Below are 51,221 nucleotides of genomic sequence, written 5' to 3'. Positions count from 1 at the left end.
TTATCAACTTACCATGCCAGCAAGTCGCAAAAACCTATCATTTGTCTCTTCAGCACAAGCCGTACAAGCAACTATCCGCCAATTAGGTATTTTCGTTACCCATCGCCTCTTTGTAAAAGATGACATCAAGTTAGGCCTACTACAAGAACTCGGTTCCGCAGTGACTAATCCCTATCAAGACTACTACTTCGTTTGTGCCAAAGAGCAACTGAAACAAGAGAGTATCTTAGTGTTAAGAAGTTGGATCAAAAAAGAATTTGCGATGTAACTAAATTTGTAATGTAACTACAGGACGGCTTAGATTTTTTTGCTATATCCACATTTGCTTATATTCATTTTTTTATAAAAAAATAATGGCTTAAATAATGGCTTATTTGAACAACGTTAAAATAATCGACAAAACATGCTGATAATACAATAAGTTATAAGACCATTGATCACCGATTATTAATAGCCTAATGACTTAACGAAAACGCCAAATGATTAACCATTGTATTTTTTAACTGACTCCATGCACTTCGTCCGCAAAACTCTGTTATTTATTCTAGACTTAACTCGGTATCTAATACTTTAGGATAGCATCGAGATCGAGTATGACTGAACTGGTAGGTAGACATTTAGAAGAGATGGCCAATATGCGAGCGTCACGCAAGCGTAGGGTCGTTGCCTTATGCTCGTTTGTGTCTGTGCTACTTTTCGCCTTTTATGGCATTCTTCATTTTCTTGAACAGCAATATTACCTGAGCACTTTTAATTTATTATGCTTGATCGCCATTGCCTCTAATTACCTTTATTTCTACCATCACTCTGATAACACCTCCTATGCCGATTTATTCCTCAGTGCCATCTTGTTAACAAAAGGGGTCATATTACTACTATATGGACAGCATATGATCGGCAATGTGCTGTGGTTGTTTCCAATTATTGCGGCGGTGATCTTCATTAATGACTTTCGTATAGGCTTAGTTTTTAGCTGCAGTTTCTTTATGCTGATTGGCGTCTCAGTACAACTCTCCGGAGCCGATATTCTTCCTCAATATCTCCCCATAGATCGGTTTTTTCTCAGTCTCATCGCACTCTGTTGCATGTGTCATATTTCCTCTTACTACTACAACAAAGCGGTTTGCTATATCCAGCATCTTTATCAAGAGGGAATTGAAGACCTTGCCTACACCGACCAACTGACTGGGCTCGCCAATCGTTGGAGTTTCGAAACTTGGGCACGTGAAAAACTCTCCCAGCAGACTGATAAAAAAACCATCACCGCACTCGTCTTTCTAGACATTGATAATTTCAAGTCCATTAATGACAGCTACGGACATGAGGTCGGGGATCGAGTCTTGCAGTATTTCGCCAATCGTTTAAAAAACAACGTCCGAAATAAAGACCGGAAGACCGATAAACACGATTACTCCATCGCGAGATTTGCCGGAGATGAGTTCGTGCTACTACTTTACGATATCAAAACGGTTAAGGATTTGGATGGCGTTCTCAACCGGATTTGTTATCTGTTTGAAGATAAATATCAAGGCTCAGAAATGATCAATAACCTCACCGTCAGCATCGGCGCTGCTTTGTTTCCTTCCGATGCTGATAACTTGGCCGAGCTGACTCGGTGCGCAGACAAAGCAATGTACGCAGCAAAACACAACGGCAAAAATCAATATCAGTATTACCAACATCTTTCACTTGACCATACTGAAGCATCTACTGCAACCCATTCAGCAACAGTGACACCAATAAAGAAAGCTAGCGAGTCATATACATAATCCACAAACCTACTGCACATACCACCACCATCCATGCGGCGTAGCGTGCTGTATTAGGTTTATTTGGTTTAGGGTGAATCACTGGCCTCATTGCCGCACGCCTTGCTGCTTCAACAATGGAAACGTCTTTGTCACTGAGCTGTTCAAGCGTATCGCGATTTTTCTGCGCTTGATTAGCCACCTTGGTAAATCGGTGCATCTGCTCAAGCGTAAAATCCTCTTTGGGATCATAATGCGGATTCTGATCTTCATGTTTGGGCAACATAGACATTGGGCATCCTCCTCGTGATCCAACCTACTCTAATTATAGCCCCCTCAAGATATGTTCGAATTTCTCGACGAAGACCTTCAAAACACAGCGCTCTTCTTTATCAGCACCTTGTCTTAGACTGATGTTATACCGACAAGGAGAATCATTATGCTAACGCAACGTGAAATAAAACAGATAATCCCCGCACAACCCACTTCGGATGGAGATGGCGTAAAAATTAGCCGCGTTGCTGGCTTTAATAATGCTAATTTTTCACCATTTTTAATGCTCGATGAATTTAAATCTGATCAAAAAGCCGATTATATTGGCGGATTCCCTCCTCATCCACACCGAGGAATCGAAACGCTCACTTATATGCTAAATGGGCATTTCCAACATCAAGATCATATGGGTAATGTCGGTGAATTACGCTCTGGAGGTGCCCAATGGATGGCCGCAGGAAGAGGTGTTATTCACAGCGAGATGCCAATCATGACTGAAGGTCAGTTGCACGGTTTTCAGATTTGGATCAATCAGCCTGCTAGCCAAAAAATGGCGCCAGCGCAATACCACGACTTTCAACCCGAAACCATTACCGAATACCACTCCCAAGAGACTGGCCTGCTGAGAGTACTCGCGGGTGATGTCACTTGTGGCAACCAGATAGTAACAGGCCCATTAACAAAAACGGGCGTTAAATTGAGTGTGGCCGACTGGCAAGCCACACCGGGTAGCCAATTAGAGATCGTCACTCCGAATCACTTTAATGTCATGGCATTTACCTACAAAGGCAATGCACAGCTAGGCAGTAAAGTGTTGAAGCAAGGCGAGCTAGCGTTGCTCTCAAAAGGTGAGTTCTTAACATTAACAGCCAATGATACGAGCGGAGTATTGTTGCTAATGGGGCAACCCATTGATGAACCTGTCGTGCATTATGGGCCGTTTGTAATGAACTCATTTTCTGAGATAGAACAAGCAATTAAAGACTACAACTCAGGTGTGTTTGAACAGTATTAATCATAGGGTAACCATCCGGCTGATCTTAAGTGTCATTTTGGGGTTCTCAGAAAGTTTGCCTATACTCAAGTAGTAAATTTGACGAGAGGCACGAAATATGTGGGTATTGACTAGAAATATTCTCATTTCATTGGCAGCAGTGCTGCTCAGCTCAACGCTTTTTGCTAACACCCTTAAAGCTGATTTTAGGCATCGACCACCAGAAATGGTGATCAGTCCAGATGGTCAAAAAATCAGCGGCCCATTAAAGGAAATCCTTGAAGAAGCAGCAAAAAATATAGGCTTCGATATCGAGTGGCGAAACATTCCATTTCCTCGCAGCCTTGCTACTTTAGAAAATGGTACTGTTGACATTGTTCCACGTGTCATACGAACAGCAGACAGAGAAGCATTTGTTCGCTTTATCGGTCCTATAAGTGAGCAAACACGGAATATTGTTTTTGTCACTCGCAGTGATGGGCCAGCAATCAACAATTATCAAGATTTACGAGAGCTAAATGTCGGTGTGAAAAGAGGTACCGCTTATTTCGAAGCGTTTGATCAAGACAAAGAGATAAATAGAACGGTTGTTAATGATGACTTCAACCTAGCAAGAATGCTAGAGGCAAAGAGAATAGATACCGTTATCGTATTGGATTTACCTGCGCTAGAAGTGGAATTAAAAACAATCAATTTTAGTAACTACCAAGTAGCAACCTACTACTATCCAAACACTATCGGCAACTATTACGGTATGCCTAAAAGCCATCCACAAGCGGATGCATTACAAAACGCTCTGTCTGAAATGGTAAAAAGTGGAAGGATCGAAGCCATCTATGCAAAATTTGCAAAATTTGGCTTAACAGCTCAATAAGAAATAGGGCTTTTAAGCCCTATTTCAACTACAAATATTCGCACAAATAAGCTGTTGCTTCGGCAACTTTCAAATCAAAGGACGAATTCTCAGCGACTTCAAAAGATTCATTCGCTTTAAATGTAGACCAATGTTCATCCCCTAAACGCTTTATCGTTAACGAACCTTTGATGACTGTCATACGCTCAGGAGCCGCCGTGCCAAAGGTGTATTCGCCAGGAGCCATTACGCCCACCGAACTGTCACCACTTTGGTGAGCAAAACCTAAAGATTTAACAGCCCCATCGAAGTATGTGTTTTCTTTGATCATTTCTCTTCCTTGTAAAATAAACCACCAAAATATGGTGAATAACACGTTTGTAAGCCGTTTTATCTGAAATCATAAAAATACACAAGTGGCAATTGGAATTAAACAAATAGTGAAACGCGACCTATACTGATCGGTAAGTCAACAAAATTCATGATGCAATGTTCATCTTGTCATCCATTAGCACTAGTTTTGGAAAAAAGATCATATTTTCCAGTGTGACATTTGCTAAACCACACGACATATTCCACTCTCTAACCTTGTTTTAATTGGTTAGCCTTACCGGTACTAGTCGCTGATTGCTTACGTTATGGAGTGGGAATGGCAGTTAAGGGTTTCACGCATGCAAATAAAGCCTCTTCAGGTCACCCTATGAAAAAAAAGTGGGTATTAAAAAGTCTTTTTTGGATAGTGCTGTTCACTATCGCAGCTAGTTTTGCCACTTTACTTTTAGTGAGCTATCAAGAGTATACAAGCCCCAAAAATGTCTATGGTTCATGGATCGAAATCGGTACACCCAGCTATAGCACTGAGGTTCTCACTCTCAATTCAAATGGCGTGTTTCGAAATAATCGCTTAGTCAGCACTCAGTTTGAATATGATGGGGATAAAATTGTGATTAACACTGGTAGTGGTGTGACCATTTACCAACTTGCTGGGACAACAAACTCCCCTCAACTCAAGCGCATTGAACCTGTCATGCCTTTACAACGCTTTATCAAACAAGGCTATGAAAGCACGGTAGAAAACGATGAAAACGGCGACCCAAGTAAAAATCGTCGTTCAGCATTATCTGAGCACTTTTCACAACCATAGCGCTTAAAGTGACGCGATCAGAGCTGAGTCTAAATAGAAAAGCCCCCGAATCGGGAGCTCTGTTGATACTTTATATTATAGAGTGATGCCATATTTAGCGTGCGCGACGCGCCTCTACGGCACCAGCCAACTGACGCAATACCACTTCAGTGTCATCCCAGCCAATACATGCATCCGTAATCGATTGACCATAAGTGGCCGCACAACCATCCACGAGATCCTGACGTCCTTCAACGAGATGAGACTCAATCATCACACCAAAAATAGCATGTTCACCCGATGCAATCTGCTCGCTCACATCTTGTGATACCACAAGTTGACGCTGGTACTGTTTAGAGCTGTTTGCGTGGCTAAAGTCAATCATCACTTTTTGTGGTAAACCGGAGATTTCTAGTTCCTGCTTGATAGCCGCGACATGTTGAGCGTTGTAGTTTGGCTCTTTACCACCTCGTAGAATGATATGGCAATCAGGGTTGCCTGCCGTTTGAATGATGGCCGAATGACCATACTTAGTGACCGACAAGAAATGGTGCGATGCACTGGCAGAGCGAATCGCATCAGAAGCGATTTTGATATTGCCATCTGTCCCATTTTTGAACCCAACCGGACAAGATAGACCCGATGCGAGTTCACGGTGAACTTGAGATTCTGTTGTACGAGCACCAATAGCACCCCAACTGATAAGGTCAGCCACATACTGCGGTGTGATCATATCCAAAAATTCGCTCGCTGTCGGCATCCCCATATCGGTCAAATCAAGCAGTAACTTACGCGCCATGCGTAAACCATCGTTAATTTTATAGGTATCATTTAAATAAGGGTCGTTAATGAGCCCTTTCCATCCGACGGTCGTACGAGGTTTTTCAAAATAGACACGCATGACAATTTCAAGGCGATCACCTAGTTCATCGCGCAACACTTTAAGACGTTTTCCATATTCAACAGCCGCTTGAGGATCATGAATTGAACATGGGCCAATGATCACCAATAAGCGATCATCTTTATCTTGTAGAATATTATGAATGGCTTCTCGAGCCTGAAATGTGGTTGAAGAAGCAACTTCTGTTGCCGGAAACTTTTCTAGAACCGCAACAGGAGGTAATAACTCTTTAACTCGTTTAATTTTTACATCATCAGTCTGAAACATTGCTTACTTCTTCCTTATTCTTTTCTACTGCCTACCGAACAACGGACAGGTTGGATCTATACGCAGCCTTGCTTTCGGCTCTCCCCTGTAACTTATCTACTAAAAACCACAACTTCAATCATTATTTTCAACAAAAGGCAATATTGGCTACTTTTTTACAAGATTATCATTGCGTAAAAAAATAGTTACACCTTTATGCTGGAACCCACAAATTAACGCTAATATGAGCTTCGTAGGTGCATTATCTCGTTGATATTGCTAAGGTAGGTGATAACAAAATAGCAACAAGATATTCAACCATGAATGCGATAGAGTTTGAAAAAGTAAACAAGTGGTACAATAATTTTCACGCTTTGAAAGACATTACTCTTCAGGTTCGTCGAGGGGAAATCTTAGTCGTTTGTGGCCCTTCAGGCTCAGGAAAATCAACATTAATCCGAACGGTCAATGGGTTGGAAGCTATCAGCGCGGGCAAGATCACCCTGAACTCTAACCATTCCGACATCACACAGCCTGCGGGAAAAATCGGTATGGTTTTCCAGCATTTCAACCTTTTCCCTCACTTGACGGTGATTGAAAACCTTATTTTAGCTCCAATTCGTACACTGAAATTGAGTAAGCAAGCCGCAAGACAAAGAGCGAGCCATTTTTTACAGCGAGTGAATATTCTTGACCAAGCTGACAAATATCCGGTGCAATTATCTGGTGGTCAGCAACAGCGTGTTGCCATTGCACGCTCACTCTGTATGCAACCAGAAATTTTATTGTTTGATGAACCCACTTCCGCTCTCGATCCTGAAACCATCCAGGAGGTACTGGATGTCATGGTAGATCTTGCTCAAGATGGCATCACCATGATGTGCGTCACTCATGAAATGGGTTTTGCCCGAAAAGTAGCGGATCGCGTCATTTTTATGGATGAAGGAAGAATTCTCGAGATCGCTACGCCGGAAGAGATATTTCGTCAGCCAAAACACCCAAGAACTCAACAGTTTCTCAACCAAATATTGAGCCATTGATGATAAAAGTACTGATAAAACCGATCTTCTCCGCTCTAGTACAGATAGTTCTATTGCTTGCGGGGATGATATGGCTACTTGATTCTGGCGCACATGCTATGGGTTACCAGTGGCAATGGCATCGTGTGCCTGATTTCATCGCTTTTTACGACGAGGGGGAATGGTGGCCCGCGGAACTGCTCGAAGGGTTAGCCGTCACGGTGCAAATCTCAACGGTCAGCCTATTTTTTACGCTGGTCATTGGCTTAACAACCGCTTTGTTGAAGCTTTCCAATTCTGTGGTAGGGCGTTGGTTGGCCAATATTTATATTGAGCTTATCCGCAACACGCCGCTACTGGTGCAGATATACCTGCTCTATTTTGTGTTTGGCCCAGTGCTGGGCTTAGATCGCTTCTCTACTGCCATTTTAGCTTTGGCACTGTTTCAAGGCGCTTATACTGCCGAAGTGTTTCGTGGTGGTTTAAACAGCATTCCGAAGGGACAGTTTGAAGCGGCACGAACATTAGGGCTTTCTCGTTTTTATACCTATGTTGATGTGATCTTACCGCAACTTATCCAACGTACATTACCTCCACTGACCAATGAAGTCGTGTCATTAATTAAAAACTCGTCTATCGTCAGTGTGATGGCTATTTTTGACTTAACCACTCAAGGTAGAAATATTGTCTCAGAAACGGCGATGCCATTTGAAATATGGTTTACCGTCGCTGCAATTTATTTACTGTTAACTCTTTCTTTATCAGGGTTTTCAGCATGGTTAGAACACAAACTCGGGGCGCAATGGCGCGCTCAATAATCATCCTTAAAAGGAGAACATCATGCAGCAATCTGCACCAAAAGCGTGGCAACGCGCTGGATTGAAGGCTATCGCCGCTCTATCGCTCGGGTTGACCATGTTACTAGGGATAACCATTTCCATACCCGCCTTTGCCAGTGAAACGCCTAGCCTTGATAAAATCACTGAACGAGGCACATTGCGTGTGGGTATGTCTACGTTTGTGCCTTGGGCAATGCGCGACAAGCAAGGCGACCTGATTGGCTTTGAAATTGATGTTGCCAAACGTCTTGCTGAAGATTCAGGTTGGAAAGTGGAATTTGTACCTACCGCGTGGGATGGCATTATTCCAGCACTCTTAGCACAAAAATTTGATGTTATTATCGGCGGCATGTCTATCACGCCAGAACGCTCGAAAAGCGTGCTCTTTACCACCCCCTATTCACATTCAGGAGTACAACTTGCCGCTAATCAGTCCCTCGCTAAAGGATTTTCTACAATAGAAGACTTCAATTCTCGTCGAGTGACTATCGCAGCGCGACGCGGAGCATTTACCGTTCAAGTCGCTCGTGAAACCTTCCCCAAAGCCAAAATTCTGCAATTTGATGACGATGCACAAGCCTTTCAAGAAGTATTAAACGGCCAAGCACACGCCGTGATTGCGTCAAGCCCTAAACCTGAACATGAAACAGTGAAACACAGTGACAAACTGTTCATTCCTTTCAATGAACGGTTGTCCAAAGGAAACGAAGCGTTTGCCGTTCGCTTAGGTGAAGAGGACAAAAAAGCCTTTTTTGATCAATGGATTATTGAACGAACCAATGACGGCTGGTTGAGTGAACGCTACGAATATTGGTTCTCAACACTAGATTGGCAAAACCAAATCGTCTCAGGGCAATAGCCTGAGGGGCGGATGTGAATAGAACAAAAACCATGCTGTATGAAAAACGGAGCCTTAAACCATGGTTACGATTATCGCTCAATAAGCTCGATTATGCGTTACTCGTAGTACTGTTAGGCTTTGTTATTTGGTTAACACACCGAGCCGAGCTTGGGGTGAATTATAATTGGCGTTGGCGAGAAGCTTTTGCTCTGATTTTCACTCCCACCAGCAATGGCGACATCCCTTATTTCTTTCAAGGTTTGCTCGCCACTTTGCGCTTAAGTGTCTGGGCGATGGTGCTGGCCCTTGTGTTAGGCACACTGCTTGGCGTAGCACGCCACTCTCAGTTTTCGTGGTTCAGAATTCCGGCTAACGCTTTTGTGCAATTAGTTAGGAACATTCCGCCGCTGGTTTTCGTGTTCATTTTTTATTTTTTTGTCTCCAATCAACTGATCCCGTTGTTGGGCCTAGAAAACCTACTACGGGAACACCATGAGCCAACCAATGTCATTCAGCATTGGCTGTTTGGTCCTTCTCATCTATGGGAAAATTTGTTCTCTGGAATTGTGTGTATTGGGATGCTTTCATCGGCCTATATCGCTGAAGTTGTTCGTTCAGGTTTGGCCGGAATCGCTCAAGGTCAATGGGAAGCAGCGCACTCTTTAGGGCTGTCTCGATGGGTAAAATACCGATACGTCATTGCCCCTCAAGTATTGGCGGCGATCACGCCGGCTTTAGCTGGGCAAGCGATTTCTTTGGTCAAAGATTCTTCGATTGTATCGCTAATTTCAATTCAAGAAATGACGTTTGTTGGCACAGAAATCGCTAACTCTTCTGGGCTTATTTTTGAAATATGGTTGTTAGTGGGCGGTGCATACTTAGGTTTATGTTTAAGCCTCTCTTTACTGTTTAGGCGGCTCGAGCTACGCAGTTTACGCCATCTCTCGCTTCATCACTCTAACTAGATAACACTGAATTTGTCAGCGTCAGTTGCGCAACCAATCAAAGAGAAGCAACACGTGATGAGAAACAAAATAAGAACGATGTTTAGCGATTGCGCCCCCATTATTGAGAATGAATATCAGTTAGAATCAATTCAACATGAATGTAAGAAGGTGAAACCATGATGCAACACGTTTCCGAATGGTTAGAAAAAGATCCCGATCCTAAAACTCGCCAAGAACTACAAGCACTAGTCGATCAGCATCAGTTAGATGAGATAAAAGATCGCTTTCAATCACGCCTTGAGTTCGGCACCGCAGGTTTACGCGGCATGGTGGGATGCGGCCCTAATCGTATGAACCGCCTGGTAATTCAAGAAACGGCGACGGGTTTAGGACACTATCTCATTCAGCAAGTCAGCAATGCCAAAACACGTGGGGTGGTGATTGGCTATGATGGCCGGCCAGATTCTCAGCAATTTGCACATGATACCGCCTCCGTACTCGCCGCGCTGGGGATCAAAGTGTATCTCACGCATAAAGTGGCACCGACCCCTGTAGTCGCTTTTGGGGTAAAACACTTTAATGCCGCCGCCGCCGTCGTAGTCACCGCCAGTCACAACCCACCCGAATACAATGGCTTCAAGGTGTACTGGGAAAATGGTGCCCAGATTATCCCACCTCACGATTCAGGTATTGCAGCAGAAATAGACTTAGCGGCAACACGAGCTATTTCTCTGATGCCGTTAGACAACGCGCACCAACAAGGCCTTTTGCAATGGCTAACAGAAGAGTATTACCAAACTTACCGTCGTATCCTCAATCAAAGCCCATTGTTGAACCACCACACTGATCCGCAATGCCTTACCATTGCGTATACCGCGATGCATGGTGTCGGCGCTGAGATGGCTGAAACTTTGCTGCATGACGCTGGGTTTACCCATGTCATCAGTGTGAAAGAACAGCGCGAACCAGATGGCCGTTTCCCGACCGTCAACTTCCCCAACCCTGAAGAGCCGGGGGCGATGGATATGGTTATCGCGTTAGCCCATGCCCAAAATGCACAACTGGCCTGCGCCAACGACCCAGATGCCGACCGATTTGCCGTTGCCGTACAACGCGCGGATGGTCAATACCAAATGCTGACTGGCGATCAAGTTGGCACACTATTTGGGGACTATTTGCTCTCCAAAACCGATGCCTCAAAGCAGTTGGTTGGCAACACCATCGTCTCATCCAGTTTACTCGGTAATATTGCGCAGGCGAAAGGTGCAAAATACTACCAAACCTTGACTGGCTTTAAATGGTTGACCAACGTGGCGATGCAACAACAAAGCGATGAACAGCAGTTCTTATTCGCCTATGAAGAAGCATTGGGTTACACCATAGGGCAAACCGTTTGGGATAAAGATGGCCTTTCGGCCATGGTGGCATTTGCACAACTAGCGGCCGAATTATACAGCCAAGGTAAGACTATTTGGGATCAACTCGAAACCATTTACCGCCAGCACGGTTTTTACATTAATGCACAACGTAGCATTAAGTTAGACCCTAACTCACCGCCGATCGGTGATAAGCTTCGCGCCACACCGCCAACGGAAATCGCCGGTCGAAAAGTGCTCATGATCGACGATCTCAAATCACTAACACGTTATATTGCCGATGGAACAACGCAAGTGATTCAACTTCCTGCTAGTGATGTATTGACCTATCACTTGGAAGGCGGAGCGAGAGTGATTGTGCGCCCGTCGGGCACTGAACCTAAATTGAAATGCTATTACGAGGTCGTCGGAGCCTTCGAAGCAGAAGAAGATTTCGCCAGCGCCGAGAAAAAAGCTGACGAGCAAATGGCGATGCTTATCGCAGAACACCAACACAGCTTGTAGCACTCATTGCTGGATAAGCACAACGAAATAACAGGCCGTCTTCAGTTCATTGTTGGCGGCATTTTTATTTCATCTGTTTAGGTTGCGCACCATCGCGACACTCTTTTGCCTTCAGTGGATAACACGATATGCGCAATTTTGTACAAAACCATTCTGAATAAATCGGCTACACTGGTTGTTGCAAAAAGGTAGGATATGAAATGCCCAAGCAGAAAAGCAAAAAGAGAGAACTAGCCAAGTTTTATATCGCTAATGAACTTGGCGGAATTGAGCTTCTCGATGCACAATACGAAACACAAAACTTTTCGCGCCACAGCCACGAAGGGTACACGGTAGGAGTTATTGAACGCGGTGCTCAACGATTTTACCGCACCGGTGGTCATCATATTGCTCCACAAGACAGCATTATTTTGGTTAATGCCGAAGAAATCCATAATGGCCATTCTGCTGTAGAAGGTGGTTGGGCCTATAAAGCCATGTATCCACTTCCAGAACAATTTAGTACCGTGCTTCAAGAGTTAGGTTCCTTTAACTCATGCGCTCCTTATTTTCCAGAACCCGTAGTCTACGATCCTGAATTAGCAAACCAATTTCGTTTAGTTTTTGATACGTTAGAGCAGTCGAGTAACCGTCTATTACGCGAAACATTAGTGTACGCGACCCTAACCAAACTGGTAGCACGTCATGCCAAAAGTCCTCCGATCTCAGTACCTAAAACTAAAATTCAGCAGTCGCTCTATACGGTTAAAGAATTCTTAGATGACTTTCCCCAGGCCGATGTCTCATTAGAAGATTTATCAAAACTAGCTGGAGTTAGCCCCTATCATTTGGTTCGTTCATTTCAAAAAATGTATGGCTTCCCACCGCATGCCTATCAAATTCAAGCGCGGTTGCGTTATGCTAAAACACTATTGAGAAGTGGTCATCCCATTTCAGATGCTGCGCAAGAATCTGGGTTTCATGACCAAAGTCATCTACATCGCCACTTTAAGCGTGCAATGGGCTTAACGCCAAAACAGTTCTTAGCCAAATAGCAAGCGCAATTTTGTACAATCGCTTGACCCAACCTTGTGGCTTGATAGATTCATCACTTCCAGCAAAGGAATTACTATGGATAGCACACTATTGAACCACATACATTTAGAACCTCGAGGTCGCCTCTTTGGGCAAGGCGCACTGGCCATGCTACCGCTGAGTATTGCCGTTTTACCATGGGGCTTATTGGCGGGATCATTTGCGATTGAAAGTGGCCTGACCGTATTAGAGAGCCAAGCACTCTCTGCGGTTTTATTTGCAGGCTCAGCGCAACTCGTCGCCACGGGGATGTTTAAAACAGGTGCAGGGCTGTTGACTCTGCTGATCACCACATTTTTCATCACTTCTCGCCATTTTCTCTACAGCGTTTCCATGCGCAGCAAAATCAGCCCACTCCCGACACGTTGGCGTTTAATTCTGGGTTTTCTGCTCACTGATGAGCTGTTTGCTGTCTGCGGACAACAAAATGAAAAACAGTTTAACCGTTGGTACGCGCTTGGTGCGGGTTTAAGCTTCTATTTAGTTTGGAATTTGGCCACACTGGCCGGCATTATTGCGGGCAGCTACATCCCCGCTTTAAACGAGTTGGGGTTGGAATTTGCAGTCGCGGCTACTTTTATCGCCATTGTCATTCCGAACATTAAAAACATACCGATACTCGTTGCTGTCATCAGTGCCCTAGTGTTATCGGTAAGCCTGACTCTTTGGCAAGTTGAAGGTAGCTTAATGCTAGCAAGCATTGGCGCAATGTGTGCAGGTTATGTTTCTGAAGTTTTACTCTGTTCGAGCAGGAGGAACCAACGATGATTCTGCTTTCGATCCTCGCCATGACCGCTTTGGTCTTTATGAGCCGTTATCTGTTCTTAGAGCCTAAATTACCGCTGCGTCTCAACCCAGTTATCCAGCGCTTACTCACTTATTCTAGCCCTGCCGTATTAACTGCTATTTGGGCTCCGATTGTGTTCCTGCCAGAGCAAACACTTTGGCTTGATCGCCATAATCCCTACTTGTGGGCCGCAGCATTAGCGGGGCTGATTGCATGGAAAACCAAGAATGTCCTGCTGACCACGATCATCAGCATGGCGACTTTCTTTTTGCTAAATTTAACGCTCTTAGCCCATTAAAGACAGAGGCTGCGGTGAATACTGATAATAACCGCAGCCCAAATAGCGCAAATCAGTTTTATTGCGCTAGCCATTCAATCTCGATTAAGGTCTGCTCTCCACATTTAAGACGCCCTAAAAAGAGATCGCCACAATGCACTTCTCCAACTCCTTGTGGCGTTCCGGTCATCACAACGTCACCATCACGCAGTGATGTGTAAGATTTCAGCTCTTCTAAAATGATGGCGGGTGAATAGATCATTTGGTTTACACCGCCGCACTGAACCCGAACACAGTTGATGAATAGCTCTAACTGCAACTTATTGATGTCGATACCATGCAGTGGCACAAATCGGCTAAGTACTGCTGAACCGTCAAATGCTTTCGCCCGCTCCCAAGGTAAACCTTTTGCTTTAAGCTGAGATTGCAGTACCCGCTTAGTCAGATCTAACCCCAAACCAACCGCGCTATATTGACCTTTTTTGATCAAAAAACAAATTTCAGCTTCATAGTGAAGCGTCTCTTGGTGAAACGAGGATAGAGTGGTTGTAATGCTCGTATTGGGTTTATTAAATACCACCATTTGTTCTGGTATTGTGTTATTAAGCTCTTGAATATGTTCAATATAGTTCCGTCCAACACACAACACTTTAGACGGGGTTATCTTCTGTTTATCCAAACGAACCGAATACATATACTCTTCCTTGAGATGACTAAGATCGTCGAGTTTACCTCATCTACAGCGCGAGTGAATGGATTTGCATCTTCATTAGATAAAAGTAAGATCTTCGACTCAAAATTCATGGCACCTTGACTATTTTGAACATCACTACATAACATTCTTTTTAATAAATCATCAATAAAAACAACATGTAAACATCATGAATCAGTAATTAAACATTCATTTAAAACATCTACTTTACTCACATCAAACCGTTCGAGCACTGAAGCTCATTGATTATGGATAAGGTAAATAAAATGAAAAAAGCAACAATCGCAACCGCAATTCTTACAGCATTGGTATCAGGTTCTTCTTTTGCTGCGACCGTTTACAAAGCGGATGGAAATGAGCTTAAAGTTGGTGGACGTGCAGAATTTCGTGGCGATTTCGGTGGTGATGACAAAGGCAAAGAAATTGAAGGCACGATGAAAAACAAAAGCCGTGCGCGTTTGAACATTGCAGGTTCAACAGAAATTTCTGACTCTTTGAAAGGTTTTGCAACCTATGAAGCAGAGCAAACGGTTAATTCCTCCGCCAGCAACGATAAGAATTCTGATTTCAACCAACGTTACCTATTTGCAGGTTTACAAGCTGATTTTGGTGCTATTTCTGTCGGCCGCCAAGATACGGCTGGCGTGCAAATTTCTCAAATGTCAGACATCGGTACTTATACTGGCGCTCAAAAAGAGTTCATCAACGCAGGTAATGAGCAAATCAACAACACCTTCCTCTACGCAGCTACATTTGATGCCCTCAATGTGAAAGCAAGCTTTATTGCAGGCGAAGAAAAAGACACCGATGGCTTTGGTCTTTCTGCAATTTATAACTTACCTATCGGCCTTGGTTTAGGCTTGGGCTACGCAAGCAACGATAATGGCACAGGCCAAGGTGCAGCGAATCAAATTATTGCCGGTGTGAATTACACGTTGGACGATTTGTACTTAGGCCTGACCTATACACAAGGGGATTTGGACGATAAAGCGAAGAGCGAATTCAACGGGATTGAATTTGCTGCGCAATACAAAATCACAAGTAACTTCCGCTTGATTGGGGTGTATCAAAAAACGGAAAATGAAACTGCAAACGTCACAACGACGAAAAGTGATTTTGCTGAGTTGACAGGGCGTTATGATTTCAATAAGTCAATCTACACTTACGTTGCCTACAAAATGAACAACCTAGATAAAAAAGACCTCGGCACTGCGTATGATGCAAAAGACTCTATTCGCCTAGGCCTACGTTACAACTTCTAATTTTAATTATACGAACGCATATACTCCCTAAGGATTTTGTCCTTTTGGCCAGGCACTCGCTTGGCCTTTTTTATTTGCCGGTATTGCACCACAATGAAACACATTGCACTAGGCTAGACCATGCTTAACAGAGCCAACAATATAAGTTCACTATTTTTCAATAAGTTAAAGGTGGCACACAACCTGCTATGGAATAAGTACAAATGCATGGCAGCGTTTGTGCTTCTTTTCAGTGCTAAGGCAGAGCACTGGCCGTTCATGTTCTTTCGCCCTCTTTTTAGAGGGCTTTTTTTATCCCATCACCACAGCCCATACGCAAAATGTTTGGCGTTTCAGACAAGTGGAAATCAGCAGGGATAACACTTGCTCAAATTTATTGAACCACTCCATTCATTTCAGAGATTGGTTTAACGCTGATAAGTCAGTATGATTCAACGACTTTTTCTATAACCCTCTTCTCTATGACCAAAATACTTCACCACCCAATCCAAGGGGCAAGTTGGATGCTAATCGCAGGCCTCGCCTTTGCGATAGTCAATAGCCTTGCTCAAGCCGCCAGTATCAATTATGGCCTGTCATCTACCACGGTGGCGCTGGTTCAATATGCCATCGCGTTAGTCGTTATTTTGCCGTATTTATCAACGTTAGGGATCCGCTACTCGCTGCGCACCGAGCATTTAAGCATGCATATTTTCCGTGTGTTTTTATCTGTGATTGGCATACAACTCTGGTTATGGGCACTCGCCTATCCCGTACCCATTTGGCAAGGTATTGCACTGCTGATGACCTCTCCTCTGTTTGCCACGATTGGCTCAGGCCTTTTTTTAAAAGAGAAAGTGGGTACAGCGCGCTGGGGAGCAACATTAACTGGCTTTGTCGGGGCGATGATCATCCTTGAACCTTGGGCTGACGATTTCAACTGGGCATCGTTGCTGCCTGTTGGCGCGGCATTTTTTTGGGCTTGTTACTCTTTGATGGTGAAAAAACTGTCTGCCCATGACTCACCGTCTACTATGGTGGTCTACCTTTTAGTACTGATCACACCGTTCAATCTACTGCTCGCTTTACCAGATTGGCAAACACCTCAAGGAAGCACTCTATGGCTCATATTGCTTTTTGCGGGTGCGATGACAGCACTGGCTCAATGGGCGATCGTTAAAGCCTATGCGGTGGCAGATGCGTCTTTTGTGCAACCTTTTGATCACGCGAAGCTGCCACTGAATGTTTTGGCGGGTTGGTTAGTGTTTGGCTGGGCACCACCCGGGCGATTATGGCTTGGCGCTGCCATCATTATCGCTTCAGTGGCCTTTATTACTCACTGGGAAACAAAAAAATCTTCGCGTTGAAATAAAAAGTCACTCAACTCTTTCCTATTCTCTAAGCAATGCTTCTTGAGGAAAACACGATGGCAAAACCGATAAAAATCACACTATACCGATGGGCTGGAAGTTGGGGCCCATTTAAAGTCACCATCCCTTGCGGCGAGTGTACGCTCACCAAGGACATTTTGACTGACACCTTCAACAATGAACTGGAGGGCATTCCCATCGAGTTAGAAGTCAAAGACTGGCTATCGTACTGGTGGGAACCCTTGAAACTTGGCGCATGGCACGCCCCAATATTGGTCGTTGAAGGTAAAGTGATCAGCCAAGGAGAAGCGTTAAATCGAGGTGTTTTGGTTCAATCGGTGATCAAAGAATGGGCACAACGTGACGAGTTAACTGGCAATATTGTGTATGGAAAAGCCACTTGCCCGTACTGCGTAAAAGCAAAGAAATTGCTGGATGAAGCGGGAATTCAATACACCTATCATGATGTCGTCAAAGAAAGTGCGGCGCTGTACCGGATGATCCCAGAAGTTAAAGCCATCATCGGTCAAAAAACGCCCGTCACCGTGCCACAAATTTGGCTAGAAAGCCGCTATATCGGCGGGTGTGATAAATTGGAAGATTGGCTAACCAAAAAAAGTCAGTAGTGCCCCAGAGCATCTGGTTACTTTAGAAGAAAAAGTACTGACGCCTCAGAAACCGCCGACTCTTTAGTCAGTAATGGTATACGGGCTCTTTGTGGACGAATGGTGGACGAATTTGCACAGTCATTTTTACCCCAGTAAATAAAGCAAAGCCCCAGCTTGTTACCAAGCTAGGGCTTTTTGATTCTTAGGCATTCACTATTTGCTGAATTTCTTCACTAGCGTTTTAATGAAAGACTTTTTCTTTGCTTGTGGTTTGCCATGCATTGCATCATACATCGCTTTTTTTGCGATCAGTTGACCAACGTAAGCACCACCTAATTCATAACCCATGAATCACCTCAACATGTAATTTATTTACCTAACGAGGTGTATATTAGTCCAAAAAAGAACAAAAACAAGACCCGAGTCACAAAATAAAGTAATTAATTTTCAGTTAACCGCGTTTAGGCTGCTTATAGGTTTTACCAGCAGCCAAGTAAGTTTCTTTCTGCTTAACTTCAAACATGGTTTCAAAAAACCAAGCAACAAACTTAATAACGTCATCGCCTTCATTCATAATGTGTTCGACAAACTCTTCTTCTTCACCTTGCTCATTTTCTTGCAACACGACGTGGTAAATGCGTTGCTCCCCATCCACTTCGGCTAAAGCAAACTGACCCACTAACGATAAGGCTGCTTCAGCAATATCTTGATCTTCAAATACTTTCAGCATATCTAACGCTTGAGGAAGTGTTTTTTGCTCGCACAAGCTTTTGACTAATGCTTGAAATTCATCTTGTTGCATTGATTTTTCCGTCGAATTAATGTCGCCGAGATTATACCTCAAATTATTTCTCTTGTGCCGACATGTACGCTGCCAATGCACCACTAGACTTAAACCGCTTCAAACCGGAAGGGTATAAACAAGCATTAAGCGAATTTGGTTTGACGTAAGCGATAGGAAGAACACAACACCAAAAACATAGCGCAACTGGTTGCTAAATAGAACCAGCCTAGCGACATCTGACTCGTGATCCATCTTTCCACCAAGTATCCTCCTAAGAATCCAGCTAAGCACATTTGAATGGAGCCAGATAGAGCCGCAACGGAGCCCGCTTGAGTTTTGTGTGGCCCGAGCAGCATGCTGGTGGATAATGGAAATGAGATACCTTGCGCAATCGTTAACCAAGTAAATCCCCACACTAAATTGAACACGCTCATCGGTGTTATCAGTAACCAAACACCGGCAAAAGCCATAATGACAATCGCCAAAGCAAGTAAACGTTGGGATGAAAAACGATCATTGAGTAAGTTAACGGCAACACTGCCTATCATCAAACCCGCGGAAGGGACGATCATTACGGTTCCATAATCGGCGGCCGTTAACCCCAGCTTGTTTTGCAAGAGAAAAGGCAGCACCGACAGAGTCACTAAGCTAGATAAATAGCTGATCCAGTTGTAACTGGCGCTGGTCAGCACTTGGGAATTTTTCAAGAGTAGCAAGTAGTTATGCAATACGGCCTTAGGTTGAAACCGATGTTTCGCGTATGGCAACGTTTCTGGCAATATCCACCAACCTAAAATAAAAATGGTACAGATATACATTAATACGAACACAAACACGGACTGCCAACTTAAATGAAAGGCAAGCCACCCACCGAGCACAGGGGCAATAATTGGCATAATTGAGGCGGTGATGGCGATGTAAGAAAGTGCCTTTGTTAATTGCAGACCATCATAACTGTCGCGCAGCACACTGCGGCCAAGAACAGAAGCACTTCCCGCGCCAAGCCCTTGCAGTAGGCGACCAGCAGCCAACGCATGAAAATTATCCGAAAAACAGACACACAATACTGTACCGGCCAAATAGATCCCCTGCCCGAGTAAAAATGTCGGGCGTCTACCAACCGCATCAGACAATGGCCCGTAAAAAAGCTGTGACATCCCAAACGCCACTAAAAAGAGCGTGACGAGCCATTGAATACTGGCTTGGTCAACCATTAAGTCTCGGCTGATCAATGGCAGTGCAGGTAAATAGATGCTCACCCCAACTTGGCCCGTGGCAATGATCATCATCGCCAATAACATCGGCGTCTTTTTAAATGGTGTGCTAGCGAGAGTTTTCATGGGTTGCTAAGTGAGCTCTTATCGTCGGTAGATGTGGTGTCAAAATACGTTTTCAGTATATATTGGCAACTCAGATTTGATAATAAAGCACTCAGGAAATGAATTAGTTCCAATGAGGAATGAGTAGGGTAACGATGGATTGGATACAAAATGTTAAAACATACATGCGAGTGGTTGAAGAAGGCAGCTTTAACGGCGCGGCACGTAAGCTCAATACCACCAGCTCAGCCATCAGTAAACGAGTACATTGGCTGGAAGAGAAAATTGGCGTGCAGTTACTTAAGCGCACCACACGAACGGTGACACAAACCGAAGCGGGTGCTCTCTTTTATGAGCGAGCAAAAGCACAACTTGAAAGTTGGCAATCGGTGGTTGATGAAACACGCTCTGTCAGCCAAACTCCCGCTGGCCTGCTAAAAATTGGGGCGACACTCTCTGTGGGCTCAAAATTTTTGGTGCAGTATTTAGATGAATTTCTACAGCGCTACCCTGACATTCGAATCCAACTGACCACAACAACTCCGGGGCAATTGCCCGAACTTCACCTTGATTTATTCATCAGCCGAGAAATTGACCAACTCAACTCCCTCAGTTTTAAAGCCTCACCCCTATTTGAACATAAGGCCGGCTTTTATGCTTCTCCTAACTATATTGAAAAATATGGTATGCCCAAATCTGCCGAACAGCTTCAACAGCACAATGTCTTGATTTGGGGAGAACACACAACACGCGAATTAAAAACCTCAACGGGCAAACGCCTATCGTTATCGGGTAATTTCGCGACAACCAATCCAGAAGCACTTTTCTATGCAGGCAAAAATGGCATGGGAGTGATTGTCACCAACGACGTGATGGTCAAAGAAGAGCTACGTTTGGGCAATCTGGTACGTTTGCTACTCGATATCACCGTTGATCAAGCAACGGTTTACGCTTATTACCCTAAACTTGATTATCAACACACTCGAACTCATTTATTTCTCAACTACTTAAAAGAAAAATTAACGAATGAAGCTAGGTAACTAAATTGGGATTACGTCTATTTCCATCACACAATTGTCCACCAGAGCAAATTTATCCTAGACAAAAAAGTACTCATAAAACTCTGCAACTAAGCCGCTGAATAACCAATATTTTATTTTTTACGTCTCAAGCACCCATCATTGCGAGTGGCAAAACTGCGCAATGTCGACCATAGTCACTAAGTGCATATTCTAAAAAAACAGAGTACGACATATGACTAAAACATCATTGGCTAGGGATGCAGTTAGTCTAAACACCATTAACGAGCTCATGCTGCTCGATGGCTCTGAGTTACATGATCGAGCCACATTGGTGCTGCATACACATTTTCAAACCTGCTGTACATGCATCGTCGAGTTAGACAAATGGCATTACAGAGCTCACACCTTATCTCATGCTGGTGAGACGCCAGACAACAACGACACGGGTTATCCGCTCAGGGGAACACCGTGTGAGCAAGTGTGGAAATCAAAACAGGAATACTGTCTGTTTCCATCACAAGTAACCAAAATTTTTCCTGATGACAAGTTTCTAATTGAAAATAAGATTGATGCCTATATCGGTATTCCCCTACGTGCCAAGAATCGCGAAATACTCGGAATGCTCGTGTCTACCTTCTATTCTCCCATCGAAGATGAGGAATTCGTGATTGGCTACCACCGAATCATTGCTAACATAGTCGTTCACAGCCTGCGCAATAAGTGGTTGAGCGAACGCTCTGACAGCTTGGTTAATCAACTTAGCTATGAAGTTTCTCACGACAACCTGACTGATTTAATGAACCGCAGTTATCTAGCTGACAAATTAGAACGCTTAGTTGAAACAACCAATGAACCGTTTACTCTTGCTTATTTAGACATCGATAATTTTAAATCGATCAATGACTTATATGGGCACTATATTGGCGACCAAATCATTAAGTTTGTGGCTAATGCCATCATTAAAAGCGTTCCGGAAGAGAATTTGGCATTTCGAATCGCAGGGGATGAATATGCGTTTATCACCTTCTCTAATGATCCGTTGCAAATCTGCCGCTGTATATTGGATAAGCTAAATACAGGTTATGTCGATGCATCACATCGCATTAAAATTAGCTTAAGCATTGGCATTTCAAGGAAAACTCAAGAGACAATCACGGCCGATCAACTGATTCTCAATGCCTGTTTAGCACTCAAAGAGTGTAAGCAAACTCGCGGTAGTAATATCCGTTGCTATGATACCCATCTGAGTGACCAATACCATCGTCAAACCCAAATCACAGAAGCTCTACGCCGTGAACTCAATAAGTTAACCAGTAAAAATAGTGAACTATTTGTGGTGGCGCAACCGATCGTCAGTCGTCACCAAGAACAGTGGAACTATTTTGAGATTCTCACTCGCTGGAATAGCGAAACTCTGGGTGCGATTTCACCGATTGAGTTTATCGATACTGCTGAGCAGTCAGGTTTAATTGTGGAATTAGGAGAACGCATTGTTGAGCTGGCATGCCTAGCAAAAGTTGAGCTAGAGGAGGGCTTAGGCTACAAGGTAAAATTAGGACTTAACTGTTCGGCACATGAACTGATCAACTCCAAGCGCTATCTCGAACACTTAATGCAAACCATTACTCAATACGGCTTTGAGCCTAATGAATTCACAATTGAGCTCACCGAAACAGTACTACTTTCACAAACCAGTGAAGTTAGATACATCTTAGATAAGCTCAGACTACTTGGTTTTACCATCGCGCTTGATGACTTTGGCACTGGCTATTCGAGCTTGAATTACATCCATAGCTACCCCATCGATTGCATTAAAATTGATGCCACTTTTATCAAAAACATGGTGTGTAACGAAACAGCAGAGCGTGTAGTTTGGTTGATTATTCAATTGGCAAATCAACTTAGGGTTGATCTCGTCGCAGAAGGGGTGGAGAACCAAGAAGCTCTGGAGAAACTCTATGCTATGGGCTGTGAACAGATCCAAGGTTACTATTTTTCAAAGCCAGAAACACCGCACTCTATCGTGACTCACTGGAACAACATGAGCCATGTACGGCGCGCATAAAAAACCCTCACTCTGAAAGTGAGGGATTACTAATATCCATTATGCTATCACATTAAGACTCTTGGTCAGCCGAAGACTCACTGGTGGCATACCGCAGTTCTTGCTGCTGAAGCATAGAATCGAGTTCATTACGCCTTGCAACAAACCCCGCCATCTCTTTTTTAGGCACTGAGTTTGCCATTGGTATGTTGGCGGTCATGGCGTTCACTGCGCGATCTCGAACCATCAGCTCATAATGCAGATGAGGCCCAGTGACTCGGCCCGATTGCCCAGATAAACCGATCCGCTCACCTCGCGATACTTTCTGACCTTTACGCACTAAAATTTTACTCAAATGCAAATAGCGTGTTTTGTAAGTACTGCCATGTTGTATCACCACGTAATTACCCGCATAAGGGTGCTTACGCGTCATGATCACCGTACCATCGCCAGTCGAGAATACCGGAGTACCGACTGGTACACCAAAATCAGTACCATTGTGCGGAGCCACTCTTTTTGTGACTGGGTGCAGGCGATGCGCATCAAAGTTAGAGGTAATGCGTTTATTTGTCGTCGGATAGCGTTGAAATGCGCGCTGTAAACTATCACCATTTTTGTCATAGTACTGCCCATCACGGTGTAAATAAGCAGAAACGTCTTTGCCTCGACTGTAGATTTTAATCGCTTGGATTTCACGATTGCCCGTCAATTTCTCACCGACAAATTGACGAGATTGAACCACTTCAAATCGATCGCCAACCCTAAGATCACGAGAGAAATTGAGTTTATCTTTAAGTAAAGAGACGATCTGTTCTATCTCAGCGCTGCCTAACCCTATCGAATTGACCGACTGAGAAAAACTGCCTTGGATCTCGCCAACCATGGCGAACTCTTTCCATACACCCGGTATTTTAACATCTTGAAACTCATAGGTACCATCATCTAAACGTGAATATACCGCGCGCTCGACTAGGCTAAATTCTAGCTCCATTTTGGAAAGCGCATTTCCATTTTGCGCTTTCCAAAACCTGAGGATGTTGCCAGGTTTTAACGTATCCAATGCGAGGTAGTTTAAATCGGTTTCCATAATCTTCATCAAGTCTTGGTAACCAAAGCCAAGTTGATTAAAGATAGTACTTAAATTGTCACCAGATTTAATCTCATATTCAAAATCCGGAAGATTTTTTACCTCAATAGCATCAGATAAAATCGACTGAACAATTTGAGTTTCGGTAATAGAGAGCTCAATTTGGCGCTGTAAGGAGCTATCCTGAATAGACGAGGAAAATGCGATGGCCGCGACAATCGGTAGGCCAATAATCGACGCTTTTTTTGGAAGTGAAAGCTCAGAAAAGCGCAGAATGAGAGAACGAGGAAGCACTATCTATCCTGTGGATTAAGTCAAAAGAGCCTCAAGATTAAGACTTTCTGTTTCAAAAGTCACCTATATCGTGTGATTCTATGGTCAAAAAAGGCACCGGAGTGCCTTATAATAAATCAACAATTACACGTAAAAATGAGTACTGTCCTAATCATATTTCACGCTTTCACAAGATTTATCAACAACCTATTGATAAGTCGTCACTAGGCTATTTTCTTCGCCAAAACCATTGGCAATGTACTGGTCAGCGCTAGGATCGTTAACCCATTGTTGGTCATCCAACAAGTAACGAAATTGAAATTCAGCATCTTTAGGTAAACGGGTTTTAAATTTAAAACTATTACTTTTCGCCACCTTTTTCATCGGTTCTGGTTGCCAGTCAAGAAAGTCCGCTACTATCGCAACATTGCCAGCCGTATCTGGGACGTCCACTTCAAAGGTCACTTCGACTTCTTCTTTTGTTTTAAAAAAACGTTTATTAATCATCACAAACTCCATCTCTGTATAAAAAACATCCTACCTAGTGAATCATAAGAAAATAGACTCACATCCACAACTCTAAATAGTAAAAATTCCGCCGCCGAACCACTATATTTATAACCTCCGTTGAATATTCACCCCTCTTTACAGCATTTTAAATGAGCGTAGAATCCACCGCGCTTTCTATTTTCCCCTATTTTCAATAAGGTTATCAATTATGTTTGCCGTATATGAATCCTATAAAGCCGGTCTGCTACGACCAAAACAGTGGCTAAATAATATCAGTGCAGGTTTGATTGTAGGGGTTGTCGCTCTGCCACTGGCGATGGCATTCGCTATTGCTTCTGGCGTGAAACCGGAGCAAGGGATATACACCGCCATTATTGCAGGCGTTATCGTTTCACTGTTTGGCGGCTCGCGAGTGCAGATAGCCGGCCCAACGGGTGCTTTCATCGTGATACTCGCTGGAATTGTTAGCCAGTATGGGGTCAGTGGGTTGCAGATAGCCACTATGATGGCCGGTGTGATTCTATTGGTTCTGGGGGTCGCAAAACTCGGTAGCATCATCCGCTATATTCCTGACCCCGTAATCGTCGGCTTCACCAGCGGTATCGGTGTCATCATCTGGGTTGGGCAATGGCAAGAATTCTTCGGCCTCCCCAAAATCGAAGGTGAGCATTTTCATCAAAAATTAGTGTCTATTTTCCATGCCTTTCCGCAGATGGATTGGGCCACCACAAGCCTTGCATTATTTTCACTCGCGCTGGTTATCTTCGGTCCTAAGATCCCGAAGCTCTCGAAAGTGCCAGGGCCACTGCTTGCTCTCGTCACAGTTACCGTGTTGCAATATTTTGTTGGCTTTGAAGGGATCCGCACGATTGGATCGGCTTTTGGAGGCATACCTCAAGGACTGCCAGAGTTTTCGCTTCCAGAAGTTAGCTTCTCTCAAATTATTCTATTGATTGGCCCTGCTTTTGCGATTGCCATGCTAGGTGCGATTGAATCATTGCTTTCGGCGGTGGTCGCTGATGGTATGGCGGGCACCAAACACAACTCAAACCAAGAATTAGTCGGCCAAGGTATCGCTAATATCGTTGCTCCTCTCTTCGGTGGTATTGCAGCAACAGGCGCCATTGCACGTACTGCAACCAATATACGCAACGGGGGGACAAGCCCACTTTCGGGCGTGGTGCACTCGCTCACTCTGGTCATTATCCTTATTGCACTTGCACCATTAGCCGTCAATATTCCACTGGCAGTACTCAGTGCGATTTTGTTCGTCGTAGCATGGAACATGAGTGAAGTTCCCCACTTTATTAAATTGGTTAAACGTGCACCCAAAGCCGATGTGGTTATTTTGTTGCTAACCTTTGGATTAACCGTGTTTGCTGACTTAGTTGTCGCCGTCAACATCGGGGTGATCATCGCTACCCTTCACTTTGTAAAACGTATGGCATCTAGTGTTGAGGTAAAAGCCAGTACACACCATGAGCTCAGTGCTGAGCTGCTTCGTCATGGGCAAACTCAGTTACCAAGAGAGCTCGCCGTTTATGCCTTAGAAGGCCCATTTTTCTTTGCTGCGGCTGAAACCTTTGAGCGTGTGATGAGCAGCATTCAAGAGCAGCCAGAAATTTTAATTATTCGCCTTAAATGGGTTCCATTTATGGACATTACTGGCCTGCAATCCATTGAGGAAATGATCGAAAACTTCCATAAAAAGAATGTGCAAGTGTTGATCTCTGGTGCAAATACTCGTGTTGCAATGAAACTGAAAAAAGCGGGGATTGTTGATTTGGTCGGTGAAGATAATTTCTTTAGTCAATTCGATGATGCGCTCAGCGTTAGCCTACAACGTTTGAATATCAGTACAGCTCAATAAAGCTCATTGGACCTATACATTTTTGGCCTTTAGCCTACGGTTAAAGGCCTTTGACTGACCCGTCCCTCTTACCTTAACCGCCCAATTTTCCTCAGCCCTCCTTAACTCTTTTTAAAACGCACGCCTCAACCACCAACAGATTATTAACCAATGCAACAATAACAAAACAAATGACCATGTTATCTGAGAATAACAGCTCTTTTGTTTGAATACTTAACCTTGATTAATGAATAGTATTGCAAGCCATCTTAAAAATAGATATTCTTGCCTGCAATGACTAAATAGAGCTATTTAGTGCATTTTTATGCCACCAGTTGGTGACTATTGACCCGCAGTAATACGAGACACGACATGCAAGATAACGCTCAAACTATTGAAGCTCCTGTAGCACCAACACAAAGTAGCTTTTGGATGTTTTTCATCCCTTCGTTAATTGGTCTATTTTTGTTTATGGCACCAATTAGCTACCAAGGTGACTTAACCATTCCAGTTGCCGTCCTTGCTAAATCTATCCAAGCTATTTTGGGCGATTACCTTGTTGCAATAGTGACAGTGATCATCGCCTTTATGTCTGCAGCTTCCATTTTATGTAAAATTTTTCAACCTGCATTCATTACAAAGAGTCCTTTCTTAAATGGGCTTTTTAATCCATCGGCTCTTTGGTTAGCCGTCCGTGTATTTGGTGGTATCGCCGTCATCATGACGTTTTTCCAAATCGGCCCTAAGGCTATCTGGGAAGAAAACACTGGCGGTATGGTTCTTGAGGGTTTATTACCCACTTTATTTTCTGTATTTATTTTTGCAGGGCTTTTGCTGCCTTTACTGCTTAACTTCGGGCTACTGGAGCTATTTGGTAGTTTATTAAGCAGAATCATGCGTCCAGTTTTCAACCTTCCAGGCCGTAGCGCAATCGACTGCATGGCTTCTTGGTTGGGCGATGGTAGTGTCGGTATTTTGCTGACCAGCAAACAGTACGAAAGCAAATTCTACACACAGCGTGAAGCCGCTATTGTTGGTACAACGTTTTCTGCCGTTTCAATTACCTTCAGCTTAGTCGTTATTGCGCAAGTTAAGCTAGAGCATCTGTTCCTACCTTTTTATGGCACCATTTGCCTTGCAGGCTTTGTTGCAGCGATCATCATTCCTCGCCTGCCACCATTAAGTTTCAAAAAGAACACTTATATTGATGGTACCTCTCCAGCTAAAGATGCCGATGCAGTTCCAAGCGGCCATACCTCGTTCTCATGGGGGATGGAATTAGCACTGGCGAAAGCAAGCCAAGTTAAATCTGCAAAATCGATCTTCGCTGAAGGCATGCGTAACGCTGTTGATATGGTGTTTGGTGTGCTACCTGTCGTGATGGGCTTGGGTACTCTGGCTCTGATTGTTGCAGAATACACCTCTGTATTTTCTGTATTGGGCCAACCGTTTATTCCTTTTCTAGAATTACTTGGTGTACCTGAGGCTGTTCAAGCATCTCAAACCATTGTGGTCGGCTTTGCGGATATGTTTATTCCCGCGATTCTTGCGGCTTCCATTGATAATGAAATGACACGTTTCGTGATTGCGGCCATGTCAGTGACTCAGTTGATCTATATGTCTGAAGTGGGTGCATTAATGTTAGGCAGCAAAATTCCTGTCAACATCCTTGAGCTGTTTGTCATATTTATTCTGCGTACGCTCATTACACTGCCAGTGATAGCTGGTGTAGCACATCTCATTTTTTAGTAAACAATGCAGCAGTAACGGCACTAATAACATTTCAATATGCAAGTCCCCACTTATGTGGGGATTTTTTTGTTCTAAACTAAAGATTGATTCGACCAAATTAACAGAAATATAAATAGAAAATAATTTCATTGATTAAATTATCACCTTATACTTTTAGCCTATGCTCTAAGAAAAAAGCAGAAGTAAATAAGGTAGTTTATGATGAGATGGATAACCGCTTTACCACTTATTTTTTTCAGCTTATTTGTTCATGCTGCAAGCTTAACTATTACCCTCCCAAACCAAGATCGGGTTACTTATTCTCTTGCACAATTGGCAGAGATACTGCCTCGTGAAACCTTCACGACTCAGCTTCCTTGGTTACCAAAAGAAAATACTTTCACTGGTTTTAAAGTTATTGATTTAATTAATCATTTGCAAGTTGGACAGGTTTCTTCTGTATCATTTTTGGCCATTAATGATTACGCCGCTAATATTGCAATTGAAAACTTAACTCGCTATGAACCCATTATTGCTTATCACATGAATGGCGATGAAATGAAAATAAGAAACAAGGGGCCGTTTTGGCTGATCTACAATCTAGATAAATATCCACAAATAGACAATGGCATTTATTACACCCAAATGGTGTGGCAGTTAGAAAAACTATTGATTCACGGTAAATAATGAATTTTACAAAACACAGCACTTTACACCCCTTTCTATACCGGGCAAAAACACTGTTGATTGTCCTGTCAGCCACCTTGATCGTCGCTAATTTGTATATACTTTCGACCACACGCTCTTTAGCCAACTCCTATACCGACCAACGTAACTATGCAACTTGGTATTTATTCCAGCTCACCAAGGAGTATTCTGAGCTGGTTGCTTCGATTCCTTATTACTTAGATTCACAGGAGAAGAGATCGCACACTTGGCTGCAGTATGAGCTGATTTGGAGCCGTTTTGACTTGATTCTAACGAGTAAGGAATCGGATAATTTTATGGGCAGAACGGATTCCCAGCATTTCTTTAAGAACAACTTTGATGATTTCAAAATATTAGAAAGCTTATTGCTGGCCGTTAAAGATCAAAAGTCATTGGCTGTATTTGAAAAACATACCCACTTGATTTACGACCAGATTATCGGCTATGTAAACCAAAACTTTCAACTGCAAAGCCCTATCTATCTCGAGCAAAAAGAAAAAGCAAATAGGCTAACACAGGTACAATTTCTACTGATGTTCTTGATGCTGGGTTGCATTGGCTTAGTTAGCTATATTTTTCATAAAGAAGCGGTTGCTCAGCGTACCTTAGCGTTAACTGACCCTCTAACTGGACTTGCAAACCGCCTTGCGATGTTTGAAGAGCTGAATCAAATTTCTACCAACAACCCCTTCTCTCTCTTTCTTCTCGACTTAAATGGCTTTAAGCCCATTAACGACCAAAATGGTCATAAAGCAGGGGACAGTGTGTTGCAGCAAGTAGCGTTTCGCTTAACACATTCGATTCCAACCTTTGATTATTCGGTATTTCGTATGGGGGGTGATGAGTTTGCCCTGATCATCCATAGCGTAGATGCGATGGAACTGAGCATTATGCAACGCCACATTAAAGCGTGTTTTAAAGAGAATTTTTTCGTGGATAATGGAGTGGGAGCAAAGCTTTCAACCAGTATTGGTATTGCCTCTTTTCCTAAAGATTCAGCCAATATTAATCAATTAATACATATTGCGGATAAGAATATGTATGCCATGAAGTTTCTACAAAAAAGCCCCTCTGTATGAGGGGCAAAGTTACCATCGCTTTATAGTTATAATGAGTCCGCTATTATTCCAGGTTAGTCGCTGCAATAAGTGATTAGCCGAAATCGCCATTGACATATCCCATGGTTCTATCATCTTTAGGATTGTTGAAAATCACTTGTGTATCATTGTGTTCAACCAATTCCCCCATTAAGAAAAACGCCGTGCGATCAGAAATACGACGCGCTTGCTGCATTGAGTGCGTGACAATAACGATGGTGTAATTCTTTTTCAGCTCTTCCATCAATTCTTCAATTTTGTGTGTTGCAATCGGGTCAAGGGCGGACGTTGGTTCATCCATCAAAATCACATCCGGCTCCATCGCTATCGTACGTGCGATGCACAAACGCTGTTGTTGACCACCAGAGAGACCAAACGCATGCGACTTCAAGCGATCTTTTACTTCATTCCACAACGCCGCGCCGCGCAATGAGCGCTCAACCACTTCATCGATGTGCTTTTTATCTTTAATCCCTTGTGCGCGTAACCCATACGCCACGTTTTCATAAATACTCATTGGGAACGGATTTGGCTTTTGGAACACCATTCCCACTTTGATACGCAGATCTGCAACATCAATATTGCCGTAAATATCTTGCCCATCCATCGCCAATTTACCGGTGATAGTCACGCCTTCAATGAGGTCATTCATTCGGTTCAAACAGCGTAATAAAGTCGATTTTCCGCAGCCAGAAGGGCCAATCAGCGCTGTCACTTGACGAGTTGGAATAGGCAGGTTGATTGATTTTAGCGCTTGGTTATCGCCATAAAAAAGGTCTAGGTTTTCAATATTAAATTTGTTCATTCTTGTTATCTCTCAAAATTCTGTAAATCGCGCCCAACGCTCTGCTTAATAAGAAGCGGTATTAAATCGTCTTGCGATTAGCTTCGTCACCATGTTGATCAGTAGCACAACCACAATCAGCACGGTTGCTGTGCCGTAGGCTTGATTCCACTCTTCAACCGTGAACAGCTCTGTTGTGAGCTTGTAAAGGTGAACGGTTAGGGTGCGGCCTGAATCGAGCAATGAATCTGGAATACGTGCCACCATTCCTGCGGTTAAAAACACAGGGGCCGACTCACCAATAACACGACCAATACTCAAAATAATTGACGTAAGGATGCCGGGCATTGCACTTGGCAAAATCAGACGCCAAATGGTGTATATTTTTGAGGCTCCAAGACCATAAGAACCTTCGCGATAAGTTTGGGGGACGGCCATCAACGCTTCTTCTGTGGTCCGAATGATCACAGGCAAAATCAAAATGCTGAGCGTTAGCGCTCCCGACAAAATAGAGAAGCCTAAGCCTAGAATCACCACAAAGAAGGTCATGCCAAATAGACCAAAGATAATGGAGGGGATCCCCGCCAAAGATTCGGTACAAAAGCGGATCACTTTCACCAAGCGGCTACCGATTTTGGCGTATTCGGTAAGATAAATCGCCGTCATAATACCCAACGGGGCGGCCACCGAAATAGAAGCGATCACCATATAAATCGTCGATATGATCATCGGGAAGATCCCGTGTTCATTGCCAGTACGGGTGTAATCGTCAGTAACGAAATTCCAATCTACGTGTTGTAGCCCGTTAGAAAGGATGTACCAGATAATCCAAAATAGGAAGCCGACTGTTACAGCGGCCGCAATCCAAATAGATATTTTCAATACGTTATCTTTTAGCTGGCGGGCACGTTTTAGTTTTACTGTATCCATCACTATTATCTCGCTCTCTCACGGTTTAAATAGAGCAATGTGGCATTCAAGATCATGATGAATGCCAATAGCACAACGCCTGTTGCATAAAGCGCACTGGCATGAACACCACTTGCGTAAGACATTTCAATCGCAATATTGGCTGTCAGCGTGCGTGCTGAGTCTAAAATACCTTCAGGCATCGCTGGCGCGTTGCCCATCACCATAATAATGGCCATGGTTTCACCGAGCGCGCGCCCAATTCCTAAGATGACGCCGGTCATAATTCCGGAACGAGCTGCCGGTACCAGCAGTTTGAAGATGGTAAAAATACTGGATGCACCTAATGCCAAAGAACCTTCTTTGTACGCATGAGGGACTGCGCGAATAGAAGTCTCGGACACGGTAATCACCGTCGGTAAGATCATGACACCAAGCACAATAATGCCCGCGAGAATGGTATTGCCCGCAGGAACTTGGAAAATGTCCTGAATCAAAGGAACAATAATCACAAGACCAAAGAAACCATAGACCACGGAAGGAATACCAGCGAGCAATTCAACGGCTGGGCGAATGATATTCGCGACACGTTTTGGTGCGACTTCGGCAATAAAGATAGCGGTGAGTACGCCCACAGGCACACCAACGATAACCGCACCAAACGTTGAAACCACAGAAGCGACAATCATAGTTGCCACACCATACAGAGCTGGCGGCAACCAATCTTGTCCAAGGACGATACCCGAGATACCCACTTCTTGAAATGCGGGAATACTTTCGCGGAAAATGAAGTAGGCAATGATGGCAAGAGACACAATGCCAATAATGGCACTGGTAAGAAACAACCCGTGGAAAATGCGCTCTTTCCAGTCCACACGCTTTTTAGCACGAAGTGCACGTTTGGAAGCTTGCGTAGAAACGTTGTTCATAAGCTTTTCACTATTTGTTGCGATGGTCATAGTATCAATCTCACTATTCGATTAAATCGACGTGGATAGAAAAGGCTCAGCCCCAACAATGGACTAAGCAAACTTTTAAAGTTATTTCCCCAAACAACTTGAAGTGGCGGCTAAACAGCAAGTCAGTGAATTCCCATCCACATGGATAAAGCATGTGATTGGGCTGAACGAAACAACGCCGCTGCAACTTCAAGTCGAATGGGAGAGTCAATTAGTTCACTGCGATATAGTGATGTTCTGCAACGAGTTTTTGAGCTTCAGGCGTTAGCATCCAATCAAGGAACTGTTGCGTTTGAGCGGATGGTTGGCCTTTTTTGTACAGTACAAGGAAAGGACGAGCCACTTTGTATGAACCATTTTTCACGTTATCTACCGATGCATCAGTACCGTCTACCGCTAAGGCATGAACCGTGTTATCAACGGTGCCAAGAGAGATGTAACCGATGGAATAAGGGTTAGACGCAACCATAGTTTTCAAACTGCCGTTACCGTTAGCTACTTGAGCTCGTTGAGAGATAGCAGATACCGTCTTGTCTGAGATTTTTTTTGTCAGTTTCATAATCTCTTCGAATGCACCACGAGTCCCTGATGCGGTATCGCGAGTAATTGCAACGATAGGTTTGTCTTCACCACCGACATCTTTCCAATTCGTGATCTCGCCTCGGTAAACAGCAGAGACTTGTTCAGCACTCAACCCTTTTACTTTATTGCTTGGATGCACAACCACCGCTATACCATCAAGCGCGATCTTTTCTTCAACTAATGATGCTTCTTTTTCTGAGCTTTTTAGGCCACGTGAAGACATACCAATATCCGCACTGCCGTTCTTAGCGGCTTTAATACCGGCAGAAGAACCAGGGCCTTGAACCTCAATAAACACGTCCGCGTTTTTCTTCATATATGTTTCAGAGAAAACTTCCATCAATGGCGTTACGCTGCTAGAGCCAACAGCAGAAATGGTTTCTTTTGCAAAAACTGGGTTAACTGCCAATGCACCTAAAAGAGCGATTGCACCGATTACTGTCTTTTTCATCACAAATATCCTTAAGAGGCTTTATTGCCGTTGTGTATTGAACGAAACTCACTTTAGGACGCAAATATGACAGTTGTGTTTCACTTAGTTTAAAACTAGATGACACAGTAAAATATTTTAGGAAAACAGAGGAAGGGCAGCGCATTTTTGAGTGCATCGCTTAAGATCAATCTGAAAAAATTGGCAAAGTCATTAGGTGCCGCCGCGAGTCAGAAATTATCCATTTATTACCCGACCACCAGCAGAGCACCCCATTCTAAGTTCGATTTATAGGGGTGAATTTTATGAACGCTCAAATACCGGTTTCGCCAATTTTCTCAGCAGATTCGGCTTTTTCACCACCAGATAAACAGCCGTAACGGCAAGGCAGAAGCCCGCAACACCAAACCCATCCAATGATTCATCAAAAGCAAGCCATGCTTGAATGGCGGTGGTTGGCGGTACAAGATAAAACACTGAAGCCACACTTGAGGCCGCACCGTGTTCAACCATATACAACAGCAATAAAATAGAGACACATGACAGCACCACAACCAGCCATACCAGTGTCATGATAAAGGTCGGTGTCCATTGCACTTGCATGGTTTCAAAGCTCCAAGCCCAAGGTAAAAATAGGCATAACGCAGCCACATATTGCACGGTAGCGCTGCCAATCATATCCACACCTTGGCAAAATTTTTTCTGATATAAGGTGCCGAGCGTGATGCCGAGCAGAGATAACAAACACAAACTAATGGCAGGCCATTTGTGTACTTCCGATTGCCACTCAATGTTACCCATCAAGACGAGACTTATCCCAGAAAACCCAAGAGCTAACCCTAACCACTGCGCCAGATTAAAGCGCTCTGTACTCATAAAAACCAGCAGCAGCGCAGTCAAAATGGGTTGCGTCCCCACCAGCAGAGCACTTAAACCTGCTGGCATTCCCCAAGAAATCGCTTGGTAGGTTCCACCCAAATAGCAACCATGAATCAACACGCCCGTTATACAGGAATGCCACAAATGGCGACCACGCGGAATGCGCCTTTTGAGCAATAACAGCAAACCAATAAAAAGCACCACGTTCGCCACCATGCGCAGCGTGAGCAGCGTGGCAGGTTCCGCATACATTAAGCCAAACCTTGCGCCAACGAAACCAGATGCCCATAGCACGACAAACAAGAACGGGATCATTCTTACAAACATCACAAAATTCCTAGCCACAATCGATTCTATGCTGCTACTTTATTTGGGTACAGTTATTCGCAAAAGGCACAGATTTGAATAATTTAGTGGGTACAGAATGAAAAGTAAGCTTAAAAACACGGATCCTAAATATACTGAACCTAAATATACTGAGGTAAAACGTCATCTTAAGCAGACCATCGACGATGGTTTATTCCACGCACACGATAAAATGCCTTCCATTCGCCAGCTATGCGAACAACTGTCTGTCAGCAAAAATACCGTTATTCGTGCTTATCAAGAGTTAGAAGCGATGAATGTCGTCTACTCTCAGCCTCGTTCAGGCTATCGAGTCCAAGGTGCTGTAACCCCTTTGGAGATTCCGCTGCCACAACCCAATAGCATTGACCTGCTCTCTTTATCTAAATCAATTTTGGTTCAACCCACAATGAAACATCACATGCCCGCAGGTTCAGCGCATCCTAATACGCAAAGCGCCGCGATTCGTAGTTTGTATGCAGAAATTGGCCGCCACAGCCGCCAGCAAACGCACATTCCTAGCCACTATCAGCTACCGCCAGGTAATAGCCATTTAGTCAAACAACTGCTAAAAATATCGCAAGATTTGGGCCTACAAATCAAAGCACAAGAAATCGCCATTACGCATGGCGGTCAGCAGGCCATCAGCCTCGCATTTCGTGCATTAACCAAGCGCGAAGACATTGTGGCCGTTGAGTCACCTTGTTATTTTGGCACGCTGCTGTTGCTTGAATCATTAGGCTTAAAAGTGGTGGAGATCCCCAGCCATAGTGTCGAAGGCATCGACATCAGCGCCCTCGAACAAGCGCTATCTCAATGGCCGATTAAGGCGATTCTCGTCACGCCTAATTTTAACAACCCAACCGGTTCACAAATGCCTCTGGAAAAACGTAAACAGCTTTTGGCTGTCAGTGGTGATACACCAATTATTGAAGATGATGTGTTTGGTGGCCTGTATTTTCAAAAGCCGATACCTTGTTTGAAGATGTTGGATGGCAAAGGCCGCGTTATTTACATCAATTCGCTCTCCAAAACCTTGGATTCACGGCTGAGGATCGGTTGGATCATCGCGGGAAAGTATCAAGCACAAATAGAAAAGATATTGCTCAGCGAGAATATGGGCAGCTTGAATTTAATCCAATCAGCCGTAGCGGAATTTCTCGAAAGTGGTAAGTACCGTCAACATCTAGCCAAAATGCGCCGCACTTACCAACTGAACCAGCAGCGCTTTGCCAAATTGCTCACCACCTCGCTCAATCACTACCCGTCGCTGCAAGGGCAGTTTCAATTAAGCCGGCCTGAAGGTTCATTTTTATGCTGGCTGACACTTCCGCCATTCATCGATAGTTTTGAGCTTTATCAACGTGGCCTGCAAAACAAAATCAGCCTCCTGCCGGGGCATCTTTTTGCAACACAGGGGCAATTCCAACACTGTATTCGTTTCAGTGTAGCGAACTTTGAAGACAACATGGCATGGCAGGAAAGCATCAACAAACTGACCGAACTGATTCATCTCGTGGCATCAGATCACAAGACGTAAGCATACGCATTTTAAAAAATTGCTGACTAACCACTTGTATTGCAACAAAGTCGGCATAAGATGAATGCCTTAGTTCAATGAAGGTTTGCTATGAATAATCAATTATCATTAAGAGCGTTAGAGCGCGGTGACTTACGCTTTATCCATGATCTCAATAACAACCGCAACATTATGTCTTACTGGTTTGAAGAGCCTTATGAATCTTTTGATGAACTGGAAGAGCTGTACAACAAGCACATTCACGATAACGCCGAGCGTCGGTTTGTGGTTGAGAACCGAGATAAGGAACTGATCGGTCTCGTTGAATTAATTGAAATTGATTACATTCACCGCAGTGGCGAGTTTCAGATCATCATCACGCCAGAGCACCAAGGAAAAGGGTTTGCACAAACCTTGATCAACAAAGCCTTAGACTACTCTTTCACCATTTTGAACCTACACAAAATCTACCTGCATGTGTCGACGGAAAACGAAAAAGCCATCCATTTATACCAAAAAGCCGGCTTTGTTGAGGAAGGGCACTTAGTTGAAGAATTCTTTATTAATGGCCAATATCGTGATGTAAAGCGCATGTACATTTTGCAAAACGCGTATCTTAATAAGCCCGCGTAACGTCATAGGAGTGAATAATGGTCACTTGCAGTCAATATGATTACATTGAGCTCGCGTGTTTGTTTCATTTGCCCGTCAAGCTCACTTTAAAAAATGGTATTACCTATTCAGGCACCGCGATGGACACTCTGCGCAATGAACACCAACAAGAGTGCATTGTGTTGAAAAATGAACAAAGTGAACACTTAATTGAAACCAATGCCTTATTGATGATGGAGGCATTAAGCTCACATCCTCATTTTACCCTGATCAAATTTGACTGATAAAAGAGCGTGGCAGCACAAAAGCCACGCTTACTTATTAGCTTTGCGTTAACTGGCAATATCGAGCTTGTTGCCCGTCACGCCATTAATGCGAAACCACCCAGCGATGCTGAAACGCTCAGCATTGGTAGGTTGTACTTCATGCGGAAAACGTTCGGATAAAAAGACCAGTAAACGCCCCGCTATCGGCGCAACCGTCGCGAGATACTGATCTTCAACATCGTAAATAACCAACTCACCTGCATCAGCACCACACCACCGATCATTCATATAAAATACCGTCGTCAGTTTTCGGCTGGCGTTGCCTGTAAAGGCGTCGAGGTGTTTTTGGTAGAATGCTCCTATTTCATATTTGGCAAAATGAGCTTCATATTCAAATAGCCCAAGAAAAAAGTGGCGGTTAACCTCTTCGCGAATTTGCTCCATACGTTGCAAATAGTCTTGCACAGGCAGGCCCATGCTGTTTTCAATCCACTGGATTTTATCGTTGCGTATTTCAACCTCTAATTGCAAGGCATCGTGCCTGCCAATTCGCGCCACTTGTAACTGCGGTGGCGTACACGCTCGTAGGTTTTTGGTTTGCTCTGGTGTTAAAAAGTCATCCCATATGTACCAACCTTGATCGGCAATTGCGTCCATCAATTTATCTAACGACATTTTCACACTACATATAACAAAAGTGCTGTGGTTATATCGATAGCAAGCCATAACAACAAATCGGTGTTTCGATGCTTAAGACAAGGCGAATTTGTGGAGGTGGAGAAGCTGGCAAGAAAAGACTAGAAACAAACACCGTGGTTGTTGAACAACCTATCGTTGAATACACTCCTACATAACAAAGGGGCACTGACTCGTGCCCCTTTAAATTTAATCAATAAAGATAATTAATCCAGTCTTAACGTTACACCACTGTAGTTACTATAGCCTTTGAGCATCACATGGTAGGTGGTTCCTGGTGTTGCAGAAATTGTGCACTGTTCATTGTTACCCGATTTGTAAGGGCGACAATCCCACGAAGAAGTGGTTGGTTTGCTGCCGGCTTTGACATACAAATCAGCATCACCTGAGCCCAAACTGATCGAAACTTTAGCGCTGGTTGAGCTTGCGACCGTAAAGGTATAGAAGGCTTCCGAGCTTCGCGTACCTTGTAACCCTATTACTGGTTTGCCTTTTTCTAGCACATTCTCCGTTGGAGGCACTACGCCACAGCTAGCATTTACGCCCACTTGGTTAAAGGCATCAACCACATCCGCTTTGTTATAACCTAAGTCTTGTGCCGCTTTTGCGACGCCACATCCACCTTGGTCAAAGGTACTGTTTGCTGTCCAATATAACTGGTTAGCGACGGTGAACACTTCAAAACCTTTACGAACCGACCAATTGGCCTTGTTGGCTAGCAAATAATACGCGCGATTAAATACACCACTTGAATAGTGAACATTTAATCCATTGTAGTATTGAGAAGCGTGATCGATAGAACGGCCATCTTTTGACGGTTGATCAAAATAACGTAAGCCACCGGAAGATTTGAAAATGTCGCTCCCGACCACCCAGTCAACGCTGCCTTTCATATAAAATTCAGCCGCTTCCCCAGCAATATCAGAGAACGCTTCATTGATACCACCAGACATATTTTGGTAAACAAGCCCTGAGTTCTGCTCGGTAAAGCCGTGGCTCACTTCATGCGCGCTGACGTTGATATCCACTAATGGATAAAATGTATTTTGGCCATCACCAAAGGTCATGGACGATCCGTTCCAGAAGGCGTTTTCATAGTTGCTATCATAATGCACACGCATAGTTAGCTGGAAGGTTAATGGAGTGGTGTTCATCCAGTCTTTGTACATATCGAACACCACTTTACCAAAGTAGTGTGCGTCATTAAGCGGTGAATAAGCGCCATTAATCGCTTTGTAATCGTTGTAATTACTCGCGTCGGTACATGAATAGCTGAACGTTGAACCACCCGATGTCGCATGCTTCATATCCACGGTTTTTACAGCGCTATTCACCATGCTACAGGTGTTGCCTACTTTATTTATCACTAACCCTGGGAAATCTGTTCCGTACTGATAAAAACCTGTCTTCTGATTTCCACCAGGTCCAGTACCCGTCGCCTCTGCATGGTTTAACCCTTCCCAAGTTTGTAATACGTCACCAGAGTTCGCATCAATAAAGAAAAATGGCCGTGCAGGCTCATTGCTTGCAACAAAGAAGTCGACTAAATAAACCATTTGAGCCATTTGGTTTTCGTCCAAACGCACCATCAATTGAGCACGCTCGTTTTCTGTAACAAGATCCGCACTCGTTAGTGATGGGTTTTGTTGTTGGTAATGCGTAAGTGCAATACTAACCGCCTGCTTTTGTTCAACTTGTGGTGAAGTACTTACCACATCAGAATCAATTTGCTGCGCCATCATGCCGTAAACTTGGCCGATACCTTTCTCAGTTTGCGTTGCTACGACTGACGTATTAAAGACCGGTAAACCATGATACATCTGCTGGTAACGAACTTTGACTTTACCATTAGGTAGAGTGACGCTTTTTACCACCTGAAAGCCATTTTGTGTTGGCACAATACTGCGAGCCTGCATGGATAAAGCTTGTTCTAGTAGACTTGGATCATCAACCTGCACCATTTTCGCGGCTGATACTGGTAGTGCTGCGCTGATAGAGGCTGCGAGGAATAGCCACTTCATTTGACGTTGTACTTTTTTCATTTCTCAATCCTAGAGAGTTATTATTAGCATCCGCTGACGACTTACATCCAATCAACCACCAGCGACGTGACTGCGAATGATTCGCTCATTGAAAATGGATCAAGAAAACCAACCTCGCCAGTAGCACGGAAAAATAGTGCAAAACGAGCGTCAAATAAAATGGTCACAAAAAAGACAATAGCCAAAATAACTCGAAGAATTCTTATAATAATTAAATTTAATATCAACAAGATAAACATAAATGATAATTATATGTACATTTAATAGTGCACATAACTATCAATATAATTTTTGCTTGAAATTGAAAAAGGCAGCGCTCGCTGCCTTCTATTAATCACCTTGCTACCACTAAAACTTATAACCAGCGCCTATCATAAATACCCAAGGATCAATGGTCACATCGGTTTTTTGCTCAATGCCGCCAAACTTATAAGTCGCTTCAGTTTCAATATCGGCATACCAAACTGACGCATTCAAAAACCACTGTTCGTTGAGCATATAATCAAATCCTGCATTGGCCGCTAGGCCCCAAGAATCTTTGAGTTTGAGATTCGTTAAATCGGTATTTTTTCCATTAAAACCTTCATCGAAGAACATGGTGTAGTTAATGCCCGCTCCAACATAAGGACGGAATTTCGATGACGCTTCACCAAAGTAGTATTGCAACATAAAAGTCGGCGGTAGATGTTTTGTTTCAGCAATGTCACCTAAGTTCAAAAGATTGGTTGAAATAGTATGGCTAAAAGGTGTAGCCGCTAACACTTCAAAGCTAATATTGTCGGTGATCATATAGCCTATTGTTAAGCCAAGCTGAACGTTTGAGTCCACAGCAAGCTCTTCATTTGAGCCTAAAATACCATCGCTGCTATCATTGGGCACCACAGCGGCAAGACCGGCACGCACAAGAAAGTCACCTTCTTTGTGGGCAAAAACATTCGTAGAAACAAGAGCAGAAAGCACGGCAAGGCCGCAAAGTGTTTTTTTCATTGTGATTTCCTTTTTGTAGGGCGGGGTAATAGTTTTTATTTGCGCGCACAGTAGCACATAAAAACCACACTTTTTTGATGGAAATCAATTTGTAAAATTTATCGCCGATCAGCTTACAACTCTGCAACCTTGATCACTTTTCTAGGCATAAAAACACACAGTCATGTAATGCGTTTTTTATGTGCATCACACCTAGCCTAACGTTGAAATGGCTTTGTTATTTATGGTTAAAAACTGACAATATTGGTAAGAAATAGTAATAGCGTTTTATTGTCAGAAAATATCATCATAATTTATCACGCACCTAACAGAGCTTGACGGACTCCTCACACCACAATTGTTAATATGAACTCCTCAGATTAACCCTTTCTGCTTTTCTAAAAACAAAGGACAACTCAATGAAACGATTTCTTTTACCTCTATTTGGTTTGCTCGCGTTAGCGGGGTGTGATCAACAAACGCAAACAGAAAGTACTAAGGCTCTAGAACCCACCGTGATGGTGACGGAAACAGATGCCGTACCGTCACCCATCTGTGCAAGCGAGTTGATGCCGGGAGGTTGGCAAGCGACAGAAATTACCGACGAAGCTAAAGAAGCGTTGAAGAGCGCTTTAGCACAAATGGAGAGCAATGCACAATTAAAAGACATTATCGATGTCCGCTCACAAGTGGTTAACGGGGTGAATTATGCCATTGAGTTTGAAATGGATGATGGCAGCATTTGGAATGCGATAATCTATCGCAGTTTAGAAGGTGATTACTTGTTAACCCAACCAGCAAAACAAGGCAAATTGTGTGAATAACCTCATCTCATAAGCAATGATTAAACCAGAGAGTTAAAGAGTAAAAAGAGGCCATGGCCTCTTTTTACTACTCGATACTATAGTTATTTAATACTATCGCCATACGCCCCATTCACCCGTAGTTCCGGGCTCTTCATTTTTTGTCCACCACTGCGCGGTCCAAGTTTGCTGATTGTGCATAACGACATCACCGGACGTATAAATTTTAGTCGCATTCCAAGCATTATCTGGGACAGGTGGCTGTGGCGTTTCCTCTTTTAGCAAAGAAAGCTGATAACTGTAAGTCGCGTTTGGAGCAAACACACGGTTAGCATACACATTCTGGCTATCGTACATATAGTGATTCATTTCTTGGTGCCAAATACCAATAAACCACTCCCCTTTTTTTACTTGGTTAAACTGACCTGCCATTTCCGCTGGCCACGTTGCTGTATTATTGGCTGAAATCGCTAAGCTGATATCGGTCGTTTCATTGCCATTGGCATCGAAGGTACGCAAACGAACCGTATCGCCAGATTCAACAGGACCAAAACCTTGTGAAAGATAACCACCAAGATCGCTGAGATTCTGCGCAGGTTCTGATGGGTCTGTCGGATCCGTTGGGTTTGATCCACCACCGCTAAAACTAATATCACTGCAGTTATAAAAACCTTCGCCCGCGGCATCAATACGTTGCCAGCGGGTATAAAGCACTGCATCACCACTTCTATCGGCGGGTAGGGTAATCTTGATGCGATATTTTTTATCCGTCCCTACGGTGATATTACCTTTGGTATCAATAAGATCCAGATCATCCCAAGTTAATGGGGCCTCACCAGTATAAGTCGGTTTAGAGAGATAAAACTCCCAATAAGAGGGGTTATGTGGCGCGGTAGCATTAAAGACTAATTCGATTTGTTGATTAGCATCTAAATTCACGGCCGTTTTTTGCCAATGAGGTGAAGCAACATCTAACCCTGCTTTCGCGTTGCTGCCTGCGGAGCACAACAAGCCGTCGCGAACAACAGCTTGAACATGAGCCATGTCACGATAATTTGCCACATTAGCCGCCACTTCATTGCGTTGTACAAAAGGATAAGCTCCGGACTGATCAAAAGCCGCTTGGCATGCTGCATTAGGGATCGTATTACTCCAGAAACCACCATCTAGGTAACAGGTATTTTGCCGCGCGCTCGGAAATTCAACCCAACCATGAGCTTGTGCATGAGCAGAAAGCAATCCGCTCAATGAAAGTAAACCCAACACACTGACTTTATTAAAATTATTCATCATTCTTCCTTTTTGTATTATTAGCATCAATGCCACAGAACGACACTCTGTAACACATGAATTGCCAATCAAAGCTAGCAAGAATTATCAATAGACAGTGTCAAATCTGAGTAGGAATACTGGACTATTTGCTTATTTTGCCACTCTCTTTCCAATCAAAAAGGATATGAATCATTGAACTCACAGTGAGTTTCGAGTGACTTCATGGTTTAACAATTTTTGCCAACTTTCCTTATCTGCGATTTAATTGACGACAAAACAACCAAAAACAAACATCTCGCGAACAAAAGTGAAAACGATTACATCTCAATTTAATGGCACTAACCATGAAAAAATGAAAACTAATCATTTGTTTTTATGCACAAATTAATTCCCTTGTAACATTTGTCACAGAAATACATTCAGTTGCACACGACAATGCCGTTCTCTTTCGAATGAAACATTTTTTATCGTTCGAGCTTTAGAACCATCGCACTACATTAATGAGGTCAACTATGTTTGGTATCTTTAAACCCCAAGCGCATATCGAGAGGCTCGCTACTGAGCGGCTCGATAGCACTTATAGCCGCTTGCGCTGGCAGTTATTCATCAGTATTTTCTTCGGCTACGCAGGCTACTACCTTGTTCGTAAGAACTTTAGTTTGGCGATGCCTTATTTGATTGACCAAGGTTTTAGCCGCGGTGATCTCGGGGTAGCTCTTGCCGCCGTATCGATTGCTTATGGCTTATCTAAATTCTTAATGGGGAGTGTTTCTGACCGCTCTAACCCACGCTACTTCTTAAGTGCAGGCCTTTTAATGTCTGCGTTAGTGATGTTCTGTTTCGGTTTTATGCCGTGGGCAACAGGCAGCATTACTGCGATGTTTATTTTGCTGTTCTTAAACGGTTGGTTCCAAGGTATGGGCTGGCCTGCGTGTGGCCGTACCATGGTTCACTGGTGGTCACGTAAAGAACGTGGGGAAATTGTTTCTGTATGGAACGTAGCCCACAACGTCGGCGGTGGCTTAATTGGTCCCCTTTTCTTGTTTGGTCTTTGGGCATTTAACGATGACTGGCGCGCCGCATTTTACGTTCCTGCCTTTTTTGCAACCTTAGTTGCCATTTTCATTTGGATGACGCTGCGCGATACGCCGCAATCTTGTGGTTTACCACCGATTGAAGAGTATAAAGATGACTACCCAGACGACTACGATAAATCTCATGAGAATGAGATGACCGCGAAGGAAATCTTCTTTAAGTACGTTTTCTCTAACAAATTGTTGTGGTCTATCGCTATTGCCAACGCTTTTGTGTATCTCATTCGTTATGGCGTATTGGACTGGGCTCCTGTTTATTTGAAAGAAGCTAAAGAGTTCACCGTTGATAAATCTTCTTGGGCGTACTTCTTGTATGAGTGGGCAGGTATTCCGGGAACGCTATTGTGTGGTTGGATATCCGACAAAGTATTCAAAGGCCGTCGTGCACCTGCGGGCATCTTATTCATGGTTCTCGTTACTTTTGCGGTACTCATTTACTGGTTTAACCCTGCCGGTAACCCAGGTATCGACATGGCGGCTCTTATTGCGATTGGTTTCTTAATTTATGGCCCAGTAATGCTGATTGGTTTATACGCACTGGAACTGGCTCCGAAAAAAGCGGCAGGTACCGCAGCAGGTTTAACAGGTTTATTTGGTTATCTCGGCGGCGCAGTAGCGGCAAATGCAGTATTGGGTTACACCGTTGACCACTTTGGTTGGGATGGCGGCTTTATGATCCTAGTCGCTTCATGCGGTATTTCTATCCTTTGTCTGCTGTATGCCTACATTGGCGAGCGTGCTCACCATAAAGAAAAAGACAGACTTGCGGAAGAAAAAGCGTCAACGCCATCATAAATCTGACACCTAAATGTGTTGAATTTGCGTTACGCACTGTTCACTTTGAATCAAAACTCTCCCCCTGCAACGTCAGGGGGAATTTTTAAGGATAACAATATGAAACTGACACTACTCGCACTTTCCATGGCTACTTTAGCCAGCTCGGCGTGGGTTCAAGCAGAACCATTGGTGATAGCCCATCGCGGCGCTTCCGGTTATCTGCCTGAACATACCCTTGAAGCCAAAGCGCTTGCTTACGGCATGAAGCCTGATTTTATTGAACAAGATGTCGTGATGACCAAGGATGACCAATTGGTGGTTCTGCACGATCACTATCTTGACCGCGTCACTGACGTTGCAGAGCGTTTCCCTGACCGTGCACGTGGTGATGGCCGCTATTACGCCATCGATTTTACGCTGGCAGAGATCAAAAGCCTGCGCGTAACTGAAGGTTTTAATATCGATGACAAAGGCAATAAAACCGCTGGTTTCCCCAACCGTTTCCCTCTTTGGAAATCAGACTTCACCGTCCCAACCTTAGCGGAAGAGATCGAGCTGATCCAAGGGCTGAACAAAACGCTCGGTTACGATATTGGTATTTATCCAGAAATCAAAGCGCCTTGGTTCCACCGCCATGAAGGGAAAGACATCAGTAAAGCGGTACTGAAAATGCTGAAGGAATATGGTTACGACAGTCAAGAGTCGAACGTTTATCTGCAATGTTTTGATCCTATCGAGCTAAAACGCATTAATGATGAACTGCTTCCAGCAATGAACATGGACCTCAAACTGGTTCAATTGATGGCCTACACCGATTGGAATGAGACCATGATCTATGATGGCGACCAAGCACAGCCATACAGCTATGATTGGATGTTCGAAGCAAACGGCATGAAGCAAGTCGCCACCTACGCCGATGGCATTGGCCCGTGGAAACCTATGTTGGTTGACGATGCTTCAACCAAAGAAAACATCATCATCAAGCCATTGATGAAAGCCGCTAAAACCGCAGGGTTAGTCGTTCACCCTTATACCTTCCGCGCAGAGCCCGATCGCATTGCACCTTATGCCGACAGCTTTGATGGGATGCTCGATGTGTTCTACAACACGGTAAAAGTGGATGGTTTATTTACGGACTATCCCGATAAAGCAGTGGAGTTTTTGCATTCAACTCGCTAAGTAAGCGTGATTAACCTTACCACTTTGGCACGCTTCATCCCCAGTATCATCATGCTGGGGATGTTATTTTGGGTGACTTAATGCCTTCACCACCTTAAGCACATGCTTATTTAAGTTACTGGCTTCCCAAAGCACCGCAATTTGGCTGTTAAAAGGCATCTCCTCGATGGGAGTGATCACGGCAGAATCATCGATATGTTCAGCCAGTGATTGGGGTACAACAGCTACGCCAAATCCCGCTTGAGCCATTGCAACCATCGACCTCAACTGTGGAGCCGAAAAACGTTGATCGACACGGATACCCACATCGTCAAACAGCGCTTTCATACCATCATGCAATGCTGGCCCCGTTTCACGAGGAAACAACAAAACGTGCTCATTTTTTAACTGAACTAAAGTAAGGCGATCTTTTCCAACCAAGGGATGCCCTGAAGGGATCACCGCCACAAAAGGCTCTTCAAATAAAACCACCCGCTGTAAAGACTCACTGGCATAACAAGGTAAACGCACCAATGCTATATCCAACTGCTTAGCTTTCAACTGCTCAACCAACTCTGGCATCGCTTGCTCAACCGCGGTGAGATTCACGTTTGAAAAACTGTCCCTTATCTCCCGCACTCGGGATAATATTTGGGTATTCATCGCAACCGAAGTCGCAAAGCCCATCCGCACTTCATTTTTTTCTCCACGCGCCAGCTGTTTTACTTTCGCCTTCGCTCGATCCACATCATTTAAGATGGTGACCGCATCGACATAAAACATTTGCCCAGCCTCGGTCAGCTCTACCCCACGTGGTAAACGCTTGAATAACAGCGTATCGAGCTCATGCTCCAATTTCTTTATCTGCTGGCTCAACGGTGGTTGAGCAATACCTAACACTTCAGCCGCTCGTGTGAAATGGCGAGTTTGTGCCACCGCCACAAAATACTTGAGATAGCGAAACTCCATATCTTTTCCATATAGAAATAAATCTTATTTATATTGGATTTAGCCACGTGGAGAAGTCAATCTAAATATACACTTTATTGCATAAATGGTTATTCTCATGCGTGGATTCTACACTCCGCTTTGTGCTTGTTCTCTCGATGTAGCAAAAGAGTTTGCTGAATATCATCATGTAACGGGTGATGGAGAGATTTACCAAACTTCGTTGATGAGTGCGTTGATTGCTGGCGTTTATGAAGGCGCAACAACAGTTGAACAACTGCTGCAACATGGCGATTTTGGCTTGGGCACATTCAATCAATTAGACGGTGAGCTCATTGCGTTTGATAAAGAGGTTTTCCAATTAAAAGCCGATGGTTCGGCTAACCCCGCACACTTAGCGCAGCAAACCCCCTTCGCCGTCATGACTTTTTTCACTCCTGATGTCGAAGTTCCTATCACCTCTAAAATGTCTCGTGCTGACGTTCATCATCTGATTGATGAGCTAGTACCCAGTGACAATATTTTCTGCGCAGTACGCATTGACGGTTTATATCAGTTTGTCAGAACGCGTACCGTGCCGCGTCAAACTCGCCCATTTCGCCCAATGTTGGATGTTGTAAAAGAGCAGCCCACATTTAATTTCACCTTCAAACAAGGCGTTATCGCCGGTTTTAGAAGCCCGCAGTACACCACAGGTATTAACGTTCCGGGGTATCACGAACATTTCATTACCGAAGATAGAAAAGGCGGCGGCCACATACAGGACTACTCTATTTCGTCGGGCTTTTTGCAAATTGGCAAAGTATCGCGCTTGGTAATTGATACCCCGACTTCGCTAGATTTCCTTAAAGCCAACCTAGCTCCCAATGACATCCGAACCGCGATTGAAAAAGCGGAAAAATAGCGCTGAACAGGAGAAAAATAATTGAATTGAAAAAAGCCGCCAGATAGCACCACCACTTCGTGAAGAAGTGTCAACGTCAGTCAACAATAAGGGTATAAAAATGAATACAAAACCTACCACTAGAAATGGCGCTCAATTAATCGCTCAACAGCTGGAATCTTTGGGTGTCCGCTATATTTTTGGCATTCCGGGGGCCAAAATTGATCGGTTATTTGACGCCATTGAAGACACCAATATTCAAATGATCCCAGTGCGTCACGAAGCCAATGCGGCCTTTATGGCCGGCGTCATCGGCCGTTTAACCGGCAAAGCTGGAGTCACCATGGTGACCTCAGGCCCGGGCTGTGGCAACTTGGTTTCAGGGGTTGCCACTGCCAATTCAGAAGGTGACCCGCTGGTCGCTATCGGCGGCGCGGTCAAACGAGCAGATCAACAAAAGCAAACGCACCAGAGTATGGATACCGTCAGTATTTTCCGCTCTATCACAAAATCCAGTGCAGAAATTCAACATGTTGATGCCGCCAGCGAAGTGATGGCCAATGCCTTTCGCACAGCAGAATCAGGCCGGCCGGGGGCGTGTTTCGTTAGCATTCCCCAAGATGTGTTATCCGACCACACTCTCACTGATATTATTGTTCCATCACGTAATGCTCATTCAAGCCAAGCCAGCCCAGAAGCGATCGAAGAAGCCATTACCCGAATCGAGCGGTCACAGCGCTGCGTCGTCTTACTCGGCTTACACGCCAGTCGCGCTGAAAATGCTCAAGCCATCAGCCGTTTTTTGCGCACCACTCAACTGCCTGTAGTCGGAACCTATCAAGCCGCTGGGGCAGTTGATATTAACTATTATCACCATTTCGCTGGCCGCGTAGGTTTATTTAACAATCAGCCCGGAGATGTATTGCTGCAAGATGCTGACCTGATTGTCACTATTGGTTTTAACCCCATCGAGTACGACCCAGAACTTTGGAACGCAAAACAGTCCCCAATCATCCACTTAGACATTGAACCAGCAGAGTATCAGCTCAATTACCAACCTTGTGTGGAAATTGTCGGCAATATCGTTCAATCACTGGATGATATGATCGATTGTGTCACCAATTTCGCACGCCTCTCTCCCAAAGCCTTATCGATTTTAGAGGAAGTGGCACAACAGCGGCAGATAATAAAATCCTACCCTACTCGTCAATCTCAGCATGGGTTTCATCCATTAACCTTAATCAAAGCGATGCAATCCATTATTACCCCAGACACCACCTTGTGTCTGGATATGGGCAGCTTCCATATCTGGATTGCGCGCTATTTAAGCTGTTTTCGCGCCCGTCAAATGCTGATTTCAAATGGTCAGCAAACTATGGGCGTTGCCCTACCTTGGGCGATTGGTGCAAACCTGCTTAAACCCAGCACCAAAGTGGTCTCTGTTTCTGGTGATGGCGGCTTCATGCAATCAAGCATGGAGTTAGAAACGGCCGTCCGCCTAAAATGCAACATCGTACATATCATCTGGGTCGATAACGCCTACAACATGGTCGAGATACAAGAGATGAAAAAGTATCAACGCCCGTCCGGAATAAAATTTGGCCCAATAGACTTTAAAGCGTATGCCGAATCATTTGGCGCGCAAGGCTTTGCCGTGACCGAACGTCATCAACTGATGCCTATGCTGCATCAAGCCATGGAAACTCAAGGACCTGCTGTCATCGCTATTCCCGTTGATTACAGTGACAACTACAAGTTGATGCTACCCCGAACACAAGAAAATCGAGATCCAATTTTTGAGCATATCGAAGGAGAAACAATATGAATGGTTTAACCCATAAAGTCGCTTTAGTCACAGGTGCCGCAAACGGCATCGGCTTTGCGATAGCACAGCGTTTATATGATGAAGGGGCCAATGTAGTACTGGCCGACTGGAATGAAGAGCAGCTCGCCACCGCCATCGAAGCTTTTGACTCAACACGCGTCGCGGCGCAAGTGATTGACGTCTCCGACCCTAAAAAAGTAAAAGCCATGATCGATAACGCCGTATCGCGCTTCGGTAAGCTCGACATTTTAGTCAACAATGCGGGCATCCACATCCCCGGCTCCGTCTTAGAAAGCAGCGTTGAAGATTGGAAGAAAATATCAGCGGTGAATATTGATGGCGTCGTGTATTGCTCTAAATTTGCCTTACCTGAGTTGCTAAAAACACAGGGGACCATAGTCAACACCGCTTCAGTCTCTGGCTTAGGTGGCGACTGGGGTGCCGCATTTTACTGCGCCAGTAAAGGCGCGGTAGTCAACCTCACTCGCGCCATGGCGCTAGACCACGGTGCCGCTGGCGTGCGAATTAACGCCGTGTGCCCAAGCTTAGTTAAAACCAATATGACCAATGGTTGGTCGCAAGAGATTAGAGATAAATTTAACGAGCGCATCGCTCTAGGACGCGCCGCAGAACCGAGCGAAATTGCCGCCGCAGTGGCCTTTTTAGCCAGCGACGATGCATCGTTTATCAATGGTGTCAATTTACCCGTCGATGGTGGCGCTACCGCTTCCGACGGCCAACCTAAAATCGTTTAACCACGAAAATTCAGCCAGTACCTAAACCATTTTCCGTGCTGGCTGACATTTTAGTTACACTTGATGCAGCCGAAATTTGCTCCAATTAATTTCTGTCTAAGTCTAGTGGCAAGGATAAATTAGTTGCATCACGAATATCAATACACTGTGTTCTCGGGTAGTCATCCGTTTAGACACCCAGTTACACGAACGTTTTAATGACGATAAAAACACCAAAGGCCTCTCACTTAGAGTGGATTAACAATCGCAAAGTAACTGACTGATTTGTAAAAAAGATATAATTCAAGATTACTCGCAATATTACGTTCATTTTAAGGCTAGATAAACCAGTTTGCATAAAGTATCCGCCATCTTAGATTGTGAGGTACTCCATGCGATTATTGGGTTTATACATTCCGTTAATAACGATGGTTGGTTCGCTCCTACCAGATGCAAGTCAGAGCACGAGTGTACTTGAAGCCAGCCTACCATCACGCAGTGAATTGACCATCACCATTCCATCCGGGGTAACGCCCAACAACTCCGGCGACACCATTTTTCTATTTGATGAATACGAACAA

51 protein-coding genes and 1 pseudogene (1 of these 52 only partly in view) are annotated in these 51,221 nt (G+C 44.1%); 32 read left to right on the top strand and 20 right to left on the bottom strand.

The features are described 5' to 3' along the window. Together NB504_RS09660 and NB504_RS09655 are read left to right on the top strand one after the other, a co-directional pair. Positions 1–268, top strand: a pseudogene (locus tag NB504_RS09660) (LysR family transcriptional regulator); the annotation flags it as partial. A 325-nt stretch (positions 269–593) separates the two neighbouring features. Beyond that, positions 594–1,769 (top strand): GGDEF domain-containing protein, encoded by a 1,176-nt coding sequence (locus NB504_RS09655; protein WP_258428741.1) that lies wholly within the window; start codon positions 594–596, stop codon positions 1,767–1,769. On the opposite strand, the gene NB504_RS09650 is transcribed toward NB504_RS09655, so the two are convergent. Beyond that, on the bottom strand, positions 1,750–2,040 hold the full coding sequence (locus NB504_RS09650; protein ID WP_013868082.1) for a hypothetical protein: 291 nt from the start codon (positions 2,038–2,040) through the stop codon (positions 1,750–1,752). The genes NB504_RS09655 and NB504_RS09650 overlap by 20 nt on opposite strands. 147 nt (positions 2,041–2,187) lie before the next feature. Here NB504_RS09650 and NB504_RS09645 point away from each other — a divergent pair, with 147 nt between their 5' ends. Further along, the gene (locus NB504_RS09645; protein WP_094149882.1) at positions 2,188–3,036 is read left to right on the top strand and encodes a pirin family protein; all 849 of its coding nucleotides are present in this window, start codon (positions 2,188–2,190) and stop codon (positions 3,034–3,036) included. A 97-nt stretch (positions 3,037–3,133) separates the two neighbouring features. Further along, a complete protein-coding gene (locus NB504_RS09640; RefSeq protein ID WP_258428740.1) occupies positions 3,134–3,889 on the top strand; it encodes an ABC transporter substrate-binding protein in 756 nt (251 codons plus the stop codon). Between the two features lie 28 nt (positions 3,890–3,917). Here NB504_RS09640 and NB504_RS09635 read toward each other — a convergent pair whose 3' ends face one another. Next, the gene (locus NB504_RS09635; protein ID WP_026027338.1) at positions 3,918–4,199 is read right to left on the bottom strand and encodes a pyrimidine/purine nucleoside phosphorylase; all 282 of its coding nucleotides are present in this window, start codon (positions 4,197–4,199) and stop codon (positions 3,918–3,920) included. Between the two features lie 369 nt (positions 4,200–4,568). Here NB504_RS09635 and NB504_RS09630 point away from each other — a divergent pair, with 369 nt between their 5' ends. Continuing rightward, a complete protein-coding gene (locus NB504_RS09630) occupies positions 4,569–5,012 on the top strand; it encodes a DUF2850 domain-containing protein (RefSeq protein WP_026027942.1) in 444 nt (147 codons plus the stop codon). Between the two features lie 94 nt (positions 5,013–5,106). Here NB504_RS09630 and aroG read toward each other — a convergent pair whose 3' ends face one another. After that, entirely contained in the window at positions 5,107–6,159 is a 1,053-nt protein-coding gene (aroG, locus tag NB504_RS09625) for a 3-deoxy-7-phosphoheptulonate synthase AroG (RefSeq protein ID WP_013868087.1), read from the bottom strand. Between the two features lie 299 nt (positions 6,160–6,458). Between aroG and NB504_RS09620 the strand changes: the two genes are divergently transcribed. From NB504_RS09620 to NB504_RS09585, 8 genes are all read left to right on the top strand, one after another. Beyond that, positions 6,459–7,178 carry an amino acid ABC transporter ATP-binding protein gene (locus NB504_RS09620; RefSeq protein ID WP_029388162.1) on the top strand — a complete coding sequence of 240 codons (720 nt, stop codon included), beginning with the start codon at positions 6,459–6,461 and terminating at the stop codon, positions 7,176–7,178. Continuing rightward, positions 7,178–7,975: an amino acid ABC transporter permease gene (locus NB504_RS09615; protein ID WP_094165293.1), complete on the top strand. Its 798-nt coding sequence runs from the start codon at positions 7,178–7,180 to the stop codon at positions 7,973–7,975. The genes NB504_RS09620 and NB504_RS09615 overlap by 1 nt, the downstream gene beginning before the upstream one ends. Before the next feature lie 97 nt (positions 7,976–8,072). Then, on the top strand, positions 8,073–8,855 hold the full coding sequence (locus NB504_RS09610) for a transporter substrate-binding domain-containing protein (protein WP_208871670.1): 783 nt from the start codon (positions 8,073–8,075) through the stop codon (positions 8,853–8,855). A gap of 32 nt (positions 8,856–8,887) precedes the next feature. Continuing rightward, complete coding sequence (locus NB504_RS09605) at positions 8,888–9,802, top strand: amino acid ABC transporter permease (RefSeq protein WP_405054806.1); 915 nt, start codon at positions 8,888–8,890, stop codon at positions 9,800–9,802. 158 nt (positions 9,803–9,960) lie between these two features. Continuing rightward, positions 9,961–11,664 (top strand): phospho-sugar mutase, encoded by a 1,704-nt coding sequence (locus tag NB504_RS09600; protein WP_258428738.1) that lies wholly within the window; start codon positions 9,961–9,963, stop codon positions 11,662–11,664. A 200-nt stretch (positions 11,665–11,864) separates the two neighbouring features. Beyond that, on the top strand, positions 11,865–12,698 hold the full coding sequence (locus NB504_RS09595; protein ID WP_170899041.1) for an AraC family transcriptional regulator: 834 nt from the start codon (positions 11,865–11,867) through the stop codon (positions 12,696–12,698). A 76-nt stretch (positions 12,699–12,774) separates the two neighbouring features. Then, positions 12,775–13,506, top strand: a complete 732-nt coding sequence (locus tag NB504_RS09590; RefSeq protein ID WP_094132304.1) for an AzlC family ABC transporter permease — start codon at positions 12,775–12,777, stop codon at positions 13,504–13,506. Next, positions 13,503–13,823, top strand: coding sequence for an AzlD domain-containing protein (locus NB504_RS09585; RefSeq protein WP_013868095.1), 321 nt, complete (start codon positions 13,503–13,505; stop codon positions 13,821–13,823). Before NB504_RS09590 ends, NB504_RS09585 begins: the two co-directional genes overlap by 4 nt. Positions 13,824–13,881: 58 nt before the next feature. Here NB504_RS09585 and NB504_RS09580 read toward each other — a convergent pair whose 3' ends face one another. After that, entirely contained in the window at positions 13,882–14,496 is a 615-nt protein-coding gene (locus tag NB504_RS09580) for a fumarylacetoacetate hydrolase family protein (RefSeq protein WP_013868096.1), read from the bottom strand. A 284-nt stretch (positions 14,497–14,780) separates the two neighbouring features. On the opposite strand from NB504_RS09580, the gene NB504_RS09575 reads away from it, so the two are divergent. The 3 genes from NB504_RS09575 (at position 14,781) to NB504_RS09565 (ending at position 17,751) form a co-directional block, all read left to right on the top strand. Continuing rightward, on the top strand, positions 14,781–15,776 hold the full coding sequence (locus tag NB504_RS09575; protein ID WP_258428737.1) for a porin: 996 nt from the start codon (positions 14,781–14,783) through the stop codon (positions 15,774–15,776). Positions 15,777–16,237: 461 nt separating this feature from the next. Next, positions 16,238–17,122, top strand: coding sequence for a DMT family transporter (locus NB504_RS09570; protein WP_258428736.1), 885 nt, complete (start codon positions 16,238–16,240; stop codon positions 17,120–17,122). Positions 17,123–17,181: 59 nt separating this feature from the next. Beyond that, positions 17,182–17,751 (top strand): glutaredoxin domain-containing protein, encoded by a 570-nt coding sequence (locus tag NB504_RS09565; protein WP_010320515.1) that lies wholly within the window; start codon positions 17,182–17,184, stop codon positions 17,749–17,751. 195 nt (positions 17,752–17,946) lie between these two features. Here NB504_RS09565 and NB504_RS09560 read toward each other — a convergent pair whose 3' ends face one another. The 3 genes from NB504_RS09560 to NB504_RS09550 form a co-directional block, all read right to left on the bottom strand. Further along, entirely contained in the window at positions 17,947–18,081 is a 135-nt protein-coding gene (locus NB504_RS09560; protein WP_013868100.1) for a hypothetical protein, read from the bottom strand. Positions 18,082–18,184: 103 nt separating this feature from the next. After that, on the bottom strand, positions 18,185–18,535 hold the full coding sequence (locus NB504_RS09555) for a hypothetical protein (protein WP_026027570.1): 351 nt from the start codon (positions 18,533–18,535) through the stop codon (positions 18,185–18,187). 125 nt (positions 18,536–18,660) lie between these two features. Next, positions 18,661–19,857, bottom strand: a complete 1,197-nt coding sequence (locus NB504_RS09550) for a multidrug effflux MFS transporter (protein WP_094163317.1) — start codon at positions 19,855–19,857, stop codon at positions 18,661–18,663. A gap of 134 nt (positions 19,858–19,991) precedes the next feature. Between NB504_RS09550 and NB504_RS09545 the strand changes: the two genes are divergently transcribed. Both NB504_RS09545 and NB504_RS09540 read left to right on the top strand, forming a co-directional pair. Beyond that, complete coding sequence (locus NB504_RS09545) at positions 19,992–20,876, top strand: LysR family transcriptional regulator (protein ID WP_258428734.1); 885 nt, start codon at positions 19,992–19,994, stop codon at positions 20,874–20,876. A gap of 214 nt (positions 20,877–21,090) precedes the next feature. Beyond that, a complete protein-coding gene (locus NB504_RS09540) occupies positions 21,091–22,923 on the top strand; it encodes a bifunctional diguanylate cyclase/phosphodiesterase (RefSeq protein WP_258428732.1) in 1,833 nt (610 codons plus the stop codon). A 52-nt stretch (positions 22,924–22,975) separates the two neighbouring features. On the opposite strand, the gene NB504_RS09535 is transcribed toward NB504_RS09540, so the two are convergent. Both NB504_RS09535 and NB504_RS09530 read right to left on the bottom strand, forming a co-directional pair. After that, on the bottom strand, positions 22,976–24,283 hold the full coding sequence (locus NB504_RS09535; RefSeq protein WP_017050287.1) for a peptidoglycan DD-metalloendopeptidase family protein: 1,308 nt from the start codon (positions 24,281–24,283) through the stop codon (positions 22,976–22,978). Between the two features lie 186 nt (positions 24,284–24,469). Further along, positions 24,470–24,769, bottom strand: coding sequence for an isoamylase early set domain-containing protein (locus tag NB504_RS09530; protein WP_026028657.1), 300 nt, complete (start codon positions 24,767–24,769; stop codon positions 24,470–24,472). A 211-nt stretch (positions 24,770–24,980) separates the two neighbouring features. On the opposite strand from NB504_RS09530, the gene NB504_RS09525 reads away from it, so the two are divergent. The 4 genes from NB504_RS09525 (at position 24,981) to NB504_RS09510 (ending at position 30,139) form a co-directional block, all read left to right on the top strand. Further along, positions 24,981–26,642, top strand: a complete 1,662-nt coding sequence (locus NB504_RS09525; protein ID WP_094149572.1) for a SulP family inorganic anion transporter — start codon at positions 24,981–24,983, stop codon at positions 26,640–26,642. 351 nt (positions 26,643–26,993) lie between these two features. Next, entirely contained in the window at positions 26,994–28,370 is a 1,377-nt protein-coding gene (locus NB504_RS09520; protein ID WP_026027937.1) for a YjiH family protein, read from the top strand. Positions 28,371–28,571: 201 nt separating this feature from the next. Then, positions 28,572–29,039: a molybdopterin-dependent oxidoreductase gene (locus tag NB504_RS09515; RefSeq protein ID WP_013868110.1), complete on the top strand. Its 468-nt coding sequence runs from the start codon at positions 28,572–28,574 to the stop codon at positions 29,037–29,039. Continuing rightward, positions 29,039–30,139, top strand: coding sequence for a GGDEF domain-containing protein (locus NB504_RS09510; protein ID WP_258428731.1), 1,101 nt, complete (start codon positions 29,039–29,041; stop codon positions 30,137–30,139). The genes NB504_RS09515 and NB504_RS09510 overlap by 1 nt, the downstream gene beginning before the upstream one ends. 73 nt (positions 30,140–30,212) lie before the next feature. Here NB504_RS09510 and pstB read toward each other — a convergent pair whose 3' ends face one another. The 5 genes from pstB to NB504_RS09485 form a co-directional block, all read right to left on the bottom strand. Continuing rightward, positions 30,213–30,962, bottom strand: a complete 750-nt coding sequence (pstB, locus tag NB504_RS09505; RefSeq protein ID WP_013868112.1) for a phosphate ABC transporter ATP-binding protein PstB — start codon at positions 30,960–30,962, stop codon at positions 30,213–30,215. Positions 30,963–31,007: 45 nt separating this feature from the next. After that, positions 31,008–31,871: a phosphate ABC transporter permease PstA gene (gene pstA / locus NB504_RS09500; protein WP_026027681.1), complete on the bottom strand. Its 864-nt coding sequence runs from the start codon at positions 31,869–31,871 to the stop codon at positions 31,008–31,010. Between the two features lie 5 nt (positions 31,872–31,876). After that, positions 31,877–32,809, bottom strand: a complete 933-nt coding sequence (pstC, locus tag NB504_RS09495) for a phosphate ABC transporter permease subunit PstC (protein WP_017045968.1) — start codon at positions 32,807–32,809, stop codon at positions 31,877–31,879. A 211-nt stretch (positions 32,810–33,020) separates the two neighbouring features. Continuing rightward, positions 33,021–33,842, bottom strand: coding sequence for a phosphate ABC transporter substrate-binding protein (locus NB504_RS09490; protein WP_026027935.1), 822 nt, complete (start codon positions 33,840–33,842; stop codon positions 33,021–33,023). Positions 33,843–34,124: 282 nt separating this feature from the next. After that, complete coding sequence (locus tag NB504_RS09485; protein WP_026027683.1) at positions 34,125–35,027, bottom strand: DMT family transporter; 903 nt, start codon at positions 35,025–35,027, stop codon at positions 34,125–34,127. A gap of 97 nt (positions 35,028–35,124) precedes the next feature. On the opposite strand from NB504_RS09485, the gene NB504_RS09480 reads away from it, so the two are divergent. From NB504_RS09480 to NB504_RS09470, 3 genes are all read left to right on the top strand, one after another. Next, on the top strand, positions 35,125–36,585 hold the full coding sequence (locus NB504_RS09480; protein ID WP_258428730.1) for a PLP-dependent aminotransferase family protein: 1,461 nt from the start codon (positions 35,125–35,127) through the stop codon (positions 36,583–36,585). A gap of 90 nt (positions 36,586–36,675) precedes the next feature. Beyond that, the gene (speG, locus tag NB504_RS09475) at positions 36,676–37,197 is read left to right on the top strand and encodes a spermidine N1-acetyltransferase (RefSeq protein ID WP_013868118.1); all 522 of its coding nucleotides are present in this window, start codon (positions 36,676–36,678) and stop codon (positions 37,195–37,197) included. Between the two features lie 17 nt (positions 37,198–37,214). Then, positions 37,215–37,460 (top strand): Rho-binding antiterminator, encoded by a 246-nt coding sequence (locus tag NB504_RS09470; protein ID WP_013868119.1) that lies wholly within the window; start codon positions 37,215–37,217, stop codon positions 37,458–37,460. Positions 37,461–37,508: 48 nt separating this feature from the next. Here the strand turns inward: NB504_RS09470 and NB504_RS09465 are convergent, their stop codons facing one another. From NB504_RS09465 to ompW, 4 genes are all read right to left on the bottom strand, one after another. Beyond that, entirely contained in the window at positions 37,509–38,117 is a 609-nt protein-coding gene (locus NB504_RS09465) for a 2OG-Fe(II) oxygenase (RefSeq protein WP_174223888.1), read from the bottom strand. 227 nt (positions 38,118–38,344) lie between these two features. Beyond that, positions 38,345–40,180, bottom strand: coding sequence for a zinc metalloprotease EmpA (gene empA / locus NB504_RS09460; protein ID WP_094163326.1), 1,836 nt, complete (start codon positions 40,178–40,180; stop codon positions 38,345–38,347). A 41-nt stretch (positions 40,181–40,221) separates the two neighbouring features. Then, positions 40,222–40,365: a hypothetical protein gene (locus tag NB504_RS09455; protein ID WP_019281242.1), complete on the bottom strand. Its 144-nt coding sequence runs from the start codon at positions 40,363–40,365 to the stop codon at positions 40,222–40,224. A gap of 163 nt (positions 40,366–40,528) precedes the next feature. Then, complete coding sequence (gene ompW, locus NB504_RS09450) at positions 40,529–41,167, bottom strand: outer membrane protein OmpW (RefSeq protein ID WP_258428724.1); 639 nt, start codon at positions 41,165–41,167, stop codon at positions 40,529–40,531. Between the two features lie 398 nt (positions 41,168–41,565). On the opposite strand from ompW, the gene NB504_RS09445 reads away from it, so the two are divergent. Then, a complete protein-coding gene (locus NB504_RS09445; protein ID WP_258428723.1) occupies positions 41,566–41,970 on the top strand; it encodes a cystatin domain-containing protein in 405 nt (134 codons plus the stop codon). Positions 41,971–42,063: 93 nt separating this feature from the next. Here NB504_RS09445 and NB504_RS09440 read toward each other — a convergent pair whose 3' ends face one another. Continuing rightward, positions 42,064–43,239, bottom strand: coding sequence for a lytic polysaccharide monooxygenase (locus tag NB504_RS09440; protein WP_094125092.1), 1,176 nt, complete (start codon positions 43,237–43,239; stop codon positions 42,064–42,066). Between the two features lie 494 nt (positions 43,240–43,733). Between NB504_RS09440 and glpT the strand changes: the two genes are divergently transcribed. Continuing rightward, positions 43,734–45,110 (top strand): glycerol-3-phosphate transporter, encoded by a 1,377-nt coding sequence (glpT, locus tag NB504_RS09435; RefSeq protein ID WP_069212239.1) that lies wholly within the window; start codon positions 43,734–43,736, stop codon positions 45,108–45,110. A gap of 99 nt (positions 45,111–45,209) precedes the next feature. After that, the gene (gene glpQ / locus NB504_RS09430; RefSeq protein WP_026028651.1) at positions 45,210–46,271 is read left to right on the top strand and encodes a glycerophosphodiester phosphodiesterase; all 1,062 of its coding nucleotides are present in this window, start codon (positions 45,210–45,212) and stop codon (positions 46,269–46,271) included. Positions 46,272–46,334: 63 nt separating this feature from the next. On the opposite strand, the gene NB504_RS09425 is transcribed toward glpQ, so the two are convergent. Continuing rightward, positions 46,335–47,219 carry a LysR family transcriptional regulator gene (locus tag NB504_RS09425; protein ID WP_258428722.1) on the bottom strand — a complete coding sequence of 295 codons (885 nt, stop codon included), beginning with the start codon at positions 47,217–47,219 and terminating at the stop codon, positions 46,335–46,337. A gap of 85 nt (positions 47,220–47,304) precedes the next feature. On the opposite strand from NB504_RS09425, the gene budA reads away from it, so the two are divergent. From budA to NB504_RS09405, 4 genes are all read left to right on the top strand, one after another. Further along, positions 47,305–48,102 (top strand): acetolactate decarboxylase, encoded by a 798-nt coding sequence (budA, locus tag NB504_RS09420; RefSeq protein WP_069212237.1) that lies wholly within the window; start codon positions 47,305–47,307, stop codon positions 48,100–48,102. 100 nt (positions 48,103–48,202) lie between these two features. Beyond that, complete coding sequence (gene alsS / locus NB504_RS09415) at positions 48,203–49,906, top strand: acetolactate synthase AlsS (protein ID WP_170899026.1); 1,704 nt, start codon at positions 48,203–48,205, stop codon at positions 49,904–49,906. Beyond that, positions 49,903–50,661, top strand: a complete 759-nt coding sequence (locus NB504_RS09410; protein ID WP_013868131.1) for an SDR family NAD(P)-dependent oxidoreductase — start codon at positions 49,903–49,905, stop codon at positions 50,659–50,661. Before alsS ends, NB504_RS09410 begins: the two co-directional genes overlap by 4 nt. A 371-nt stretch (positions 50,662–51,032) precedes the next feature. Then, positions 51,033–51,221 carry the 5' portion of a hypothetical protein gene (locus NB504_RS09405; RefSeq protein WP_094133787.1) on the top strand. 48 nt of this gene lie beyond the right edge of the window, so only the first 189 of its 237 coding nucleotides appear in the window; it begins with the start codon at positions 51,033–51,035; its stop codon lies beyond the right edge, outside the window.

Origin of the sequence: Vibrio sp. RM-69-4 (assembly GCF_024743775.1) — a bacterium.
GTDB lineage: Bacteria > Pseudomonadota > Gammaproteobacteria > Enterobacterales > Vibrionaceae > Vibrio > Vibrio anguillarum.
Note: the sequence above shows the minus strand (reverse complement) of the source record. Positions and strands in the feature narration are given on the sequence as shown.

Bases quoted from the DNA above. Each gene is read 5' to 3' on its own strand.
- NB504_RS09530 (WP_026028657.1), bottom strand. From the start codon at position 24,769: ATGATTAATAAACGTTTTTTTAAAACAAAAGAAGAAGTCGAAGTGACC.
- NB504_RS09595 (WP_170899041.1), top strand. From the start codon at position 11,865: ATGCCCAAGCAGAAAAGCAAAAAGAGAGAACTAGCCAAGTTTTATATC.
- NB504_RS09605 (WP_405054806.1), top strand. From the start codon at position 8,888: ATGCTGTATGAAAAACGGAGCCTTAAACCATGGTTACGATTATCGCTC.
- NB504_RS09620 (WP_029388162.1), top strand. From the start codon at position 6,459: ATGAATGCGATAGAGTTTGAAAAAGTAAACAAGTGGTACAATAATTTT.
- aroG (WP_013868087.1), bottom strand. From the start codon at position 6,159: ATGTTTCAGACTGATGATGTAAAAATTAAACGAGTTAAAGAGTTATTA.
- NB504_RS09540 (WP_258428732.1), top strand. From the start codon at position 21,091: ATGACTAAAACATCATTGGCTAGGGATGCAGTTAGTCTAAACACCATT.
- NB504_RS09550 (WP_094163317.1), bottom strand. From the start codon at position 19,857: ATGAAAACTCTCGCTAGCACACCATTTAAAAAGACGCCGATGTTATTG.
- NB504_RS09525 (WP_094149572.1), top strand. From the start codon at position 24,981: ATGTTTGCCGTATATGAATCCTATAAAGCCGGTCTGCTACGACCAAAA.
- glpT (WP_069212239.1), top strand. From the start codon at position 43,734: ATGTTTGGTATCTTTAAACCCCAAGCGCATATCGAGAGGCTCGCTACT.
- NB504_RS09635 (WP_026027338.1), bottom strand. From the start codon at position 4,199: ATGATCAAAGAAAACACATACTTCGATGGGGCTGTTAAATCTTTAGGT.
- NB504_RS09560 (WP_013868100.1), bottom strand. From the start codon at position 18,081: ATGGGTTATGAATTAGGTGGTGCTTACGTTGGTCAACTGATCGCAAAA.
- glpQ (WP_026028651.1), top strand. From the start codon at position 45,210: ATGAAACTGACACTACTCGCACTTTCCATGGCTACTTTAGCCAGCTCG.
- NB504_RS09570 (WP_258428736.1), top strand. From the start codon at position 16,238: ATGACCAAAATACTTCACCACCCAATCCAAGGGGCAAGTTGGATGCTA.
- NB504_RS09600 (WP_258428738.1), top strand. From the start codon at position 9,961: ATGATGCAACACGTTTCCGAATGGTTAGAAAAAGATCCCGATCCTAAA.
- NB504_RS09610 (WP_208871670.1), top strand. From the start codon at position 8,073: ATGTTACTAGGGATAACCATTTCCATACCCGCCTTTGCCAGTGAAACG.
- NB504_RS09555 (WP_026027570.1), bottom strand. From the start codon at position 18,535: ATGCAACAAGATGAATTTCAAGCATTAGTCAAAAGCTTGTGCGAGCAA.
- NB504_RS09470 (WP_013868119.1), top strand. From the start codon at position 37,215: ATGGTCACTTGCAGTCAATATGATTACATTGAGCTCGCGTGTTTGTTT.
- NB504_RS09425 (WP_258428722.1), bottom strand. From the start codon at position 47,219: ATGGAGTTTCGCTATCTCAAGTATTTTGTGGCGGTGGCACAAACTCGC.
- NB504_RS09590 (WP_094132304.1), top strand. From the start codon at position 12,775: ATGGATAGCACACTATTGAACCACATACATTTAGAACCTCGAGGTCGC.
- speG (WP_013868118.1), top strand. From the start codon at position 36,676: ATGAATAATCAATTATCATTAAGAGCGTTAGAGCGCGGTGACTTACGC.
- NB504_RS09565 (WP_010320515.1), top strand. From the start codon at position 17,182: ATGGCAAAACCGATAAAAATCACACTATACCGATGGGCTGGAAGTTGG.
- NB504_RS09645 (WP_094149882.1), top strand. From the start codon at position 2,188: ATGCTAACGCAACGTGAAATAAAACAGATAATCCCCGCACAACCCACT.
- NB504_RS09510 (WP_258428731.1), top strand. From the start codon at position 29,039: ATGAATTTTACAAAACACAGCACTTTACACCCCTTTCTATACCGGGCA.
- alsS (WP_170899026.1), top strand. From the start codon at position 48,203: ATGAATACAAAACCTACCACTAGAAATGGCGCTCAATTAATCGCTCAA.
- pstA (WP_026027681.1), bottom strand. From the start codon at position 31,871: ATGGATACAGTAAAACTAAAACGTGCCCGCCAGCTAAAAGATAACGTA.
- NB504_RS09445 (WP_258428723.1), top strand. From the start codon at position 41,566: ATGAAACGATTTCTTTTACCTCTATTTGGTTTGCTCGCGTTAGCGGGG.
- NB504_RS09640 (WP_258428740.1), top strand. From the start codon at position 3,134: ATGTGGGTATTGACTAGAAATATTCTCATTTCATTGGCAGCAGTGCTG.
- NB504_RS09485 (WP_026027683.1), bottom strand. From the start codon at position 35,027: ATGTTTGTAAGAATGATCCCGTTCTTGTTTGTCGTGCTATGGGCATCT.
- NB504_RS09580 (WP_013868096.1), bottom strand. From the start codon at position 14,496: ATGTATTCGGTTCGTTTGGATAAACAGAAGATAACCCCGTCTAAAGTG.
- NB504_RS09545 (WP_258428734.1), top strand. From the start codon at position 19,992: ATGGATTGGATACAAAATGTTAAAACATACATGCGAGTGGTTGAAGAA.
- NB504_RS09585 (WP_013868095.1), top strand. From the start codon at position 13,503: ATGATTCTGCTTTCGATCCTCGCCATGACCGCTTTGGTCTTTATGAGC.
- NB504_RS09615 (WP_094165293.1), top strand. From the start codon at position 7,178: ATGATAAAAGTACTGATAAAACCGATCTTCTCCGCTCTAGTACAGATA.
- NB504_RS09630 (WP_026027942.1), top strand. From the start codon at position 4,569: ATGAAAAAAAAGTGGGTATTAAAAAGTCTTTTTTGGATAGTGCTGTTC.
- NB504_RS09655 (WP_258428741.1), top strand. From the start codon at position 594: ATGACTGAACTGGTAGGTAGACATTTAGAAGAGATGGCCAATATGCGA.
- pstB (WP_013868112.1), bottom strand. From the start codon at position 30,962: ATGAACAAATTTAATATTGAAAACCTAGACCTTTTTTATGGCGATAAC.
- NB504_RS09575 (WP_258428737.1), top strand. From the start codon at position 14,781: ATGAAAAAAGCAACAATCGCAACCGCAATTCTTACAGCATTGGTATCA.
- NB504_RS09515 (WP_013868110.1), top strand. From the start codon at position 28,572: ATGATGAGATGGATAACCGCTTTACCACTTATTTTTTTCAGCTTATTT.
- empA (WP_094163326.1), bottom strand. From the start codon at position 40,180: ATGAAAAAAGTACAACGTCAAATGAAGTGGCTATTCCTCGCAGCCTCT.
- pstC (WP_017045968.1), bottom strand. From the start codon at position 32,809: ATGACCATCGCAACAAATAGTGAAAAGCTTATGAACAACGTTTCTACG.
- NB504_RS09520 (WP_026027937.1), top strand. From the start codon at position 26,994: ATGCAAGATAACGCTCAAACTATTGAAGCTCCTGTAGCACCAACACAA.
- budA (WP_069212237.1), top strand. From the start codon at position 47,305: ATGGTTATTCTCATGCGTGGATTCTACACTCCGCTTTGTGCTTGTTCT.
- NB504_RS09410 (WP_013868131.1), top strand. From the start codon at position 49,903: ATGAATGGTTTAACCCATAAAGTCGCTTTAGTCACAGGTGCCGCAAAC.
- ompW (WP_258428724.1), bottom strand. From the start codon at position 41,167: ATGAAAAAAACACTTTGCGGCCTTGCCGTGCTTTCTGCTCTTGTTTCT.
- NB504_RS09440 (WP_094125092.1), bottom strand. From the start codon at position 43,239: ATGAATAATTTTAATAAAGTCAGTGTGTTGGGTTTACTTTCATTGAGC.
- NB504_RS09490 (WP_026027935.1), bottom strand. From the start codon at position 33,842: ATGAAAAAGACAGTAATCGGTGCAATCGCTCTTTTAGGTGCATTGGCA.
- NB504_RS09480 (WP_258428730.1), top strand. From the start codon at position 35,125: ATGAAAAGTAAGCTTAAAAACACGGATCCTAAATATACTGAACCTAAA.
- NB504_RS09650 (WP_013868082.1), bottom strand. From the start codon at position 2,040: ATGTCTATGTTGCCCAAACATGAAGATCAGAATCCGCATTATGATCCC.
- NB504_RS09465 (WP_174223888.1), bottom strand. From the start codon at position 38,117: ATGTCGTTAGATAAATTGATGGACGCAATTGCCGATCAAGGTTGGTAC.